At 62.4% G+C, this 55,999-nt stretch carries 54 protein-coding genes (1 of these 54 running past the window's edge); 21 read left to right on the top strand and 33 right to left on the bottom strand.

Annotated elements, in window-relative coordinates; all coding sequences use genetic code 11:
* Positions 1–44: 44 nt before the first annotated feature.
* The 7 genes from fliD to OX459_RS13350 all read right to left on the bottom strand — a co-directional run bounded on the left by fliD (position 45) and on the right by OX459_RS13350 (position 7,133).
* The gene (gene fliD, locus OX459_RS13380) at positions 45–1,457 is read right to left on the bottom strand and encodes a flagellar filament capping protein FliD (protein ID WP_289905394.1); all 1,413 of its coding nucleotides are present in this window, start codon (positions 1,455–1,457) and stop codon (positions 45–47) included.
* A gap of 89 nt (positions 1,458–1,546) precedes the next feature.
* Entirely contained in the window at positions 1,547–1,984 is a 438-nt protein-coding gene (locus OX459_RS13375) for a flagellar export protein FliJ (protein ID WP_289905393.1), read from the bottom strand.
* A gap of 8 nt (positions 1,985–1,992) precedes the next feature.
* Positions 1,993–3,303: a flagellar protein export ATPase FliI gene (gene fliI / locus OX459_RS13370; protein ID WP_251349169.1), complete on the bottom strand. Its 1,311-nt coding sequence runs from the start codon at positions 3,301–3,303 to the stop codon at positions 1,993–1,995.
* A complete protein-coding gene (gene fliH / locus OX459_RS13365; RefSeq protein WP_034787861.1) occupies positions 3,300–3,989 on the bottom strand; it encodes a flagellar assembly protein FliH in 690 nt (229 codons plus the stop codon). Before fliH ends, fliI begins: the two co-directional genes overlap by 4 nt.
* Positions 3,986–5,026, bottom strand: coding sequence for a flagellar motor switch protein FliG (locus OX459_RS13360; RefSeq protein ID WP_077403172.1), 1,041 nt, complete (start codon positions 5,024–5,026; stop codon positions 3,986–3,988). Before OX459_RS13360 ends, fliH begins: the two co-directional genes overlap by 4 nt.
* On the bottom strand, positions 5,004–6,734 hold the full coding sequence (gene fliF, locus OX459_RS13355) for a flagellar basal-body MS-ring/collar protein FliF (RefSeq protein ID WP_289905392.1): 1,731 nt from the start codon (positions 6,732–6,734) through the stop codon (positions 5,004–5,006). Before fliF ends, OX459_RS13360 begins: the two co-directional genes overlap by 23 nt.
* Positions 6,735–6,794: 60 nt before the next feature.
* Positions 6,795–7,133, bottom strand: coding sequence for a flagellar hook-basal body complex protein FliE (locus tag OX459_RS13350; protein WP_034787870.1), 339 nt, complete (start codon positions 7,131–7,133; stop codon positions 6,795–6,797).
* Between the two features lie 551 nt (positions 7,134–7,684).
* Between OX459_RS13350 and OX459_RS13345 the strand changes: the two genes are divergently transcribed.
* Genes OX459_RS13345 through OX459_RS13315 form a run of 7 tightly spaced genes read left to right on the top strand, consistent with a single transcriptional unit; the run spans position 7,685 to position 13,998 of the window.
* Positions 7,685–8,563 carry a FliM/FliN family flagellar motor switch protein gene (locus tag OX459_RS13345; RefSeq protein ID WP_257218649.1) on the top strand — a complete coding sequence of 293 codons (879 nt, stop codon included), beginning with the start codon at positions 7,685–7,687 and terminating at the stop codon, positions 8,561–8,563.
* A gap of 1 nt (position 8,564) precedes the next feature.
* Positions 8,565–8,930 (top strand): FliM/FliN family flagellar motor switch protein, encoded by a 366-nt coding sequence (locus OX459_RS13340; RefSeq protein ID WP_289905391.1) that lies wholly within the window; start codon positions 8,565–8,567, stop codon positions 8,928–8,930.
* Complete coding sequence (gene fliP / locus OX459_RS13335; RefSeq protein ID WP_251349167.1) at positions 8,927–9,697, top strand: flagellar type III secretion system pore protein FliP; 771 nt, start codon at positions 8,927–8,929, stop codon at positions 9,695–9,697. Before OX459_RS13340 ends, fliP begins: the two co-directional genes overlap by 4 nt.
* A gap of 3 nt (positions 9,698–9,700) precedes the next feature.
* Positions 9,701–9,973 carry a flagellar biosynthetic protein FliQ gene (locus OX459_RS13330; protein ID WP_289905390.1) on the top strand — a complete coding sequence of 91 codons (273 nt, stop codon included), beginning with the start codon at positions 9,701–9,703 and terminating at the stop codon, positions 9,971–9,973.
* 11 nt (positions 9,974–9,984) lie between these two features.
* Positions 9,985–10,785 (top strand): flagellar biosynthetic protein FliR, encoded by an 801-nt coding sequence (locus OX459_RS13325; protein ID WP_289905389.1) that lies wholly within the window; start codon positions 9,985–9,987, stop codon positions 10,783–10,785.
* Entirely contained in the window at positions 10,775–11,914 is a 1,140-nt protein-coding gene (locus OX459_RS13320; protein ID WP_289905388.1) for a flagellar type III secretion system protein FlhB, read from the top strand. The genes OX459_RS13325 and OX459_RS13320 overlap by 11 nt, the downstream gene beginning before the upstream one ends.
* A complete protein-coding gene (locus OX459_RS13315) occupies positions 11,911–13,998 on the top strand; it encodes a flagellar biosynthesis protein FlhA (protein ID WP_289905387.1) in 2,088 nt (695 codons plus the stop codon). Before OX459_RS13320 ends, OX459_RS13315 begins: the two co-directional genes overlap by 4 nt.
* Before the next feature lie 69 nt (positions 13,999–14,067).
* On the opposite strand, the gene OX459_RS13310 is transcribed toward OX459_RS13315, so the two are convergent.
* From OX459_RS13310 to OX459_RS13245, 14 genes are all read right to left on the bottom strand, one after another.
* Positions 14,068–15,168: a hypothetical protein gene (locus OX459_RS13310; RefSeq protein WP_289905386.1), complete on the bottom strand. Its 1,101-nt coding sequence runs from the start codon at positions 15,166–15,168 to the stop codon at positions 14,068–14,070.
* 57 nt (positions 15,169–15,225) lie between these two features.
* A complete protein-coding gene (locus OX459_RS13305) occupies positions 15,226–16,101 on the bottom strand; it encodes a flagellin (RefSeq protein ID WP_289905385.1) in 876 nt (291 codons plus the stop codon).
* A 181-nt stretch (positions 16,102–16,282) separates the two neighbouring features.
* Positions 16,283–17,158: a flagellin gene (locus tag OX459_RS13300; RefSeq protein WP_289905384.1), complete on the bottom strand. Its 876-nt coding sequence runs from the start codon at positions 17,156–17,158 to the stop codon at positions 16,283–16,285.
* A gap of 243 nt (positions 17,159–17,401) precedes the next feature.
* Positions 17,402–18,274: a flagellin gene (locus tag OX459_RS13295; protein WP_289905383.1), complete on the bottom strand. Its 873-nt coding sequence runs from the start codon at positions 18,272–18,274 to the stop codon at positions 17,402–17,404.
* A gap of 164 nt (positions 18,275–18,438) precedes the next feature.
* Entirely contained in the window at positions 18,439–19,455 is a 1,017-nt protein-coding gene (locus OX459_RS13290) for a Rieske 2Fe-2S domain-containing protein (protein WP_289905382.1), read from the bottom strand.
* Positions 19,452–20,084 (bottom strand): acetyltransferase, encoded by a 633-nt coding sequence (locus OX459_RS13285; protein WP_289905381.1) that lies wholly within the window; start codon positions 20,082–20,084, stop codon positions 19,452–19,454. Before OX459_RS13285 ends, OX459_RS13290 begins: the two co-directional genes overlap by 4 nt.
* 39 nt (positions 20,085–20,123) lie before the next feature.
* Positions 20,124–20,879 carry an SDR family oxidoreductase gene (locus OX459_RS13280; protein ID WP_289905593.1) on the bottom strand — a complete coding sequence of 252 codons (756 nt, stop codon included), beginning with the start codon at positions 20,877–20,879 and terminating at the stop codon, positions 20,124–20,126.
* Between the two features lie 7 nt (positions 20,880–20,886).
* Positions 20,887–21,942 carry a ketoacyl-ACP synthase III gene (locus tag OX459_RS13275; RefSeq protein ID WP_289905380.1) on the bottom strand — a complete coding sequence of 352 codons (1,056 nt, stop codon included), beginning with the start codon at positions 21,940–21,942 and terminating at the stop codon, positions 20,887–20,889.
* 2 nt (positions 21,943–21,944) lie between these two features.
* On the bottom strand, positions 21,945–22,163 hold the full coding sequence (locus OX459_RS13270; protein WP_215409569.1) for an acyl carrier protein: 219 nt from the start codon (positions 22,161–22,163) through the stop codon (positions 21,945–21,947).
* A gap of 69 nt (positions 22,164–22,232) precedes the next feature.
* On the bottom strand, positions 22,233–23,249 hold the full coding sequence (locus OX459_RS13265) for a ketoacyl-ACP synthase III (protein WP_289905379.1): 1,017 nt from the start codon (positions 23,247–23,249) through the stop codon (positions 22,233–22,235).
* Between the two features lie 59 nt (positions 23,250–23,308).
* Positions 23,309–24,037 carry an acetyltransferase gene (locus OX459_RS13260; protein WP_289905378.1) on the bottom strand — a complete coding sequence of 243 codons (729 nt, stop codon included), beginning with the start codon at positions 24,035–24,037 and terminating at the stop codon, positions 23,309–23,311.
* Complete coding sequence (locus tag OX459_RS13255; protein ID WP_289905377.1) at positions 24,037–25,188, bottom strand: DegT/DnrJ/EryC1/StrS family aminotransferase; 1,152 nt, start codon at positions 25,186–25,188, stop codon at positions 24,037–24,039. The genes OX459_RS13260 and OX459_RS13255 overlap by 1 nt, the downstream gene beginning before the upstream one ends.
* Positions 25,188–28,397 carry a tetratricopeptide repeat protein gene (locus tag OX459_RS13250; protein WP_289905376.1) on the bottom strand — a complete coding sequence of 1,070 codons (3,210 nt, stop codon included), beginning with the start codon at positions 28,395–28,397 and terminating at the stop codon, positions 25,188–25,190. Before OX459_RS13250 ends, OX459_RS13255 begins: the two co-directional genes overlap by 1 nt.
* 232 nt (positions 28,398–28,629) lie before the next feature.
* Complete coding sequence (locus OX459_RS13245) at positions 28,630–30,306, bottom strand: electron transfer flavoprotein-ubiquinone oxidoreductase (RefSeq protein ID WP_174718100.1); 1,677 nt, start codon at positions 30,304–30,306, stop codon at positions 28,630–28,632.
* Between the two features lie 264 nt (positions 30,307–30,570).
* Between OX459_RS13245 and OX459_RS13240 the strand changes: the two genes are divergently transcribed.
* The gene (locus tag OX459_RS13240) at positions 30,571–31,347 is read left to right on the top strand and encodes an SDR family oxidoreductase (protein ID WP_034752351.1); all 777 of its coding nucleotides are present in this window, start codon (positions 30,571–30,573) and stop codon (positions 31,345–31,347) included.
* Positions 31,348–31,415: 68 nt separating this feature from the next.
* Here the strand turns inward: OX459_RS13240 and OX459_RS13235 are convergent, their stop codons facing one another.
* The 3 genes from OX459_RS13235 to OX459_RS13225 all read right to left on the bottom strand — a co-directional run bounded on the left by OX459_RS13235 (position 31,416) and on the right by OX459_RS13225 (position 34,088).
* Positions 31,416–32,606: a class I SAM-dependent methyltransferase gene (locus tag OX459_RS13235; protein ID WP_289905374.1), complete on the bottom strand. Its 1,191-nt coding sequence runs from the start codon at positions 32,604–32,606 to the stop codon at positions 31,416–31,418.
* Positions 32,603–33,415, bottom strand: coding sequence for a phytanoyl-CoA dioxygenase family protein (locus tag OX459_RS13230; protein ID WP_289905373.1), 813 nt, complete (start codon positions 33,413–33,415; stop codon positions 32,603–32,605). Before OX459_RS13230 ends, OX459_RS13235 begins: the two co-directional genes overlap by 4 nt.
* A gap of 106 nt (positions 33,416–33,521) precedes the next feature.
* Complete coding sequence (locus OX459_RS13225; protein ID WP_166450196.1) at positions 33,522–34,088, bottom strand: LuxR C-terminal-related transcriptional regulator; 567 nt, start codon at positions 34,086–34,088, stop codon at positions 33,522–33,524.
* Between the two features lie 147 nt (positions 34,089–34,235).
* Here OX459_RS13225 and OX459_RS13220 point away from each other — a divergent pair, with 147 nt between their 5' ends.
* The gene (locus OX459_RS13220; protein ID WP_077403224.1) at positions 34,236–34,937 is read left to right on the top strand and encodes a CoA transferase subunit A; all 702 of its coding nucleotides are present in this window, start codon (positions 34,236–34,238) and stop codon (positions 34,935–34,937) included.
* Positions 34,938–34,958: 21 nt separating this feature from the next.
* On the top strand, positions 34,959–35,609 hold the full coding sequence (locus tag OX459_RS13215; RefSeq protein ID WP_251349161.1) for a CoA transferase subunit B: 651 nt from the start codon (positions 34,959–34,961) through the stop codon (positions 35,607–35,609).
* 53 nt (positions 35,610–35,662) lie between these two features.
* On the opposite strand, the gene OX459_RS13210 is transcribed toward OX459_RS13215, so the two are convergent.
* Complete coding sequence (locus tag OX459_RS13210) at positions 35,663–36,073, bottom strand: DoxX family protein (RefSeq protein WP_289905372.1); 411 nt, start codon at positions 36,071–36,073, stop codon at positions 35,663–35,665.
* Positions 36,074–36,310: 237 nt separating this feature from the next.
* Positions 36,311–37,648 carry a dicarboxylate/amino acid:cation symporter gene (locus tag OX459_RS13205; RefSeq protein ID WP_289905371.1) on the bottom strand — a complete coding sequence of 446 codons (1,338 nt, stop codon included), beginning with the start codon at positions 37,646–37,648 and terminating at the stop codon, positions 36,311–36,313.
* A 338-nt stretch (positions 37,649–37,986) separates the two neighbouring features.
* On the opposite strand from OX459_RS13205, the gene OX459_RS13200 reads away from it, so the two are divergent.
* From OX459_RS13200 to OX459_RS13190, 3 genes are read left to right on the top strand one after another with little or no spacing between them, the layout of a single operon-like run.
* Positions 37,987–38,868 carry an alpha/beta hydrolase gene (locus tag OX459_RS13200; protein ID WP_077403235.1) on the top strand — a complete coding sequence of 294 codons (882 nt, stop codon included), beginning with the start codon at positions 37,987–37,989 and terminating at the stop codon, positions 38,866–38,868.
* 39 nt (positions 38,869–38,907) lie between these two features.
* The gene (locus OX459_RS13195) at positions 38,908–39,258 is read left to right on the top strand and encodes a RidA family protein (RefSeq protein ID WP_034784210.1); all 351 of its coding nucleotides are present in this window, start codon (positions 38,908–38,910) and stop codon (positions 39,256–39,258) included.
* Between the two features lie 39 nt (positions 39,259–39,297).
* A complete protein-coding gene (locus tag OX459_RS13190) occupies positions 39,298–41,550 on the top strand; it encodes a bifunctional (p)ppGpp synthetase/guanosine-3',5'-bis(diphosphate) 3'-pyrophosphohydrolase (RefSeq protein WP_099664369.1) in 2,253 nt (750 codons plus the stop codon).
* Positions 41,551–41,591: 41 nt separating this feature from the next.
* On the opposite strand, the gene OX459_RS13185 is transcribed toward OX459_RS13190, so the two are convergent.
* The 3 genes from OX459_RS13185 to OX459_RS13175 all read right to left on the bottom strand — a co-directional run bounded on the left by OX459_RS13185 (position 41,592) and on the right by OX459_RS13175 (position 44,190).
* Entirely contained in the window at positions 41,592–42,542 is a 951-nt protein-coding gene (locus OX459_RS13185) for a cation diffusion facilitator family transporter (protein ID WP_289905370.1), read from the bottom strand.
* A gap of 116 nt (positions 42,543–42,658) precedes the next feature.
* A complete protein-coding gene (locus OX459_RS13180) occupies positions 42,659–43,534 on the bottom strand; it encodes a pirin family protein (protein ID WP_289905369.1) in 876 nt (291 codons plus the stop codon).
* Between the two features lie 56 nt (positions 43,535–43,590).
* A complete protein-coding gene (locus tag OX459_RS13175; protein ID WP_289905368.1) occupies positions 43,591–44,190 on the bottom strand; it encodes an NAD(P)H-dependent oxidoreductase in 600 nt (199 codons plus the stop codon).
* A 124-nt stretch (positions 44,191–44,314) separates the two neighbouring features.
* Between OX459_RS13175 and OX459_RS13170 the strand changes: the two genes are divergently transcribed.
* Positions 44,315–45,220 (top strand): LysR family transcriptional regulator, encoded by a 906-nt coding sequence (locus tag OX459_RS13170; RefSeq protein ID WP_077403254.1) that lies wholly within the window; start codon positions 44,315–44,317, stop codon positions 45,218–45,220.
* 17 nt (positions 45,221–45,237) lie between these two features.
* Here the strand turns inward: OX459_RS13170 and asd are convergent, their stop codons facing one another.
* The gene (gene asd / locus OX459_RS13165; RefSeq protein WP_289905367.1) at positions 45,238–46,086 is read right to left on the bottom strand and encodes an archaetidylserine decarboxylase; all 849 of its coding nucleotides are present in this window, start codon (positions 46,084–46,086) and stop codon (positions 45,238–45,240) included.
* Positions 46,087–46,370: 284 nt separating this feature from the next.
* Here asd and OX459_RS13160 point away from each other — a divergent pair, with 284 nt between their 5' ends.
* From OX459_RS13160 to OX459_RS13135, 6 genes are all read left to right on the top strand, one after another.
* On the top strand, positions 46,371–48,554 hold the full coding sequence (locus OX459_RS13160; protein WP_289905366.1) for a TonB-dependent receptor: 2,184 nt from the start codon (positions 46,371–46,373) through the stop codon (positions 48,552–48,554).
* A gap of 118 nt (positions 48,555–48,672) precedes the next feature.
* Positions 48,673–49,911, top strand: coding sequence for a DEAD/DEAH box helicase (locus OX459_RS13155; protein ID WP_099668119.1), 1,239 nt, complete (start codon positions 48,673–48,675; stop codon positions 49,909–49,911).
* 67 nt (positions 49,912–49,978) lie between these two features.
* Positions 49,979–50,596, top strand: a complete 618-nt coding sequence (locus tag OX459_RS13150; RefSeq protein ID WP_289905365.1) for an LON peptidase substrate-binding domain-containing protein — start codon at positions 49,979–49,981, stop codon at positions 50,594–50,596.
* Positions 50,597–50,738: 142 nt separating this feature from the next.
* Positions 50,739–51,482, top strand: a complete 744-nt coding sequence (locus OX459_RS13145; protein ID WP_289905364.1) for a DNA-binding protein — start codon at positions 50,739–50,741, stop codon at positions 51,480–51,482.
* Between the two features lie 126 nt (positions 51,483–51,608).
* Entirely contained in the window at positions 51,609–52,595 is a 987-nt protein-coding gene (locus tag OX459_RS13140; RefSeq protein ID WP_289905363.1) for a chemotaxis protein CheB, read from the top strand.
* Between the two features lie 52 nt (positions 52,596–52,647).
* A complete protein-coding gene (locus tag OX459_RS13135; RefSeq protein ID WP_289905362.1) occupies positions 52,648–53,595 on the top strand; it encodes a cupin-like domain-containing protein in 948 nt (315 codons plus the stop codon).
* Positions 53,596–53,597: 2 nt separating this feature from the next.
* Here the strand turns inward: OX459_RS13135 and OX459_RS13130 are convergent, their stop codons facing one another.
* On the bottom strand, positions 53,598–54,503 hold the full coding sequence (locus OX459_RS13130) for a DMT family transporter (RefSeq protein WP_289905361.1): 906 nt from the start codon (positions 54,501–54,503) through the stop codon (positions 53,598–53,600).
* Between the two features lie 51 nt (positions 54,504–54,554).
* Between OX459_RS13130 and OX459_RS13125 the strand changes: the two genes are divergently transcribed.
* Positions 54,555–55,112 carry an XRE family transcriptional regulator gene (locus OX459_RS13125; protein WP_289905360.1) on the top strand — a complete coding sequence of 186 codons (558 nt, stop codon included), beginning with the start codon at positions 54,555–54,557 and terminating at the stop codon, positions 55,110–55,112.
* Between the two features lie 7 nt (positions 55,113–55,119).
* On the opposite strand, the gene OX459_RS13120 is transcribed toward OX459_RS13125, so the two are convergent.
* Positions 55,120–55,851: a class I SAM-dependent methyltransferase gene (locus OX459_RS13120; protein WP_289905359.1), complete on the bottom strand. Its 732-nt coding sequence runs from the start codon at positions 55,849–55,851 to the stop codon at positions 55,120–55,122.
* On the bottom strand, positions 55,848–55,999 hold the 3' end of the coding sequence (locus OX459_RS13115) for a voltage-gated chloride channel family protein (RefSeq protein WP_289905358.1). The gene runs 1,102 nt beyond the window's last position; only the last 152 of its 1,254 coding nucleotides appear in the window; its start codon lies beyond the right edge, outside the window — the gene reads right to left on this strand; the stop codon is at positions 55,848–55,850. The genes OX459_RS13120 and OX459_RS13115 overlap by 4 nt, the downstream gene beginning before the upstream one ends.

Genomic DNA, 55,999 nt, shown 5'->3' with positions numbered 1-55,999 from the left:
CTTCTCGCTATGTTAACTGTGGCGGCGCGGCAGGCACGTCCGCCTTAGGATTTACTGTCATTAAACATGGCATCGAACATGTCCGAATTCCGGGTCATTTGCTCCTGCAATACCTGCAGGCGCGAATATTGGTCCAGGAAACGGGTGTAAGCAGTGTTGTACTGGTTGGTCAGGCGCTCGGCGCTCTTGGCCAGGCTTTTCTGCAACTTGTCCGTCGCTGCCATGCGCTGGGTGATCTGGCCTTTGGTGATATTGCTCCACTGTCCCAGCACCTTGTCCAGGCCGCCGAGCACGCCGGCTGGGGCCGACAGGCTGTTATTGCCGAACAGTTTGTCCAGGCCGCCAGGATTGTCCGCCAGCTTGGCCGTCAGCTTGGCGGTATTCAGGCTGATCGTGCCGTCGCGCTGGGCGGTAATGCCATACGCTACCAGCGATACGCCATCGACGTTCAGGCGCAAGGCATCGCCCATGCTGGTGCGCAGGGCGTTCAGGCCGGAGTCGTGGGCAAAGATGCCGGCAGCGATATTTTTTTCCGGATTGCCGGGGCTGGCCAGGCCATCCATTACGCTTTTCAGCTTGTTGTAGGCATCGACGAAGGCTTGCACATTGGCAATGGTGCCGGCGCTGTCGGTGCCGACGGTCACGGTCACCGGGCTCTCGCCTGCCGTCATGGCCTTGGTGAACGTCATTTTCACGTCAGGCACGTTGGTGAAGGTATTCGATGCCTGGGTGATCTTGGTGCCGGAACCCTGCGCGCCCAGCCAGACGATGGCGTCCTTGGGTGCTGCGATGGCTTTTATGTCGCGCTGCAGCGCTGACTTCAGGCCCGCATCCGTCACGCTGTTGGTATCGATCGAGACGGCATTGGCGACGCCGGTGAGATTCGACGTCAGCACCAGTTGCGCCTGGTTGCCGATATTGATGACGGAAGCGGTGACGCGCGCATTATTCTTGCTGTTGCCATTGATGGCGGCGGCGATTTCCTGCGGTGTCAGGACACCGTCGCCATCCTTGTTGGCGGCGGCCAGGTCGATATCGAAGGCGTTGTCGGCGGTGACGGCGGCCAGCGGATCGCCGAGGCGGATGGTCATGTTGCCGCCGTTGGCGGGCGTGGTGCTGCTCAAGCCGCCGTACGAAGTCTGGCTGGCCGTGGCCAGTTGTTCGACAAAGAACGCGTAGCTGCCAGGCGCCGCCTTGATGCCGGCCGTGCCCGTGCCATACGCGGTATTGCTGAAGGTGGCGGACTGGCTCAGCACCGATTTGCTGGACGTCATGCTCGTCATCGCCAGCTGGAATGCCGAGATGGCCGATTTCAGGTTGCCCAGCGCGCTGCTGGTGTTGTTGGCCAGCGTGGTCTGATTCGCCAGGGCTGCCTTTTGCGCCGCCACCGATTTGGTAGCCAATTGTTCTGCTGTGACGATCGGATCGTATCGTGGTGCGGTAATTACGTTTGCCATGCCAGACTCCTGAATAAAGGGATATACCGGTACAAGGCGACCCCCATTCCCGTTTTGTGAAGTTTTCCTGAAAGAAACTTACACAAACCTCATTTTACCTGCCCGCGGAACCAGAATTGCGTCGCCAGCTCGTCTTGCCGCTTGGCATCAACTCGGTGTTGCTCATTTGCAACATTCTTTTGCTTTTGCGTCAGCACCTGGTCCAGCACTTCGCGCTTGGCCCAGGCCGTATTGAGCGCGCGTTGCGAAACGGCCATGTTGGCTTCGTGCAAATGCAGGTCGGTACGGTGCTGGTCGGCCATCTGCATGACGGCTTGCTTGAAGTTGCCGCAGTTGACGGACAGGGCCAGGGGCAGGGCGCCGCTGGGGCCGCTATCCGTGTACAGGCCCGTCAAGCGTTCCAGGTTTTTCTGGTAGCGTTCGCGCACGGCCGTCTGCGCCGCCATTTCGCCTTGCAGGCGTTCCACTTCGGTGCTGCGCAGGCCGACCAGGGTGGTCAGGTTGCGGATGGTATGCGCGTCGCTCACGTATGCTCCTAGGCCATGATCTGTTCAAGTTGTTCGATGCACGGCCCCATCGGCGCCTCTTCCTTGGTGCCCTGGCACAGGAAGGCTTCGATGGGCGCGTGCAGCTGGACGGCGCGGTCGGTGATCGGGTCGGCGCCGGGCACGTAGGCGCCCAGCGGGATCAGGTCGCGCACGCGCGCATGGCGCGCCATCGACGCTTTCAGCGCGCGCGCCGCCTGCATGTGGCTGGGCGTGATCACCTGCGCCATGCAGCGGCTGATCGAGGCGGCGATGTCGATGGCGGGGTAGTGGCCCCGCTCGGCCAGTTCGCGCGTGAGCACGATGTGGCCGTCGAGAATCGCGCGCGCCGTGTCGACCACGGGGTCCTGCTGGTCGTCGCCCTCGGCCAGCACCGTGTAGATGGCGCTCATGCTGCCTTCCGGGTGGGCGCCATTGCCGGCGCTTTCCACCAGTTGCGGCAAGTTCGAAAACACGGACGGCGGGTAGCCGCGCGTGGCCGGCGGCTCGCCCAGGGCCAGCGCCACTTCGCGCAAGGCCATCGCATAGCGCGTCAGCGAGTCGACCAGCAGCAGCACGTGCTTGCCCTGGTCGCGGTAGTGGGCGGCGATCGAATGGCACAGTTCGGTGGCCATGATGCGCATCAACGGCGATTCATCGGCCGGGGCGATCACCAGCACGGCTTTTTTCAAGCCTTCGGCGCCGAGCGACTTTTCGACGAATTCGCGCACTTCGCGGCCCCGTTCGCCGATCAGGCCGACGACGACGACATCGGCCACCGTCTGGCGCGTGATCAGGCCCAGCAGCACGCTCTTGCCGACGCCGGAACCGGCCATCAGGCCCACGCGCTGGCCCTTGCCCAGGGTTAGCATGCTGTTGATGGCCCGCACGCCCACGTCCAGCGGCTCGACCACCGGTTGTTTCTTCAGGGGATTGATTTTTGGCGGCGTGACTTCCAGGATGTGTTCGCCGCCGAGGCGGCCCAGGTCGTCGATCGGCTCGCCCAGGCCATTGACCATGCGGCCCAGCCACGACGGGCCGATCTGCAGGCTGGCCTTGTCGGGCAAGGGCAGAACCCTGGCGCCGGTGGTCAGGCCCGTGGCCTTCTTGAACGGCATCAGGTAGGACAGCTTTTCGCGAAAACCCACGACTTGCGCATCGAGCCACTCGCCGCTCACAGTTTCAATTTGACAACGCTGGCCCGTGTGCAGGCGGCAGCCGGCGCTTTCCAGCAGCAGGCCGGACGCGCCGACCAGGCGGCCGGTGGGTGTCGCGACCGGGATATCGCCGATCTCGAAACTGCGCAGCGTGTCGGCGATCATGCAGGCGCGCCCTGGTCTGCGTGTTCGGCGGCCAGCGCCAGGTGGCTGCTGACTTGTTCCATGCAGGCCGACAGGCGCTGATGGCAGCCCGCGTCGACTTCATTGTCGCCCGCCTTGATGCGGCATTCGCCCGCGTCGAGGCGCGCGTCGGCGATCAGGTTCCAGCGCTTGGCGCGCTTCGGATCGAGTTCGCTGATGCGTTTGAGTTCTTCCGGATTGAGGAAGACGTCGATTTCCTCGCGCGTGGGCGGCATCGAGGCCAGGGTCTCGTCGACCAGGGCCAGCAATTGCACCGGCTGCAGCGCCAGTTCCGCGCGGATCACCTGGCGCGCCACCTTGGCCACCAGGTCGACCACTTCCTTGCGCTGCGCTTCGCGGTAGTCGGCGCGCACTTTTTTCAGGTCGCGCAGGATGGCGTCGACGGGGCGCGCCAGGCGGTCCAGCGCCACCAGGGTTTCGTTGCGGCCTTCTTCGCGGCCCTGCGCCATGCCGTCGTTGCGTCCGGTGTCGTAGCCGTCCTGCTGGCCTTGCACCAGGCCCACTTCGTAGCCGTCGCGCTGGCCCTGCTCGAAGCCTTCCGAGACGGACGCCTGCCACTGGCCGTCCGTGTCCTCGTTGGAGGCACGCTGGCCGGCGGCGATGAATTGCGACAGGGGCGGGAAACGATACGAGCGGAAGTGTTTCATTCGATCACCGCTTCGGCAAACAGTTGCACTTCGATCTCGCCCGCATCGGCGAGGCCCTTGACGGTGGCCATGATTTCCTGGCGCGTTTGTTCGATACGGCTCAAAGGCACGGGACCGGAACGGCGCATCATGTCTTCGAAGCTCTGTGCCTGGCGGCGCGGCATGGTTTTCAGCACGGCGTCGCGGATCGACGGTTCCGCGCCCTTGAGCGCGATGGCCCACTGTTCCATCGGCACGTCTTCCAGGATGCGCGTGAGCGTGACATCGCTCTGCGTGGCCAGGATCAGGAAGTCGTACATGCTCAGTTCGATTTCCGACACCACTTCCGGGTCGTGCGCGCGCAGCAGTTCGACCAGCGCGGCGCGGTTGCCGGGCATGCGGTTGAGAATCTCGGCCGCCTGGCGGATGCCTTCCACGCTGGTGCTTTGCGTGTCGAGCGTGCCCAGGCAGCGGCCCACCAGTTCGTCGAGCTCGACCAGCAGGTCGCGGTCGATCTCGTCCAGGCGCGCCAGGTTCAGCAAGACCAGGTCGCGGCCTTCGACGGGCAGGGCGTCGAGGATCTGGCCGGCCAGCGCGGGCGGCAGGAAGGCCAGGAACACGGCTTGCATCTGCACGTGTTCATTGACGATGTATTCGGCCAGCCATTTTGGCGAAGCCCACTGCAGGCGCGCCATCTTGGGGCGGATGGCGTCGCCGTAAATGTTGTTCAGCACGCTATTTGCGATATCGCTGCCCAGCGCCATGTCCAGCGAACGCTTCAGGTAGCTGCGCGAGGCGCCGTGCACGCCGCTTTGCTGGCGGTAGTCGTCGAAGAAGGTCTGCATCGCCGTTTTCACGGACTCGACCTTGATGCCGCTCATGCGCGACATCACTTGCGTGACTTCCAGCAATTCTTCGCGCGACAGGCAGCGCAGCACGTTGGCCGCCTGTTCTTCGCCGATGCTCAGCAGCACGATGGCAGCCTGTTCCACGGGGTTCAGGCTGGCGCTTTCGTATTCGGCGCCGTCGGAGGGATTATTGTTGTTGAGTTCGGCCATTTTTCTGCATCCATTGTTTGACGACTTCGGCGACACGCTCGGGTTCTTTTTCAGCCAGCACTTTCAGGTGGTCGACCATCACGTCGACCGCCGAGCCAGGTGGCGGCAAGTCATAGTTTTCCAGCAGCGGCACGACGGGCATGCTGCCGGCGGCGGCTTCGCCTTCGAGCGCCAGCGGTGTGCCATTCACGCCCAGGGCTGGCGCGCCGGCAACGGCCGCGCCAGTCGCGCCGGCGGCGGCGCTGCCGCCCAGTGCCAGGGCAGGGTCGAGCTGTTTCAGTGGCGGCGGCGCCAGGCGCGTGGTCAGCAGGCGCAGCAGCGGACGCAGGATCAGGAAGTAGCCGAGGATGGCGCCCAGCGCGTACAGCAGCCAGCTGCTGAAATCGACGACGGTATCGCGCTCTTCCCACCACTGCGCCACGGGCGGCTTGGCGGGGAAGGCCAGCGCCGTCAGGCTCAGGCTGTCGCCGCGCTGGGCGTTGATGCCCAGGCCGCTGTTGAGCATTTTTTCAATATTGCCCAGTTCGGCAGGAGTCCAGCCCGTTTTCGGGTTCGGTGCGGCGGCGCTGTTGAGGACCACGGCGACGCTGAGTTTTTCCAGGCGGCCACGGCTGCGCTTGATCTGCGTGATGCTGCGGTCGTAGGCGTACTGGCGCGTGGTGGCGTTCTTGCGGGCCGTGCCGTCGTCGGACGGTTTCGGTGCGCCGTCGGCGGGTGCGGCGCCTGCTGCGTCGGCCGGTGCCGGTACGGCGGCCGCCGGCGGACGGTTCGACAGGCTGCCGGGAATGCCGGCCACGGTGCGGTTGCGTTCCTGCTCTTCGCGCATCGCTTCGCTCGTCACTTTCGGGGCTTCGCCGTATTTTTCCAGCGTTTCGTCGACGCGGTCGTTGTTCACGGCGGCCGTCACGCTGAGCTTGAAGTTGTCTTCGCCGATGACGGGGCCGAGCAAGCCCGTGACGTTGCGGCGGATTTCATCCTGGAAACGTTTCGCGCCTTCATTGCCGGCGGCCGAGGCGTCGAAGCCGTCCGTCAGGTCGACGTGCGCGGACAGCAGGTTGCCGCCCTGGTCGACCAGGCTCACGCGCGTGGGCGCCAGGCTGGCGACGCTGCCGGCCACCATGTTGATGACGGCGGCGATCTGTTCCGGCGCCAGGGTGCGGCCCGGCTTCAGCGCCACGACGATCGAGGCGGACGATTTGTCGCCGTCGCTGGCGACGAACGACGTCGATTTCGCAATCGACAGATGGACGCGCGCCGAAGCGATCGCGTCCATCGTCATGATGCTTTGCGCCAGTTCGCCTTCCAGGCCGCGGCGGAAGCGCACGTCCTGCACGAATTGCGATACGCCCAGCGGGTCATTCTTGTCCATCAGTTCCAGGCCGGCCGGCAGTTGCGCCGTCACGCCTTTCGAGGCGAGCAGCATGCGCACCTTGCCCAGCATGGCGTCGGGCACCAGCACCTGGCCGCTGTCCGGATGCAGGCGGTAGGGGATGTGTTCGGCGTCCAGCGTGGCCATCATGTCCGTCACGGCCACTTTTTCGCGCGCGCCAAACACCGGCTTGTAGTTGGCCTGGTCGCGCCAGGCATACATGGTCACCATGGCGGTGATGCCGATGGCCAGCACGACGATGGGAACCAGGTTTTTCAGCAGGGCGGGCGGGATGGCGGGCTGGGCACCAAGGCGCCAGCGCGCAAATGCGGACTTCATGGGGGTAATCACTTGGGGTAACTTTCGCTGGGAGGCTGGGCGTGGATCAGGACGTGAAGATTACAGAGGCAGTTTGATGAGTTCGTCGACGGCGCCCATGACCTTGTTGCGCACTTGCATCAACATGGAGAAGGACAGGCTCGCTTCCTGGCTGGCCAGCATGGCGCCGACCATATCGTCGCTCTTGCCGCTGTCGACGTCGCTCATTTTCTGCGCCGCCATGCGGTCATCGCCGTTGACCTTGCCGATGGCGTCTTTCATGCTTTGCGCAAAGGAGAAGCCGGATTGTTCCGGCGCGCCGAACTGGGCGGCGGGCGCGATGCTGGCGCCCAGGGCGCGCGCGTCATTGCTCAGTGCTGCCAGATCGGCCTTGATCAGACCTGCGAGTTCGTTGCTCATCGTGCCCTCTACTTTCAATATGCGGTGACGTATCAATCAGAAATTACTGGTGTTGCCATTCCGGCAGGCATGACATCCCGCGCCATCTTGCCCGGCCCGCCTACAGGGCCCATCAGTTTTATCAGTTGCCACACCATCCGCTCAAGCAGATTCAAACAAACCCGGCAGACCTGCGCCGACGTGATTCACATGGCCATGACAACTAATAATTATCTGATAAAAGTTTCTTCTGGTGGCAATAAGCGGGACTGGAAACTGCCATAAAAACCGGAATCAGGTAAGCGGAATGGCGCACTGCAAATCTATATTTTGTCGCTATAAGCTTACCTCGCGGCAACTATAAAGTAAAGAGAGGATTGCCTCAAGGAATATTGATACATGGCAATATTTAGCTTTTTCATGTATTGTTCAGCACCGTAGTCATCCTGCATGCGATACGATGCGCAATCGTTTGCTTGCAGACCGGTACGCCAGGTCAAGATGATGCTGTATTTAATTTCGGGCGATCCGTATAATTTGTTCTGCCACCGCAATACCGACATGACCACTACATGACAATCCTTACCAAGACAGATCAAACTGTGCGCCATCAAGTCCTCGATTCCTGTCTGCTTGGACGTCCTGTCCATTTGCTGCATGTATTCGGCGCCCAGCTGCGCGACGACCTGGCCGTGGCCCTGCGCCAGCCGATGAGTCGCCGCTACTGGGGGAATTTCCAGATCGATGCCGTGACCTTGTCGCGCGTGGAAAACGAGGACAGCGTGAACCGCTGGCTGAGTTTCTCCACGCCGGCCAGCCAGACGGGCTTTGCCCTCGAACGGCAGATACTCTTGAGCGTGCTGAACTATCGCTATGGTAGTGCCGGCGCCAAGGGCGCGCTGCCCGATCCGGCGCAGGTGCGCGTGACGGCTACGGAAGAGCGCCTCGCTGTGGTGCTTGGACAACAGTTGGTGAACAGTTTGTTCTCCCGCGTGCACAAGAACCTGCAAACCCTGGGCAAAAGCAGCGACATCGACACCAGTGCCGAGGTCGCCGCGCAGTCGGGCGTGCATCCGGCACGTGGCAGCTGGATCGTCACGGTGGCGCTCAGCGATGTCGAGGCGGGGCAGAGCGGCCAGTTCTGGTTCTCGCTGGACAAGCGCCTGATGGCCGACGTGCTGCGCGGCTTGCTGCCCGAGCGCGCGCAGGCGAAGAAAGCCTTGCGCGGCAGCGTGCGTCCGCTCGCGTCGCGCCTGCAAGTGACCCTGGAAGGCCGGCTCGTCAGCAAACAGGTGCAGCTGGGCGCCTTGTTCGACTTGCGCGTGGGCGACGTGATTCCCGTTAGCCTCAGCCGCACCGACGTCATGCTCGACGACTCCCGTCTCTTTACAGCTGCTGTTTCCGAACACAAGGGCAAGCTCTGTTTAACCTCCTTTGAAGATGTCGAATAATATGAATATGACCGATACCAACCAGAGCGAAACCCTGCTGGAAGACCTGGGCGATGACATGATCATCGACCAGGGCGACGTGTCCGATGTGGCCAACGGCCGCGCGCGGCGCGACATTCCGCAGATGATGCGCAAGATTCCCGTCACCCTGACCCTGGAAGTGGGCTCGGCCCGCATTTCGCTGGAAGAATTGATGGCCATCGGCCCGGAAAGCGTGATCGAACTCGACATGCTGGCCGGCGAACCGCTGGTGATCAAGGTCAACGGCACGCCGATCGGCCGTGCCGAAGTGGTGGTGGCCGGCGAGAACTATGGCCTGAAAGTCATCGACCTCGACGGCCTCAATCTCGACCTGATGACAGCATGAAGCTGGCGGTACCCGGCTTGAGCCGGCGCCGCGGCGCGCTGGCTGCCGCGCTGGCTGTTCCCGTTCTGATGCTGTGCTGCAACGCCGCTGGCGCGCAGGACCTGCTGTCCGGCGTGGTGCCGGGCGCGAAGACCGACCTGTCGGTGAAGATGCAGATCCTCGTCGTCATGACCCTGCTCGGGCTGCTGCCCGTGATGGTCATGATGATGACCAGCTTTACCCGCTTCGTCATCGTGCTGTCCCTGCTGCGCCAGGCCCTGGGCCTGCAGCAGGGCTTGCCCAACCGCATCGTCACGGGCATCGCGCTGATCCTCACCCTGCTGGTCATGCGCCCCATCGGCGACCAGGTGTGGAAGGAAGCGTTCGTGCCGTACGACCGCGACCAGATCGGCATGCAGGAAGCGCTGAAGATCGCCGAAGTGCCGATTTCGCGCTTCATGCTGGCGCAGACGAGCAAGGCCGCGCTGGCGCAGATCGCGCACCTGGCCGGCGAACCGTCGACCATGCGCCCGCAAGACCACAGTTTCACGGTCAAGCTGGCCGCGTTTGTGTTGTCCGAACTCAAGACGGCGTTCCAGATCGGGTGCATGCTGTTCATACCGTTCCTCATCATCGATCTGGTGGTGGCGTCCGTGCTGATGGCCATGGGCATGATGATGCTCTCGCCGCTGGTGATTTCGCTGCCGTTCAAGCTGCTGCTGTTCGTGCTCGTCGACGGCTGGACCCTGACCGTCAACACGCTTGTTACCAGCATACAGGGCTATTGATCCATGTTGACCCCTGAAGTCGCCGTCGACCTGATCATCGAAGCGCTGCACGTCGTGATGCTGCTGGTGGTGATCCTGGTCGTGCCCGGTTTGCTCATGGGCTTGCTGGTCGCGCTGGTGCAGGCGGCCACCTCGATCAATGAACAGACCATGAGTTTCCTGCCGCGCCTGCTGGTCACCCTGCTGGCCCTGATCCTGGCCGGCCGCTGGATGGCCGGTTACCTGATGGATTATTGCGTGTCCATTTTTCAGCGCGCCGCCACCCTGGTCGGATAGCGCCGCGCGCCATGGATCAGATTTTCAATCAGGTGCTGCCGTTTCTGCTGGCCGTGTGGTGGCCGTTCTGCCGCATCCTGGCCATGCTCAGCGCCTCGCCCGTGATCGGCGACGCCATGGTGCCCGTCCCCGTGCGGGTGCTGCTGTCGCTGGTGCTGGCGATCCTGATGCTGCCCGTGATGCAGGCGTCGGGCATCTCGCAGGATTTGCTGAAGATCGATCCGTTTTCCCTGCACGCCGCCGTCGCCACCCTGGAGCAGGCCATCATCGGCTTCGTCCTCGGCCTGGCCTTCCACTTCGCCATGTCCGTCATGTCGGTGCTCGGTTACCTGGTGTCGAGCCAGGTCGGCTTTTCCATGGCCGTCATGAACGACCCGCTCAATGGCACCTCGTCGGACGTGATCACGGGGATGCTCACCATCATGTGCATGATCGTGTTTTTCGCCATCGACGGCCACCTCGTGCTGACGGGCGTGATCGGCGCCAGTTTCACGGCCTGGCCCGTGGGGCAGGGCTACGGGCCGCTGCTGCTGCAGACGGTGGCGTATAACGTGGCGTGGATTTTCGCCGCCGCCATGCTGCTGGCCTTGCCCATCGTCTTTTCCACCATGTTGGTGCAGCTGGGCTTTGGCTTCCTGAACCGGGTTGCGCCGTCGCTGAACCTGTTTTCGCTGGGTTTTTCCATGATCACCGTGTTCGGCCTGCTGATGCTGGGGCAGATCGTGCGCTTTATCCCCGAGCACTACATCGCCATGACGAATCGCGTGCTCGATATGATCGCCGAACAGATGCGGGTGGCCCATGGCGGATAGCAGCACGGGCGACAAGACCGAAAAGGCTTCAGCGCAAAAGCTGAAGAAATCGCGCCAGGAAGGGCAGGTGGTGCGTTCGCGCGACCTGTCGACGGCGCTGGGCATCCTGATCAGCATGAAGGTTTTCATTTACCTGCTGCCAAGCTATCTGCTGAGCTTTCGCGAGCTGTTCGCCATGGCTTTCATGCCGCTCGACAGCAAGGGCGCGCTGGAAAATGCCATGTCGATGGCGTTTACGACGTCGGTGGGCTTGCTGATCAAGATGATCGTGCCGCTGTTTTGCGTGCCTCTGTTCGTTGTGCTCGGCTCCTTGATCCCTGGCGGCTGGGTCATCAGCACGAAGAACTGGATGCCGAAGATGGAGCGCCTGAGCCCGGCCAAGAACCTGGGCCGTCTGTTTGCGCCCAAGCATGCTTTTGAATTCGGCCTGTCCATCGCCAAGGCCGCCGTGCTGGGCATGGTGCTCGTGCATGTGAGCCGCTCCAGCCTGACGCAGTACGTGGATTTGCAACACCGGCCCCTGCAGCAGGCCATGCTCGACGGCTCGGCGCTGATGCTCGACGGCTTGATGGCGCTCATTTCCGTCTTTGTCCTGTTTGCCATCATCGACGTGCCGGCGCAGGCGTTCTTCTTTGCCCGCAACCAGCGCATGAGCAAGCAGGATGTCAAGGAAGAGCACAAGAGCAGCGAAGGCCGCCCCGAAGTGCGCCAGCGCATCCGCCAGCTGCAGCAGCAGATCGGCCGGCGCAGCGTGCGCAAGACCGTGCCCGACGCCGACGTGGTGATCGTCAATCCCGAGCATTACGCCGTCGCATTGAAGTATGACCAGGACCGCGCCGAGGCGCCGTTTGTCGTTGCCAAGGGCGTCGACGAGATGGCGCTGTATATCCGGCAAGTGGCGAAGGAACACGATATTGAAACGCTGGAGTTGCCGCCGCTGGCGCGCGCCATCTACAACACCAGCCAGGTGCAGCAGCAGATTCCCGTGCAGCTGTACCAGGCCGTGTCGCAGGTGCTCAACTACATCCTGCAGCTGAAAGCATTCCGTTCTGGGCAGCGCGCTGCCCAGCCCCCATTTCCCACCGAGGTGGTCGTGCCATCTCATTTGAGCGAGGTAGTACCTTCATGAATTTCCTGAACCGGTTGGTTGCCGAAATGCGCCGCCACAAGTTCGCCACGCCGCTGTTCCTGCTGGTGATCCTGGCAATGATCATCCTGCCGCTGCCGCCGGTGCTGCTCGATATCTTGTTCACTTTCAATATCGTGCTGGCACTGATCGTCATCCTCGTCAGCGTATCGGCCAAGCGGCCGCTCGATTTCTCCGTCTTCCCGACGGTGATCCTGGCCACCACCATGCTCAGGCTGACACTGAACGTGGCGTCCACGCGCGTGGTGCTGCTGCACGGCCACACGGGCGCGGATGCGGCCGGTAAGGTGATCGAGGCGTTTGGTAACGTCGTGATCGGCGGCAACTTCGTCGTCGGTATCGTGGTCTTCGTGATCTTGATGATTATCAACTTCGCCGTCGTCACCAAGGGCGCCGAGCGTATCTCGGAAGTGTCCGCGCGCTTTACCCTCGATGCCTTGCCGGGCAAGCAGATGGCCATCGATGCCGACCTGAACGCCGGCCTGATCAACCAGGAAAAAGCCCAGATCCGCCGCAAGGACGTGGCCGCCGAAGCGGATTTCTACGGCGCCATGGACGGCGCGTCGAAGTTCGTGCGCGGCGATGCCGTCGCCAGTATCCTGATTTTGATCATCAACATGGTGGGCGGCGTGGCCATCGGCTCGCTGATGCACGACCTGTCGTTCGGCGACGCTTTCCGTCAATACGCACTGCTGACCATCGGCGATGGCCTGGTGGCGCAGATTCCGGCGCTGCTGCTGTCGGCCGCGGCCGCCATCCTGGTGACCCGCATCAGCGATTCGGGCGACTTCGAACAGCAAGTGGCGGGCCAGGTGCTGACGTCGCCGACGGTGATTTACAGCGCGGCCGGCATGATGGTGGCGCTGGCCCTGATTCCGGGCATGCCGTGGTTCATGTTCATGACGTTTGCGGCCGTGCTGGCCTTCGTGGCCTGGCGTTTGACCAAGCGCGTGAAGGGGCCCGACGCGGCCGGCATGGCGGCCATCGAGGCAGCCTTGCGCGAGGAGCGCCCGGCCGAACTGGAGTGGCAGCAACTGCCTGCCGTGCAGCCGATGATGGTGATGCTAGGCTATAAACTGGTCGGCATGGTTGATAAAACGCAAGGCGAACCGTTGAACAAGCGCGTCAAGGGCGTGCGCCAGAGCCTGTCCGAAGCGATGGGCTTGCTGTTGCCGAATATCGGCGTGCGCGACGACCTGGCCCTGAAGCCGTCGCAATACGCGATCGTGCTGTCTGGCACCGTGGTGGCGCAGGCGGAAGTGCAGGCCGACCGCCTGATGGCGATCCCGTCGCCGAACGTGTATGGCCAGCTGGACGGCATTCCCGGCATCGAGCCGGCCTACGGCATGCCCGTCACGTGGATCGAGCCAAGCGAGAAGGCGCATGCGCTGGGTCTCGGCTACCAGGTCATCGAGGCGCCCAGCGTGATCGCCACGCACTTGTCGAAGATGGTGCGCGAATACTTGCCGGAACTGTTCCGCCACGAAGACGTCTCGAACATGATGGAACGCCTGACGGCCCTGTCGCCCAAGCTCGCCGGCGCGCTGGACAAGGCGCTCACGCACACGCAGCTGTTGCGCGTGTTCCGCGTCTTGCTGGCGGAAAATGTGTCACTGAAGGATATCGTGCCCATCGCCACCACCTTGCTCGACAGTTCGGAAACGACCAAGGACCCGATTTTGCTGGCGGCCGAGGTGCGCTGCGCGCTGCGGCGCCAGATCGTCAGCGGCCTGTTCGGCCAGAAGATGGAAATGCAGGCGTTTAACCTGGGCGGCGAACTGGAAAACATGTTGCTCGGTTCGCTGAACCAGGCGCGCCAGGCGGGCAAGGTGACTTTGGATAATTATCCGATCGATCCGCACCTGCTGTCGCAGCTGCAGGTGAACATGCCGGTGGCGCGCGAGCAGATGAAGCAGCAGGCCACGCCGCCGCTGTTGCTGGTGCTGCCGCAGATCCGTCCGCTGCTGGCCCGCTATGCGCGCCTGTTCGCGCCGGGCCTGCATGTGCTGTCGTACAACGAAATCCCGGAAAACCGCGAAGTGAGCATCATCGGCACGGTGGGATAAAACGCTGGCATGAAAAGAAAAACGGCGCTGCGGGCGCCGTTTTTTTTATGCTGTATCAATTCTGTTGCGTCAATCCTGCTCGTCAATGGGCGGCAGCAGGTCGTGCTCCTGGCCGTCGGCCAGCAGCAGCACGGTGCGGCCTTGCGCCGTTTCTTCTTCGTCGCCATAGTCGTAACCGAGCGGCGCCGCCACTTCCTTCGAGACGATGATGGTTTCCTCTTCGGCCGCGTCCGCGGGGGCTGCGGGCGCATCGGGATCGGCCGCCGCTTCCGCTTCCGGCTGCGTCAGCAGCAGCGCCACTTCGGCCATGGCGCGGAACAGGGCCAGCGACAGCGAGGCGGCGCCCGCCTGCATCGGGTAATTGCCGTGCACGCGCTGCGCGTGCAGCTGGCGGTTCAGGCGGCAGCGCACCACGCGCAGGCCGGCGCGCCGCACGGCGTCGGCGATCTCGGGCAGGGCCAGGCGCAAATGGCGCAATGCGGCTTCCTCGTCGGCGGCCAGCTCCAGCAGCACGCCGTCGCCGGACGGTTCCATCTGGATCACCACCCGGCCCATGCCGATGATGATCAGTTCCACGCGCAGCGCCACCTTGCCGCGCCGCTTGGGCGTTGCATCGTCTTCCTCGTCGCTGGCCAGCACGCGCAGCAGCAGGCGCTGGCCGCCCCAGCCATACACGGCGAAGCGCCACGCTTCGCTGTCGACCGTCAGTGGGGGGCGGGCGCCTTCGCGCAGCAGGGCCGGTTGCTGCTCGGCCATGAACAGGTTGCCCGGCACGTGCTGGCCGCGCGCCTGTTCCTGCAAGGCCGCATATTGTTCGCCATACGTCTTGACCATCACGCGCCACGAGGCGGCCAGCTGCGCGGCGTCGGGCGGCTGCCAGACCAGCTGGCGCGTGAAGAACAGTTGATTGACTTGCATGGCGCTGCTGTCGCGCGGCATGGCGCCGCCCGTCCCGTCGGCATTCGGCTTGATGAGGGACGCCAGGCTGTCCTGTCCCTGCTGTTGCAGCTGGGCGGGCAGGGTGCCGGCGTCGGGCGCGGGCGCCATGTAGGGTCCGATGGGCACCAGCGGCTGGACCACGCCCGGCACCATCGGCGTGGCGGGGCTGACGTCGAAGCGCTGGGTAATCAGGGGAACCGGGTTGCCCGATGAAATACGGTCTATCGCCATGCCACTGCTTCCTGCTGGTCCATATTAATCAGATCCGCCATCGCGCCCTGCCGGTAACTATTGTAGTAAAGAAAGAATCAGCTTGCTCATGCTCTGGCTTTGCTTGAGCATGGCCGTGCTGGCCTGCAGCAGCATTTGCGCCGACGTCATGTTGGCGCTTTCCGCCGCATAGTCGACATCCATGATACGGCCGATGGCCGCCTTGGTATTGGTGACCATGTTGGACAGGTTATTGTAGATGTGCCCGAGCCGGTTCGCCGTGGCGCCCAGCGCCGAGCGCAGGCTGCCGACCTTGTCGACGGCCGCCGCCAGCAGGTCGATCATGCCGTTGGCGCTGCCGTTGCTGGCAAATTCGCTGCCGGCCGTGGCGCCTGGCGCGAAATTGGCCGAGATCGTCTGCAGCGCCGTATTGAGCGCGCCCATGTCGCCCGCCACGTTGAATTGCATGGTCTCGCTGCCGGTGGCGCCGATCTGGAACGTCATCGATTGCGACAAGGTGCCTTGGCCGGCGCTGCCGTTGCCCAGCAATAAAGTGCCGCCATAGCGGGTGTTCGTCATCACGTTGTACAGCTCGGCGCCCAGCGCATCGTATTCGCCCTGCATGGCGTCGCGGTCCTTCTGGTTGGACGAGGCGTCCGCTGCCTGGGTGGCCAGGTCCTTCATGCGCACCAGCATGGCGGTGACTTCGCCAAATGCGCCTTCGGCCGTTTGCAGCAGGGAAGTACTGTTTTGCGTATTGCGCATGGCCACTGCCATGCCGCTGGTCTGGGCGCTCAGCCTGGTGGCGATCTGCAAGCCGGCCGCGTCATCCATGGCCGAATTGATGCGAAAGCCGGTGGAGAGGCGCGTCATCGACGTCGACAGCATTTGCTGTGCCCAGCCCATGGCCCGCTGGGCTGACAGTGCGGCAGTATTGGTATGAATGCTCAGCACGCGGCGGCTCCAGTGGACGATTGTTCGGTGTTCTACCTTGTATAGGCGACTATGCCGGCAACATCGTTAAACGCGATGGCAATTTAGTTCAACATGCTGGAAACGCAGGGTATGGCAGGCGAAAAAAAAGCCAGACCGGAGTCTGGCTTCGATGGAGTGGCCGCGGGCGGCCAGGTCCATATTATTGCAGCAGGGACATGACCATCGAGGACATGCTGTTGCTTTGTTTCAGCATCGCGGTGCCAGCTTGCAGCAGCATTTGCGACGACGTCATGTTCGAGCTTTCGGTAGCGAAGTCGGTGTCCATGATGCGGCCGGTAGCGGCTTTGGTGTTGGTGGCGATGTTCGACAAGTTGGTGTTGACGTGGTCCAGACGGTTAGCCGTCGCGCCCAGTGCCGAACGCACGGTGCTGACGCTGTCGATGGCGGCGGCAAGCTTGCCGATGGTGGCGTTGGCGGTGCTGGTCAGTTCGCTAGCGCCGGTCGATGCGGCTGCGGCGAAGTTTGTGCTCAGGCCGGTCAAGGCTGCGTTCAGCGAGGTCAGGTTGCTGGAAACGTCGAAGCTCATTTTCTCTGTCGAGCTGGCGCCGATCTGGAACGTCATCGACGCCGACAGGGTGGCGCCCGAGCCGGCGGTGCCATCGCCCAGCAGCTTGGTGCCGCCGAACGTGGTGTTGGTCATGACGTTGTACAGTTCCTGGCCCAGTGCATTGTATTCAGCTTGCATGGCGGTCTTGTCGTTGGCGGTCGACGAGGCATCGGCTGCCTGGGTGGCCAGGTCTTTCATGCGCACCAGCATGTTGGTCACTTCGGCGAATGCACCTTCAGCCGTTTGCAGCAGCGAGGTGCTGTTTTGCGTGTTGTTCATCGCAACGGTCATGCCGCTGGTTTGCGCTTTCAGGCGGGTGGCGATTTGCAGGCCGGCAGCGTCGTCCATGGCCGAGTTGATGCGGAAGCCGGTGGACAGGCGCGTCATCGAAGTCGACAGTTTGGACTGGGTATTCGTGATCGAATTTTGTGCCGACAGGGAGGCAGCGTTGGTGTGAAGGCTCAGCATGGTGTCATTCCTAATTGGGTGGTTGCGGTGAGGAGCGACGATTTATCTGCTCCTATCAGTACAAGACGACCGTGCCGCCACCTTAATTAAATGCTTTAAGGAAATTTCTTAAAATAAATCGTATTTGTTGCTTCGTCGGCCTGTTCGGTTCGTGTTGCTGCATGTCAGCGTCAGCAGCGCGCGAAAAAAAAGCCAGACCGGAGTCTGGCTTCGAGAGGCTGGCCGCAAGCGGCCAGGTCCATATTATTGCAGCAGGGACATGACCATCGAGGACATGCTGTTGCTTTGTTTCAGCATCGCGGTGCCAGCTTGCAGCAGCATTTGCGACGACGTCATGTTCGAGCTTTCGGTGGCGAAGTCGGTGTCCATGATGCGGCCGGTAGCGGCTTTGGTGTTGGTGGCGATGTTCGACAAGTTGGTGTTGACGTGGTCCAGACGGTTAGCCGTCGCGCCCAGTGCCGAACGCACGGTGCTGACGCTGTCGATGGCATCAGCCAGCAGGCCGATGGTGGTGTTGGCGGAAGTCGTCAGTTCCGAGGAAGTCGTCGTTCCTGCCGACGAGAAGTTCGTGCTCAAGCCGACCAGTGCCGTATTCAGCGTGCTCAGATTGGCGGAGACGTCAAAGCTCATTTTTTCCGTCGAGCTGGCGCCGATCTGGAACGTCATCGAACCCGACAGCGTGCCATTGCCGGCTGCACCGTTGCCCAGCAGCTTGGTGCCGCCGAACGTGGTGTTGGTCATGACGTTGTACAGTTCCTGGCCCAGTGCATTGTATTCAGCTTGCATGGCGGTCTTGTCGTTGGCGGTCGACGAGGCATCGGCTGCCTGGGTGGCCAAGTCTTTCATGCGCACCAGCATGTTGGTCACTTCGGCGAATGCACCTTCAGCCGTTTGCAGCAACGAGGTGCTGTTTTGCGTGTTGTTCATCGCAACGGTCATGCCGCTGGTTTGCGCTTTCAGGCGGGTGGCGATTTGCAGGCCGGCAGCGTCGTCCATGGCCGAGTTGATGCGGAAGCCGGTGGACAGGCGCGTCATCGAAGTCGACAGTTTGGACTGGGTGTTGGTGATCGAATTTTGTGCCGACAGGGAGGCAGCGTTGGTGTGAAGGCTCAGCATGGTGTCATTCCTAATTGGGTGGTTGCGGTGAGGAGCGACTTTTAGCTGCTCCTACCAGTACAAGACGACCGCGCCGCCACCTTAATTAAATGCTTTGAGGAAAAATTTTGAATTGTTTTCCGGCCTTGCCACAGCAAGGGGGCATGCCCCCCCTGTACTGCGGCCTAGTGGCCGGCGGCAAGCAGACAAGCGCGGAAGTGGGCAATTTTCTCTTCGTCGCTGGACAGTATGCCAAAGCGGGGGGTGTCGGCTGCATCTTTGGCGATGCGTTTGCAGATGGCATGATCCTCCTCAAATACCTGGCGGTTCATGCGCGCGCTGGAATCGAAAAAGCCTTGCAGCGCGGCCGCACTGGATGCACTGGCGGCGCCATTGAGCAGGCGGCTGGAAAAGTGCGTGCGCCACGGCTGCGCGGACGGGAAGAAGTGTTGCAGCGAATAGGAATACGAATAGGTCGACGAGAGCATGGTAAATGGAAACAGGTACAGGCTCTGATAGCCTTCGTATTGCTGGTCCAGCTGGAACAGGCGCTTGATGGAGCGCAATTTTTTTGCCATGGACGCGTTGCCCAGTTCCGCCTGCCACACGGAAGTCCACGGCGTAAAGTGGTTGCTACCATCGCCGAGTTGCAATTCAGCCAATGATTCCGGGTGGACGAAAGGCACGTGCAGCGGTTCCAGCGCGTTTTCCAGCGCGATGCGCCAGTCGCACTCGTAGGCATAGGCGTTCACGTCGCTGCGGCCCGCGATGTTGAAGGAAATATCGGCCAGCAGCGCGTAGGTGTCGCCCAACTGCTCGTCCAGCGTCATGCGTGGGGCGGGCGCGGCGAACAGGAAGTCGGCGCACCAGTCCAGTTGCAGCGTGTGCAGCTTTGCGTTGTCCAGGTCGGCTTGCGCATAGCGTTCGCGGCACGGAATATGCATGGCGCCGGCCCGGTACGACCAGCCGTGGTAGGGGCAGGCCAGCGGCGCGTTGCCGTGCGTTTCCGTGAAAAAGCGCGTGCCGCGGTGCGGGCACAGATTGTCGAAGGCAAGCAGATTGCCCTGGTCGTTATACACGACCACTTCTTCGCCCAGCCATTCCATCTTCAGATAGTCGCCGCTGGACGGCAGTTCGCTGCGATGGCACAGCAGGTGCCAGAAGCCGTCGCGCAGTTGTTGTGCTTGTTGCAAGGAAGTCATAAGGTCTTGGCCGGTTGGGCATATACGGTGGCGCCATCGGCGACGCGGCGCATCACCACGGCTCCTGCGCCGACGGTGGCGCGCTCGCCGACGGCGACGCGCGGCAGGACGGAGGCGCCCGAACCCACCATCACGGCCGCACCCAGGCGCACGGCGCCCGTGATGTCGACGTGGGAGCTGAGCGTGCAGCCCTTGCCGAGCACGGCGTCATGGCCGATGCTGGAGTAGCTGTTGATGGTGACGAAGTCGCCGACGTCGCTGCCGGCCGATACGAGGGCGAATGGACAGACGACGGCGCCCTGGCCCAGGCGGGCCGTGCGCGCCACGATGGCGCTCGGGTGGACCAGCGTGTGGAAGCGTGCGCCGCGCGCCGCCAGTTCCTCGGCGATGCGCAGCTTGGCTTGCGGCGCGCCGATCGCCAGCAGCAGCGCGTCGCCGGGGGCCGGCTGATAGGCGCTGATGCTGCCGAGCACGGGGTAGGCATAGTCGGCGTCCAGCGCGGGCATGGCCGGCAAGGTGTCGTCCAGCAAGCCGGCGATGCGCTCGCTGGCGGGATCGAGACTGTCTTCCAGCCAGCACAGCAGTTCACGGGCAAAGCGGCCGGCGCCGACGACGATGATGTTTTTCATGCAATTTCCAGTAGGTGATCGGGCGGATGGGGTACCGCTTCAGCGTGCCAGGTAGCCGCCGTCGACGGCCCAGGTGGCGCCGCTGACCCAGCGTCCCGCCGGCGACAGCAGGAAGGCCGCCGTCTGCGCGATATCGTCGCTGCTGCCGAAGCCCAGGGGATGGCGCTGCTGGTAGGCTTGCATCGCTTCGTCGGGCAGGCCGCGCGTCAGGCGCGCATGCATTTCAGTGGCGACGGCGCCGGCGGCAATGCTGTTGACGCGCATCGCGCGCGGCGCCAGTTCCACGGCCAGGGCCCGCACCAGGCCGTCAATAGCGGCTTTGGCCGCCGAATAGACACTCATGCCGGATTGGCCGCTCTGACCTGCCACCGAGGACATGAACAGCAGTGCCGCGCCATCGCGCATCACGCCGCGCAGCGCGGCCGCGCGGCCCAATGCCAGTGCGGTTTTCACGCTGGACTCGAAGACGTCGTCAAACTGTTGTGATTTCGATAGCTTGACGGGACGCAGCAGTTCCACGCCTGCGGCGTGGAAGAGGCCGGAAAAGGGCCGGTCTGCACTGACCCGTTTCATGAAGTCGACGATGTGGTCGCCGCCATCGAGCGTCAGCGTTTCAGCCAGGTGGCCTTCGCCGGGCAGCGCCTGCAAGGTTTGCTCCAGGCGCTGCGCATCGCGGCCCGTGATCAGCAACTGGGCGCCACAGCGCGCCAGCAGCAGTGCCGTATCGCGGCCGATGCCGGACGAGGCGCCGGTGACAAGAATGCGCTGGCCAGCGAGCATGTCGGAAGTAAATATCATGGGATCAGATTTCTATCAGGCGGTTGACGCGCAGCGAGCCGAGATGCAGCATGGCGGCCGACCAGGAATAGCCGACGCCGAAGCCGAACATGGCCACGTTCTTGCCGTGCGCCTGCTCTCCAAGGCTGGTGCAGATCAGCAATGGAATCGAGGCGCTCGAGGTATTGCCGTAGCGGTCCATGTTGATGGGCGCCCGCTCGGGCGGCAGCTTGGTTTTCTTGATGATGTGCTTGAGCATGAAGGTATTGGCCTGGTGGAACAGGAAAGCATCGATCTGTTCCGCGTCGCGTCCGGAAAAATGCAGCAGGTCGGCCACCAGCGGCGGGATGTTCTTCAGCGTGAAATTGAAGATTTCGCCGCCATCCATGTACAGCTTGGCCGCATCGCGCTGCGCCAGGCGCGCATCGTCGCCCAGGTAGGGGCGGCAGGCGCTGGCGGCCATCATCAGGTGGCGCTCGCCGCTGCCGTCGCTGCCCAGGATGAAGTAGCTGGCCGCTGCCGCGGGGTCGAATTCCAGCGCGCTGGCCGTGCCCGCGTCGCCAAACAGCAGTGCCGTGGCGCGGTCGCTGTCGTCGACCGTCTTGCTGATGGTGTCGCCTACCAGCAACAGCACGCGCCCGATGGCCTGGCCATCGAGCATTTTCGACGCCAGCCACAGGCCGTAGGCGTAGGCGGAGCAACCCAGGTTGACGTCGAACGCCACGCAAGCCTTGTGCAGGCCCAAGCGGCCGTGTAGCGCGCATGCCGTGGCCGGCAGCACATAGTCGGGTGTCTGCGAGATGAAAATCAGCGCATCGACACTGTCGCGTTCCCAGCCCAAGTCTGCCAGCAGGGCTTCCGCCGCCGCCTGGCACAGGTCGGCCGTGGTTTGTCCTTCCGGCGCGCGTCGGCGCGACTGCACGCCGATCATCTTGCTCACGTCGGCCACGCCGGCGGCGCCAAAGCGCTCTTCGAACGCGGCATTATGAATTTCCGTGCGCGGCAAGGCGCAGACGACGCCGCGCAGGGCCAGGTGTGCGGAGGTAAACGGCAAGCCCGAAGCGAGGCGCAGGCTGGACATGTTCAGGCCTTGACGGTGATCAATGCCAGTACGTCGGCCAGGGTGACGCACTGCGCCAGAGCCTGGCCATCGAGCATCTGGTCGAACAGGTCATCGACCAGCGCGATGGTGGAAATGATGGCCAGCGAATCCCAGGCGTAGTCGCCCAGGTTCAGCTGCGGACCGATCTTGTCGGCGTCGATTTCCAGGATGTCGGCCATGCCGTTGAAAAATTCTTGCATAATCATTTCTTTCGGAATAAGTAACTGGTCAGTGAGCAGGGGGGGGCAGCCATGGATGGCCTGGCAGCGCTATAGCTGCGCCAAGGTGCCGGCCCACGAATAGCCGACGCCAAAGCCCAGCAGCAGGGCGGTGTCGCCAGGACGGATGCGGCCCGACTGGCGCGCCCGCGCGATGGCAATCGGTATGGTCGAGGAGACGGTGTTGCCGACGGTATCGATTTCAATCACGAATTTGGCTTCTGGGATACGGATCTTGCGGCGCAAGGCGTCGAGCATGAATTTATTTGCCTGATGGAAGATCACGTGGTCGATATCGTCCAGCGTCTTTCCTGCGGCATCGAGCAACTCCTGCATTGTACGCGGCACCGCGCCCAGTGTGAACTGGACGATCTCGGCGCCGTCCATGAACAGGTCATCCTGGCTGCGCCAGTTGCCCGAGGCATCTTCGCTTTCCACCGCCGTGGCCGCGCTGCGCGGCAGGCGCATGGCGCCGGCCGGGACGATCAGATTCTTCGCGCCGCTGCCGTCCGTGCCCAGCACGAAAGGCCCCAATCCCTGCTGCGCTGCGCCGCCGGACACCAGGCTGGCCGCCGCCGCATCGCCAAATAGCGTGCGCACGCTGCGGTCGCGCGGATTGATGAACTTGGAATACGTATCGGCCGTCAGGATCAGCACCTGCTTGCGGATGCCGGCTTCGATCAGGCCCTTGGCCATCGCCAGCGCATACACGTAGCCAGAGCAGCCGAGGTTGATGTCCAGCGCGCCGCACGAGGTGGGCAGGCGAAGGCGCTGCTGCAGGACGCAGGCGCTGCTGGGCAGCAAATGGTCGGGCGCCTGCGTGCACAGGATCAGGAAGTCGATGCCGTCGCGCTCGATGGCATGTTCGCTGAACAGCTTTTCTGCTGCATGGAAGGCCAGGTCGCTGGCCGTTTCATCGGCCGCGGCGATATGTCGCTCGGCGATGCCGGTCTTGTCGAAAATCTTTTGCGCCGACCATTCACCCAATTCCTGCGCCAGGGCGTCGTTGGTCAAGGTGGCCGGCGGCAGGTGATAGGCGATGGCAGTAAGTTGGGCGTGGTTCTGCATGCGGGGCCGTTGGGTCAGGTGTCGGTGGCGTCAGGATGGAAGGGCGAAGCTGGCTATCTTCAGGCGGATGCCTGGCCGTGCGCTTGTTCCCATTGCTGGCGGCTGTTTTTCAGGATGTCGATGATCAGCAGGGCCTTTGCCTCGTCCGTGCACATATCCTCCAGGAACATGGCATTGTTGTCGCGTATCCAGGTCAGTGGCATTTCCCACCAGGCAAGTTCCAGCAGCGCGGCGCGCACTTTTTCCGTGAAGCGGTAGCGTATCAGGCGCGCCGGGGAGCCGGCATAAATTCCATAGGGTTCCGAGCGGAAATTCGGTGGCAACAGCGAACGGGCGCCGATGACGCAGCCGTTTTCGATCACGCTGCCGCCCAGCACCATCACTTCGTCGCCGATCCAGACATCGTTCTTGATCACCGTGTCGGCATACTGTGGCTGTGGCGCATTTTTCAAGCCGCCGCCGAGGATCGACAGCATGTATGTCGAGATCGTGCGCATCTCGTGCTGGCCATTGAGCAGGAAGCGCAGGCGCGAACCACCGGCCACGTACCGTCCCACGCACAGGCTTTGCCGCCCGCTGTCGTATTTCACCAGCGAACCGACGCCAAAACCGGAGCCGCGTCCGATGTAGAAGTGCCCGCTTGTCGGTTCCTGGTCCAGCCAGTCGCGGAAAAATTGGTGGGGCAAGGTGCTGATCGCGCCATCGTCGTAGCCCAGTACCGTGAATTGGGCCGACCACGGATGGTTTTCCGTCACACCGGAAAAATTGGTTTCGGTGGAAATGTTCATCAGGCGATGTTCCGTATCAGTTCTGGTTTCCGTGCGGGGGCGGCGATCATGGCAATAATTGCATCCACGCTTGCCATCTCCAGGTCCGGATAGATCGGCAGGCAGATCACTTGCGATGCTGCCAGTCGCGCCACTGGCAGGTTGCCATGCGCTGCAGACGGCATCCCGCGGTACATCGGAAAGTCGCTGATCAGCGGGTAAAAGTAGCGGCGCGCGTAGATTTCCTGGTCGCGCAGCAGCTGGAACAGGGCATCGCGCGACAGCGGGTAATCGGGGCCGACCAGGATCGGGAAATAGGCGTGGTTGGCCGCCTCGCCTGCGCCTTGCTCCAGGCAGGTGATGCCATCGATGCCGGCCAGCTGCTGGCGATAATGCGCATCGATGGCCTTGCGCTTCTGGCGCGCGCCGTCGATGCCCTTGAGCTGCAGCAAGCCGAAGGCGGCATTGATCTCGCTCATCTTGCCATTGATGCCGGCGGCCACGACCGTGACTTCATCGACGAAGCCGAAGTTTTTCAGGTGGTCGATGCGCTGCTTGGTCTTGGCGTCAGGGCAGACGATGGCGCCGCCTTCGAAGGTGTTGAAGATCTTGGTGGCATGAAAGCTGATGACGGACAGGTCGCCGTGATTGAGCACGCTGCCGCCCCGGTGGCGCACGCCGAACGCATGCGCCGCATCGTAGATCACCTTCAGGTTGTAGTTGTCGGCGATTTTCTCGATGGCTTCGATATCGCATGGCCGGCCATAGCAATGCACGGGCATGATGGCGGTGGTCTGTGGCGTGATGGCCGCCTCGATTTTGCCCGGATCGAGGTTCAGGCTGTGCGGCTCGATGTCGGCAAACACGGGCTTGATGTTATTCCACAGCAGCGAATGAGCGGTGGCGACAAACGAATACGGCGTCGTGATGACTTCACCGTTGATGCGCAGCGCCTGTAAGGCCGTCATCAATGCCAGCGTGCCATTGGCGAACAGGCAGATATGCTTGACGCCCAGGTAGTCGCACAGCGCTTTTTCCAGCTGCTGATGGAAGGGGCCGCCATTGGTCAGGATCTTGTTGTCCCAGATCGTCTGCAGATACGGCAGGAAGTCTTCCAGCGGTGGCAGCAGGGGCTGGGTCACATAGATCGGCTTGTTTTGTTGATCGCTCATCATAATCCGATCGGCGGGTTGGGCACGGCCACGGGGGCTTCGAACGACACTGGTGGCAAACCATCGCACCAGCGTTGCCAGGCGATGCGCATGGCGTTCTCGAATCCTTCAGCGATCAGTTTCGGCTTGCCCATGGTCGAACGTTCCAGGCGGTGCCGCACGCTGAGGCGGTGCGCGCCCAGCAGCATGGGATTGGCCGCGATGGCCACGCCCTTGCGCACGAAATCGTCGTCATCGGTGGCGATGAACTCTTCCAGCTCGACCTGGCGCAGGATGGACGTGCCGGCGCAGCTGGGCAACGTCGGCCCTGCCACGGTGAGCGTCGGCACGCCCATCCACAGCGCGTGGAAGGTGGTCGTGCCGCCGCCATACGGGAAGGTGTCGAGGCACAGGTCGACGCGGTGGTGCATGGCCATGAATTGGGTCATGCCCGTGCGCCCTTCGAAGGTGAGCCGCTCCGGCGCAATGCCCTCTTCGTCGAACCAGTCCCTCAGCTGCGCCGGCGCCGCCGACGTGGGCATGGCGGCGAGCAGCATGCGGGAATCGGGCAGTGCGCGCAGCAGCCTGGACCAGCGCGCGATCACCTGCCGGTTGATTTTACTCAAACGATTGAAGCTGCCGAAGGTGATGTATCCATTGCTCAGTGCGGGCGCGGGCTCGATGCCGGGCGCATATTGCGATGGCAGGAACGGTGCGCAGGCAGGCAGCAGCAGCAGTTTTTCAGTGAACTGGCTGTCGAATTTGCCGGGCGGCGAAAAGAATGGATCGCTCAGATAGTAATCCATCGCTTCCAGGCCCGTGGTAAGCGGATAGCCGATCCAGCTCGCCTGGAGCGGCGCTGGCTTGGCGGCAAACATCAGCAGGCGGTTCTTGCCCGTGTGGCCGGACAGGTCGATCAGGATGTCGATGCGATCGTCGCGGATCAGTTGCGCCAGGTCCGGGTCGGACAGGTGCTCCACCTGGCGCCAGTGGGGAATGAGTTCGCGCAGGCGTTGCGTAACGTCGTCGTTTTGCGCATTGTTATGGTAGGCATGCAGCGACAGCTTGACGCCATCAACGAGGTTTTCCAGTATGGGAATGAGGAAGTGCGGTATCGGATGGTTATGCAGGTCGCCCGAGACAAAGCCGACTTTCAGCGTGCGTAGCGGATCGCGGGTATTCTCATGCCCGCGGCACGTCTGGGCGATGTGCTTTTCAAACGTGTCGCTGAAGCGCCGGTGTTCGGCAAACAGCGTCTCGGCACCGATGTCGGCGCTATGCGACAGCAGGAACAGGTAGTTGCTGAACAGGGTTTCCCATAGCGGGCAGAGCGCCAGACCCTTGCGGCAGACCGCAAGGGCTTCGTCTATGCGACCGATATTGCTCAAGGTGGCACTGATATTGACGTAGGCGTCGCGATAGTCGGGCTGGAGCTCCAGCGCCCGTTCATAGCATTCCAGCGCATTCAGCCTATCGTTCATGAGCACATAGCAATTGCCCAATGCAAAGTGACCGCGTGCGAATTGCGGGTCGATGTCGAGGGCTGCCAGGTATGACTGCCTGGCTTGCTCCAGTTGCTGCTGAGCCTGGTGCACCGAGCCCCGGTTGCACAGCGCCGACGTGTTTTCCGGGTCTAGCTCGAGCGCCCGCGCATAGGCCGCACTGGCTTCGTCGTAGCGCCTCAGCTCCTGCAGCGCGACGCCGACATGGTTATGCGCTTCGCTATTGTCGGGATCCAGTTCCAGCACGCGGCTGTAGGCGGCAACGGCTGCATCAAAACGCTTGATGGTGCTGTAGTAGTCCGCCAGTTGCCTGTGTGTCTCGGTGCTGTCGGGCGCCAACTCGATGGCTTGTTGGAAATACTTCAGCGCATTATCCTTGTCCTCGGCAGCGCCATGGACGATGGCAAGCTGGATGCAGGCTTGTGCATCGCCGGGCTGCAGTTGCAGTACGCAAGCACAGTGCTCGAGTGCCGCCGCATAATTTTTTTGTTTGCATTGAAGCAACCCCAGATTGCTCAGCGCCTGGGTGAAATCACCATCGAACGCGATCGCCTGTTCATACGCGGCGATGGCTTCCTCCGCCTGGTCCAGCGACTGCAGGGCGCGTCCCAGGTTGTTGTGTAGCTTGGCGTCGCCGGCATGCAATGCGATGGCGCGCCGGTAGCTGGCCACGGCGCCCGCATAGTCTTCGGCCCCGTGCAGCGCCGCGGCCAGGTTGGCATGCGCCGCCGTGGTGTGCGGTGCCAGTTGCAGCACGGCGCGGTAGCTGACGATCGCTGCTTGCCATTGCTGCAGCTCTTGCTGGGCGTTGCCCAGGTTCAGATAGATGTCCGCGTCGCCCGGCAGCAAGGCCAGCGCGCGCTGATAGCAGCCGACGGCTTCGGCGCCGCGCTGCATCGCTTGCAAAGTATTGCCGAGATTGAAATGACCCTTGGCGTAATCGGGACGCAGCGCCAGCGCTTGCCGGTATGCCTGTTCGGCCTGCTCCAGCTTGCCTTGCGCCTGCAGCGCCGCTGCCAGGTTGCCATGCGCCTCGACAAAGTCCGGATTCAGTTCCAGCGCCCGCGTATAGCTGTCAATCGCCTGGTCGTACATGCCCCGTTCCTGCCACGCGGTGCCCAGGTTGCCATGCGCTTCGGCATCGTTGGGCGCCAGTTGCGCGGTTTTGTGCAGGGCTTCGAAGGCATCCTTGCCCTGTAATTGCAGGGCGGTGCCCAGCACGCTCCAGGCAAAGTCCGATTCCGGGTAGCGCTGCGTCAGGGCGTGGCTGGCCACTTCCAGTTCGGCATGGCGGCCGGCTTGATACAGCTCAATGACGTGTTGCGTTTCCTGCGCCGTCGGCGTGCTTGCGATAGCCGTTTCGATGCGGCTGCGCAAGCCCTGCGATTGTTCGTTGTCGAGGCCGCGCGCGATGGCCGCCGTGACGATCTCCAGCGCCTGTTCGCGTTCGCCGGCCTTGAGCAAGCCATCCGCATACGACAGCCAGAATTGGCCTTCATCGGGGTTGACGGACAGCGCCTTGTGCAGATACGGCAAGCCGGCCTGGTATTGCCCGACCTGTCCCGCCAGCAAGCCCATATTGTGGTTGGCAATGGCGTGATACGGCTGCGCCTGCAAAATCGCCAGATAAAGTTCCTCCGCCTCGGCATAACGGCCAGCCTGGTGTTCGGTGATTGCCTGCTGTAATTCGGCGTCGAGGGGCACTGCGGGAATGGCGTTTGCGTTCATGGGCTGGCGGCAGTTGAAATATTTAGCAAAGGGAATTGTAACTGGTGGAAGTGCTTCTGAGAAACTTTCCAGGTGGAATTTATCCAGGAATGCTGTCGCAATGCAAACTTGCTGTTGCTGGCTGGTCAAAGCATGGGAGAATATGATGTTTTTAATAAAAAAACAGCGCGCTACCATGGGGTAGGGCGCTGTCTTCCTGCCAGCTGGCGACGTGGTCGCCATGCCCGGGGCATTACATATTCGGATAGTTCGGCCCGCCGCCGCCTTCCGGTGTCACCCACACGATGTTTTGCGTCGGATCCTTGATGTCGCAGGTTTTACAGTGCACGCAGTTCTGCGCATTGATCTGCAGGCGTTCGGCGCCGTCGTCGTTCTTCACGAACTCGTACACGCCGGCGGGACAGTAACGCGCTTCCGGACCCGCATACGTGGCCAGGTTGACGTCGACGGGCACGCTGGCGTTCTTCAGCGTCAGGTGGATCGGCTGGTCTTCCGCGTGGTTCGTGTTCGAAATGAACACGGACGACATCTTGTCGAAGGTCAACTTGCCATCGGGTTTCGGATACACGATCTTCTTCGACTGGGCGGCCGGTTTCAGGCATTCATGGTCGCCATGCGAGTGGTGCAGGGTCCACGGCGCCTTGCCGCGGAAGATCAGCTGGTCGATGCCCGTCATCAGGCTGCCCAGGTACAGGCCTTTCGACAGCCATGGCTTGACGTTGCGCGCCACGTGCAGCTCTTCATGCAGCCAGGATTGTTCGAAGGCGACAGGGTAGCTCGTCAGTTCGTCGTGCTGGCGCTGTTCGCCCAGCGCGCCGAAGGCTGCGTCCGCCGCCAGCATGCCGCTCTTGATGGCCGCGTGGCTGCCCTTGATGCGGCTCATGTTCAGGAAGCCCGCATCGCAGCCGATCAGCGCGCCGCCGGCGAACACCAGTTTCGGCAACGATTGCAGGCCGCCGGCCGCGATGGCGCGCGCGCCGTACGAGATGCGCTTGCCGCCTTCGAAGAACTTGCGGATTTCCGGATGCGTCTTATAGCGCTGGAATTCCTCGTACGGCGACAGGTACGGGTTTTCATAGTTCAAGCCGACCACATACCCCACCATGACCTGGTTGTTTTCCAGGTGGTACAGGAAGGAGCCGCCGTAGGTTTTCGTGTCCAGCGGCCAGCCGCTCGAGTGGATCACCAGGCCCGGCTTGTGCTGGGCAGGGTCGATTTCCCACAATTCCTTGATGCCGATGCCGTAGGACTGCGGGTCCTTGCCGGCATTCAAGTCATACTTGGCCATCAATTGCTTGCCCAGGTGGCCGCGCGCGCCTTCGGCGAACAGGGTGTACTTGGCGTGCAATTCCATGCCCAGCTGGAAGTCGGGGCCCGGTTCGCCGTCGCGCTTGACGCCCATGTTGCCGGTCGCCACGCCTTTGACGGAACCGTCGTCGTTGTAGAGGATTTCCGCGGCAGGGAAGCCGGGGAAGATTTCCACGCCCAGGTTTTCCGCCTGCTGGCCCATCCAGCGCACCACATTGCCCAGCGAGACGATGTAGTTGCCGTGGTTTTCAAAGCAGGCCGGCACGGCGAAGCCCGGCGTTTTATACGCTTTCGTTTCGGTCAGGAACAGGATGCGGTCTTCCGTCACTTCCGTGTTCAGGGGCGCGCCCAGTTCTTTCCAGTTCGGAATCAGTTCGGTCAGCGCCTTCGGGTCCATGATGGCGCCCGACAGGATATGCGCGCCCAGTTCGCCGCCTTTTTCCAGCACGCAGACGGACACTTCCTGGCTCTTTTCAGCGGCCAGCTGCTTCAGGCGGATCGCCGCGGCCAAGCCTGCGGGGCCACCGCCGACGATCACCACGTCATATTCCATGGTTTCGCGCGGTCCGTACTGTTCAACTAAGTTATTAGGCTGTGTCATGGTCTCGATTTATAGTCACTCAATTAGGTAGCAAGGATAGGGAATAAAGCATCATCGGGGAAATTTAAGCACGAGTGTGCTTGTTTTTGACGAGGATTGCAACTTTGGCGCCATTTTGCGTGACATTGCCCCTCGCCGCAATCTAAATCCGGCCATTTTGTGTAATGATGGCGTTTACCTTTGCTCAAGTGCGACGCAGGGTATTTTGCCCCTGCGCCATCGGCACGGCGTAAAGTGTTATCTAAAATAAAACAGGAGTAGCTCGTGGGCATAGAAGTCAATTTCGAGGGCAAGATTGCCCTGATTACCGGCGCATCGAGCGGCCTCGGCGCGCGCTTTGCGAAAGTGCTGGCCCAGGCGGGCGCGCAGGTCGTGCTGGCGTCGCGCCGCACCGAACGCCTGAAGGAATTGCGCGCCGAAATCGAAGCCGATGGCGGCGCCGCGCACGTGGTGTCGCTCGACGTGACCGACTTCGCCAGCATCAAGTCGGCCATCGCGCACGCGGAAACGGAAGCGGGCCCCATCGATATCCTCGTCAACAATTCCGGTGTGTCCACCACGCAACGCCTGGTCGACGTCACGCCCGAGGATTACTCGTTCGTGATGGATACCAACCTGCGCGGATCGTTCTTCGTGGCCCAGCAAACGGCCAAGCGCATGATCGCGCGCGCCAAGGGCGACCCGAAGAAGCAGCACCGCATCATCAATATCGCCTCGATGGCGGGCTTGCAGGTGCTGCCGCAGATCGGCGTGTACTGCATGAGCAAGGCGGGCATGGTGCACATGACGCGCGCCATGGCCGTGGAGTGGGGCAAGTACGGCATCAACACGAACGCCATCTGCCCCGGCTACATTTCCACGGAAATCAACGAAGATTACTTTGCCACCGAACAGGGCAAAAAATTGATCGAAATGCTGCCGAATAAACGTCCGGGCAAGCCGGAAGACCTCGACGGCCTGCTGCTGTTGCTGGCGGGCGAGGATTCGCATTTCATCAATGGCGCCATCATTTCCGCCGATGGCGGCATGAGCACGTTCTGATCGTGCGATGGGCGGCGTCGTTGCCGGAGCCGCCTATCGCAGCCGCAGTTGCTTGCGCAGTTGCTAATTTAATCAATTGATACGGTAAAGAACTCGGCTTCCGGATAGCTCGCGCTGGCTTTGGCCTGGATAATCGCCTGTACTGCCGAGTAGGTGGAGCCGCATACCAGCAAGATGCTGTGTGGCGGCGCTGCATCAGCCCGTGCGGCAGCTTCGCGCTGGACCGGGATGCCCAGGAAATCCTCGCCCGGATAGCGTGTATCCAGGATGCCTTTCACGCGATGGCGTTCGGCACCCAGCTTGTCCAGCGCTTCGGCCATGAAGGCGGACAGTCCCCAGCACCAGATTTCCTGGTCTTTTGGCGCGGACAATATTTTCTGCCGCAGCCGCTCCGCAATGACATCGAAATGATCGTTGTAGTTCAGTACGGCATTGCTCAGCTGTGGACGGGGAGTGCACAGCACGCGGATGGCTGGCATGCGCGGCGCGCCCTGGGTTTCGAAGGCGATGACGCGGAAACCCGCCTTGTGCACCATGTCCAGCAGGGAACGGTCGGTAAAGTAGTGGTAGTGTTCCAGGCAATTCAATGAGAATTTGAGGGTGCTGGCCGGATGTGCCGTGCCAAAATCGGGCACTTCGATATAGACCAGGCTGTTGCTGAAACGGTGCAGTTCCTGCAGCAGCGCGCCGGGATCGTTCAGGTGCTCGACGACGTGGGACAGCAGGAACAGGTTTTTGTCATGCAACTGCTCCTCCAGCCGTTGCGCAATCCTGGCGCCATCCACATTCAAATCCATTTTCACGAAATCGAGCGAGGGGAAGGCGACGCGGTCGACAAAGTCCATGACGGTCGCGCGCGGGCGATCCAGCGCCTGCCGGGCCTGCTCAGCCAGTTCGCCAGGGCCGCCGCCAAATTCCACAATCGTGCCATTGACCTGCGTCAAGTCGGCTGCATTTTGTATGAAGGCAAAGCGCACGTCTCCGGCCGAGTGATCGGTTGGAATGGCGACATTCGAGTTGTACAGTACCTCGGCGGGAATGCTGTGTGTCAGCCGGCCATGCCCGCAATCCTGGCACAGATATTGTGCCAGTTCGGTGGCCGGATGCAACAGGCTGGCGTGCATCGCGCAGGAGGCATTCGTGACCGCCTGCATCGGGCCATGGCAAATCGGGCATGCGTGAGCACTTGTGGATGGCATATTGTCAACTTTAAAGAGGGTATTGAGGGAGGGGGGCAATGCGGCCAGGTGGCGCGTCAATGCCCCGCGTGCAGGGCCTCGGCACGCTCTTTTTCATACTTGATAATCTTGAGGACGCGCGAATTGACGAAATAGCGGATGTAGTTCACGGGCGAATAGAAGATGTCCGTCTGCCATTCGCCGCACAGCAGTTCCTTGCCCGTGGGGTCATCGGCCGCCTGCACGATGGTATCGGCCAGGATGCGGTCGATGCCGGAGGTGTTCGGGCCGGATTCGTGCCACAGGGAACTGTGCATGATGACAAAATCGCCTGGCTGTAGTTCCGGCGTGACCGTGGGCCACTGCACGTCGAATTTCTCCGGGTTGATTTCACCGGCATCGCCGAGAAAACCGAGTTGATGCGAGCCGACATGGAATGTCATGCCGCCATTGTCGCGGTTTGCCTTGCTGAGCGGCACGAACAGGCTGCATTTGTTGAGGTTGCCCACATGGTAGCAACTGTCCTGATGCAAGAACACCTTGCCCGTGCTGAAGCGATCCTTGATGACAAAGCGATGGTTGTACAGTGCGATATGCTCGCCCAGTACTTGCCGCATGGTTTCCGCGAAAACAGGGTGCCGGTACATGGTCGCCAGTGGCGGCGGCAACTGTTCCGATAGTGCAACAGGATTGGCCTGGTTCACATCGCGGCTTTCCTGCAGCTGCGTTGCCTGGAATTCCAGCCAGCTTGCTTGCCATTGCTCAATCGCATCCGCAGGGATCGCATTGCGCATGATAAATACGCCTGCCTTGCGGAAGATGTCGGGGTTGAAAACGGGGCCAGACAGTTGATCGAGGATGGCGGTCGTGGGGACGGAAATTTTTTTCATTGGAACGACTTGAATAGGCAAGCCTGAGAGGCAGGGTTTGCTGACTCTTCATCATAACTTGTATTTTTCCTGTGGGCAACGTTTGCTGCTCGCTTTGAGCCCGTCCCTAGCGCTGCAGCTGCAAGCCCACCAGCTTGTGCACCAGTTCGGACGACGTGGAGGCGGCGAACTTGCGCATCAGCTTGGCGCGGTGCATTTCCACCGTGCGGGGGCTGAGGTCGATCTGGCGGGCGATGACCTTGCTCGTCTTGCCTTCCACCAGCAGGGCGGCGATTTCGCGCTCGCGCGGCGTCAGTTCAGCCGTCACGGGACGTTTCTCGCTGACATCCTCGAACGTCCAGATGCCCGGCCCCAGCGGTTCCCGCGGCAGCATGGCGTGGCCCGTGACGTGGCACCAGAACAATTCTCCATTACTGCGGCGCATGATGCGTTCGTCCGAATAGCGGCCCTTGGCGTTCATGATGGGGATGATGCGGTCACCGGTGCGCAGGAATTCGTCGTGCGTGGGGTAGAGTACTTCGAACGACTGGTCGTCCAGCTGGGCGCGCGCATAGCCGAACATGGCCGCCAGCGCTTCGTTGCAGCTGCGCATGATGCGGTTTTCCGACATGCACATGCCCACGGGCGCGTGCAGGAAGATACTTTCATAATCGATGGCTGACGCGGCGTTCATCTGATACGTATCACTCTCACAGGGGGATTGCCGGCACGGCGCCGGTAGTTCTACGGTATTGTACTTTCCACTCGCGTATTTTATGCTGAGTCGCTGCCTGAGTCATGGACTCAAGACCAAAGCTTAACAAAAGATAGAGGGACACCCATGAATAAAGTTTATCCTGACGCCGCCTCGGCGCTGGCCGGTATCGTCCAAGATGGCCAGACCATCGCCGTTGGCGGCTTCGGCCTGTGCGGCATACCCGAAGCCCTGATCGGCGCCTTGCGCGATTCGGGCGTGACGGGCCTGACGGCCATTTCGAATAACGCCGGCGTCGACGGCTTCGGCCTGGGCCAGTTGCTGACCACGCGCCAGATCAAGAAAATGATCGCCTCCTATGTGGGCGAAAACAAGGAATTCGCGCGCCAGTACCTGGCCGGCGAACTGGAACTGGAATTCACGCCGCAAGGCACCCTGGCCGAGAAGCTGCGCGCCGGCGGCGCCGGCATTCCCGCCTTCTTCACCAAGACGGGCGTGGGCACCATCGTCGCCGACGGCAAGGAGCTGCGCGAATTCGACGGCGAACAATACGTGATGGAGCGCAGCCTCGTGGCCGATGTGTCGCTGGTGAAAGCCTACATGGCCGACCGCGCGGGCAATTTGGTCTACCGCAAGACGGCGCGCAATTTCAACCCGAACGTGGCCATGGCGGGCAAGATCACCATCGTCGAAGTGGAAAAACTGGTCGAAGTGGGCGAGATCGACCCGGACCAGGTGCATACCCCCAGCATCTTCGTGCACCGCATCGTGGTCAACGCGAACCCGGAAAAACGCATCGAGCAGCGCACCGTGCGCGCCGAAGCATAAAAATAGAATACGGAGATTATTATGGCTTGGACACGTGACGAAATGGCCGCGCGCGCGGCGAAAGAATTGCAGGATGGCTTTTATGTGAACCTGGGCATCGGCTTGCCGACCCTGGTGGCGAACTATGTGCCGGAAAATATCGAAGTGTTCCTGCAGTCGGAAAACGGCTTGCTGGGCATCGGCCCGTTTCCCACGGACGAGGAAGTCGATGCCGACCTGATCAATGCCGGCAAGCAAACGGTGACGGCCTTGCCGGGCGCAGCCTACTTCAGCTCGGCCGATTCCTTCGGCATGATTCGTGGCGGCAAGATCAACCTGGCCATCCTGGGCGCCATGCAAGTGTCGGAAAAGGGCGACCTGGCGAACTGGATGATCCCAGGCAAGATGGTCAAGGGCATGGGCGGCGCGATGGACCTCGTCGCCGGCGTCAAGAGAGTCGTCGTGCTGATGGAACACGTGGCCACGGCCAAGGATGGCACGACGTCGCACAAGCTGCTGAAACAGTGCGACTTGCCGTTGACGGGCGTGGGCGTGGTCGACGTCATCATCAGCGACCTCGGCGTGATCGACGTGACGGAAAACGGCCTGAAGCTGGTGGAACTGGCGCCGGGCGTGACCAAGGAGCAGGTACAGGCGGCCACGGGCGCTGAACTGGACGTTTCCGCCGTATAAAACGGATCGTCGAAGGCAATGAAAGGGCGGACAGCGATGTCCGCCCTTTTTTTTTATGCGCCTGCCTTGCCGCGCAAGCCGTCCAGGCTGTAGGCGCCGGCGCCTGCCACTGCGAAATACAGGAAGGTGAAGCAATACATGACGGCCATTTCGCCGCCGTTCAGGATCGGCAGGAAACCGGCAGGCGCATGCGCCATGAAGTAGGCGGCCGCCATCTGGCCCGACAGGATGAAGGCGACGGGGCGCGTGAACAGGCCCACCAGCAGCAAGCTGCCGCCGACGAGCTCGATGACGCCGGCCGCGCCCATCACGGACAACAATTGCAAGCCGTCGAACATGGCCACGTGCGGCGCGCCGAACAGTTTGGCCGTGCCGTGTTGCAGGAAGAGGAAGCCGAGGATGATGCGCTGCAGGCCCAGCAGGCGTGGGTTCCAGGTGGCGTAGAAGGCGGGCGAGAGGGACATGACGTACTCCATTCAAAGGTGAGGATGGTTCGGTGTCAGGCTTGCATTAACGCAATGTCATTATGCGGGAACCAGGTGGCGAACAGGTGACAGTACTGTAATGGTTTTTTATTCATTGATCATCCAATGAAATATTGATGCATGATTTACTGTTTGTTGATCATGCCGGCAAAAGCCTGCGCGCATGAAAAAAGCCCCGCAGATCGCTCTGCGGGGCTTTTCAATGAAGCGTACGGCTTACTTGACGATATTCACGGTCGGGGCGACATAGGCGTCGTCGGTCGGGTGGGTTGGATGGGCCAGCTCGCTATGCAGCTTGTCCATGTCCAGTTCTTTTTCCCATTTCGACACGACGATGGTGGCCACGCCGTTGCCGACGAAATTGGTCAGCGCGCGGCATTCGCTCATGAAGCGGTCGATGCCCAGGATCAGCGCCATGCCGGCCACGGGGATGGTCGGCACCACGGCCAGGGTGGCGGCCAGGGTGATGAAGCCGGCGCCCGTGATGCCGGACGCGCCTTTCGAGGTCAGCATCGCCACGCCCAGGATGGTCAGTTCCTGCCAGATGGTCAGTTCCGTGTTGGTGGCTTGCGCCACGAACAGGGCAGCCATGGTCATGTAGATATTGGTGCCGTCCAGGTTGAACGAGTAGCCGGTAGGCACGACCAGGCCGACGACTGGCTTGGAGCAACCGAGGCGCTCGAGTTTTTTCATCAGGGCCGGCAGGGCCGATTCCGACGAGCTGGTACCGAGCACGATCAGCAGTTCTTCCTTGATGTACAACAAGAAGCGGCCGATGGAGAAGCCCGTGTACTTGGCGATCAGGCCCAGCACGACGAAGACGAACAGGAAGCAGGTCAGGTAGAAGGAACCCATCAGTTTCGCCAGCGGGATCAGCGAAGCCAGGCCGTATTTACCGATGGTAAAGGCCATCGCGCCGAACGCGCCGATGGGGGCGACTTTCATGATGATGTTGACCATGCCGAAGATGGCATGCGACAGCTCGTCGATCAGCTTGGTGACGGGACGGCCGCGCTCGCCCAGCAGGGACAGCGAAAAGCCGAACAGGATGGCGATCAGCAGCACTTGCAGGATGTCGCCCTTGGCGAAGGCGTCGACGAAGGTCTTCGGGATGATATTCATCAGGAAGTCGACGGTGCTCATGCCTTCGGCGTGCGTGTATTGCGCGATCGACTTGGCGTCCAGGTGGGCCGGATCGGCGTTGAAGCCGGCGCCCGGTTTGAGGATGTTAGCAACCAGCAAGCCGATGGCCAGCGCGAAGGTGGAGACCACTTCGAAGTACAGCAGCGCCTTGCCGCCCACGCGGCCGATTTTCTTCACATCCTGCATGCCGGCGATGCCGGAGACCACGGTACAGAAGATCACCGGGGCGATGATCATCTTGATCAGTTTGATAAAGCCGTCGCCCAGCGGTTTCATGTCGACGGCGTTCGTTGGGTAGAACACCCCCAGCAGCACGCCAGCCACGATGGCGAACAGCACCTGTACGTACAGGATTTTATAGAATGGTTTTTTCACGAGTGGTCTCCTCTTGCGGGTTGATGCTGCGATCATCCGCCCATTGCCAGGCAGGCTCAATTGTGGATAACCGCAGATATGCATTTTCGCTATATCGGGTATTGCGCCATGGCGGACGTGCTGCGCCGCAGCATTTCAGGCGCGCGCTTGGAGCATTGCCCGCGCTGCGCTACACTGCCGTAGCGTCGCGCGCGAGGCAACCGGCAAATCGCCGGTTTCTTTGTTTTTTACTACCAAATAACGACGCCGGACAAAACCGTAGCGAGCGGAAGGGAGTTGTGGCCGAGAAGCGCAACCGTACTTTGGTACGGTGAGCATCGCAGGCCGCAACCACCGACGCGCAGTAGGTTTTCTCCGGTGTTATAAGGAATCGCATGATCGAAGCGAGCATCAAGTCAGTGCAATGTATCTCCCCCGCAGGCTTGCACACCATGTCGTATAAAGAGTGGGGCGCGGCGGACAATCCGAACGTGCTCGTCTGCGCCCATGGCGTGACGCGCGTGGCGGACGACTTCGACAACCTGGCGCGCGCCATGGCCAGCGATTACCGCGTGATCTGCCCCGACGTGGTGGGGCGCGGGCGCTCGGGCTGGCTGGCCAACCCGCAGTTTTACCGCGTGCCGCAATATGTGAGCGACATGGTGACCCTGCTGGCGCGCGTGCTGGCCAATGGCGAGCGCCAGACGGTGGACTGGTTCGGCACCTCGATGGGCGGCTTGATCGGCCTGGGCCTGGCATCGTTGCCGGACAGCCCGATCAGCAAGCTGGTCTTGAACGATATCGGCCCGACACTGGCGCCGGAAGCCTTGCAGCGCATCGGCGACTACATCGGCCAGGACCTGCGTTTCGAGACATTCGAGCAAGGCGCCAGGTTCGTGCGCGACGTGTCCGCCAGCTTCGGCCCGCACACGGACGCGGAATGGCATAAACTGGCGGTGGATGTGTTGCGCCAGGATAAGGATGGCCACTGGCGCCGCCACTATGATATGGGACTGGCCATGCCGTTCCGCTCGGCCACGCCGGAATCGGCGGCCAGCGACGAAGCCATGCTGTGGGCCGCGTATGATGCCGTGCGCTGCCCCACCTTGCTGGTGCGGGGCTCGGAATCCGATCTGCTGTCGCACGAGACGGCCACGCTCATGCTGGGCCGCGGCCCGAAGGCGGAACTGGTGGAAATCGCCGGCGTCGGCCATGCGCCCACGTTCGTGCACGACGACCAGATCGCCATCGCCCGCAAGTTTTTGCTGGGCAAGTAATACCGCTGTACAGATTTTGAAACAACCGAAAGAAGAAGCATGGAAATTACACGACTGCACGTAGGCAAACGCCTCTCCGAAGTAGCCATACACAACAACACCATCTACCTGGCTGGCCAGATCGCGGAAGACACCACGCAAGGCATCGTCGGCCAGACGCGCGAAGTGCTCGGTCACGTCGACCGTCTGCTGATGGAAGCGGGCAGCGACAAGACTTGCATCCTGTCGTGCCAGATCTACATCGCCGACATGAAAGATTTTCCCGGCATGAATGAAGTGTGGGATGACTGGGTGGCTTCCGGCCACACGCCGCCGCGCGCCACGGTGGAAGCGAAGCTGGCCAATCCGGCTTGCCTGGTGGAAATCGTCATCATCGCTGCAGAGCGTTAAGTTATTAAGTTGTTGAGTTATTAAGTTTAAAGGTATTACATGGTTTCCATCTCGGCCCCGAATAGCGTCACCTCGGAACAACTGGTAGAGGGCTTGAGTGCGCCGGACAGCGCGCGCGTGCTGGACGCGCTCGCGTATGCCACCGAAGCGTATGGCGACAAGCTGACCTTTGCCGGCCGCTCCGCGCTGGAGTTCGCCCTCGGCGTGGCCACCACGCTCGCTTTCTTGCGCAGCGATGCGGAAACGCGCATCGCCGGCCTGATGTTCGAGCTGACCCTGCTGGAACCCGACACGGCGGCCGATATCGAGCCGCGCTTCGGCAAGCAGGTGTGCGACCTGGCGACAGGCGTGCGCCAGCTGATCCGTTTGCGCGCGCTGACCCAGGCGCAGCACGGCAGCGCTGGCGGGCGCGGCAAGAATGCGGCGCAGCAAGCCGTGGCCCAGGTGGAAACCCTGCGCAAGATGTTGCTGGCAATGGCGTCCGACATGCGCGTCGTGCTGGTGCGCCTGGCTTCGTGCGTGACGACCTTGCGTTACTTTGCCGAGTTGAAATTGTTCAATGAAATGACGCGCGAGTATGGCAAGGAAACCCTGGACTTGTACGCGCCGCTGGCCAACCGCCTCGGTATCTGGCAGCTGAAGTGGGAACTGGAAGATTTGTCGTTCCGCTTCATCGAGCCGGAAGCGTATAAACGCATCGCCAAGATGCTGGAAGAAAAGCGCATGATGCGCGAGGGTTTTGTTTCCTCGGCGATCTTGCGCCTGCAGACGGAGCTGGCCTCGGCCGGTATCCAGGCGGAAGTGTTTGGCCGCCCGAAACACATTTACAGCATCTGGAACAAGATGCGCGGCAAGGAGCTGGACTTTACGGCCCTGTACGACGTGCGCGCCTTCCGCGTCATCGTTGCCGACGTGAAAACTTGCTACACGGTGCTGGGCGTGGTCCACAATATCTGGACCCCCATCCCGAAAGAATTCGACGATTACATTTCGCGGCCGAAACCCAACGGTTACCAGTCGCTGCACACGGTGGTGACGGCCGAGGATGGCCGTCCGCTGGAAGTGCAAATCCGCACCAATGAAATGCACAGCTTTGCCGAGTACGGCGTGGCCGCGCACTGGCGCTACAAGGAAGAGGGCGGCTCGAACTTTGCCGGCCAGAAATACGACGAAAAGATCGCCTGGCTGCGCCAGTTGCTGGCGTGGAAAACCGAGGTGGCCGACGCCGTCGTGGGCCAAGAAGAAATCCAGCGCGAATGGGTGGAAAAGCTGAAATCGGCCACCCTGGACGACCGCATCTTCGTTATGACGCCGCAGGCGCGGGTGCTGGAATTGCCCGTGGGCGCCACGCCCGTCGATTTTGCGTATCACTTGCATACGGACGTGGGCCACCGCTGCCGTGGCGCCAAGGTCGACGGCATCATGGTGCCGTTGAATACGCAATTGAAGAATGGCCAGACCTGCGAAATCATCACGGCCAAGGGCGCGCCGGGCACGGCGGGGCCGTCGCGCGACTGGCTCAGCGCCGGCTACGCCGTCAGCACGCGCACGCGTTCGAAGATCCGCGCCTGGTTCCACGCCATCGACATGCAGGAAACCCTGGCCCATGGCCGCGCGCTGGTGGAAAAGTCCCTGCAGCGCGAAGGCAAGACGGCCGTCAACCTCGAAGCGCTGGCGCAAAAGCTGGGCTTTGCGAAAGTCGACGAACTGTTCCTGTCGGTGGGCAAGGATGAATTCAGCCTGCGCCACGTGGAGCAGGCGCTGCACGACAATGGTGAAGTGGTGGTGCCGGAAGACGCCGTGCTGGTGGGCAAGAGCCGCGCGTCCAGCGTGGAGCAGGGTGCCAAGTCCGGCGTGCTGGTGGTGGGCACGGAAGGCCTCATGACGGTGCTGGCCAAGTGCTGCAAGCCGGCGCCGCCGGACAGCATCGTCGGTTTCGTGACGCGCGGCAAGGGCGTCTCCATCCACCGCGCCACGTGCAAGAACTTCGAGGAAATGCGCGCCAAATCGCCCGAGCGCGTGATCTTCACGGAATGGGGCAGCACGGGCGGGCACGATACCGTGTATCCGGTCGACATTTTCATCCTGGCCGGCGACCGCCAGGGCTTGCTGCGCGACATCTCCGAAATCTTTTCGCGCGAAAAGATCAACGTGATCGGCGTCAACACCCAAAGCGCCAAGGGCCAGGCCCGCATGACGTTTACGGCCGAAATCAGCTCGACGGCGCAGTTATTAAAAGCGCTGAATGTGATCAAGGACGTCAGCGGCGTGCTGGAAGCAAGAAGAAGTTAATTTATCCGTGGGAATCCGGCCTGGATTCCCACGTTTCCCTGTCAATGCGTCTTGTCGCTCGCATGCAGCCCCGCCATCGTGGCCGTCTCCGGCTGCAAAGTAATGTGGTCGATGCCATGCTTACTCAATAACATTTTCTTGATCGCGCGCAATACCTTCGGCCAATGGTCGAGGTGCTCGATTTCCACGTGGCCGATCAGGGCCGGCTGGCCCGGCGACATGTCCCACACGTGTAAATCGTGCACGGCAATCACGCCATCCACTTGTTCCACGTCCGCGCCCACCTGGATGTAGTCGATATGCATGGGCACGCCTTCCATCAGGAAATGGTAGGACTCGCGCAGCACGCCGAATGTCGACTTTAAAATCAGCAGCGACACCAGTACGGACAGCAGCGGGTCGATCTGCATCCAGCCCGTGAAGTAAATCACGGCGCCGGCGACGATGGCGGCGACCGAGCCCAGCAAATCGCCCATCACGTGCACGAGGGCGGCGCGCGTGTTCACGCTTTGCTTGTCTTTCGATAATACCCACGCCACCACCACGTTGATCGCCAGGCCGATGAAGGCGACGATGAAGACCATGCCGCCCTTCACGGGTTGCGGGGAGGAAAAGCGCAGCGCCGCTTCGTAGCAGATCCAGCCCACCACGCACAGCATGGCCAGGCCGTTGACGAAGGCGGCCAGCGCCTCGGCGCGGCCAAAGCCGAACGAGTGGCGTGGCGAAGGAGGGCGGCGCGCGATCAGTTGCGCCAGCAGTGCCAGGCCCAGCGCGGCCGCGTCCGTGACCATGTGGCCCGCGTCGGAAATCAGGGCCAGCGAATTGGACAGGAAGCCGGCCGCCACTTCGATGCCGGCAAATGACAGGGTCAGCCCCAGTGCCCACGCGAGGATACTCTGGCTGCGCCCCTCGAACGAGTGGGTGTGCTTGGCATCGCCCTTCAGGTGGGCGTGCAAATGGGTGGCGTCGTGTTCGGTGTGCGTCGGCTGCATGGAATGCTTTGTGGAATGATGTTGCCGCCAGTGTAATTGAAAAGCAACAATATAGTCGGCACGAAAAAAAACCTGCAAGCCCGGAGGACTGCAGGTTTTTGATGGAACAGGCAACTTTATTGCGCCGCCGTCTCGCCAAACTTGCCTTCACGGAAATCCTGTACGGCCTGGAACACTTCTGCCTGGGTATTCATGACAAACGGGCCATATTGCGCGATCGGTTCGTTCAAGGGCTGGCCGGCGACGAGGATCACGCGGCCGCCTTCGGGCGCCTCGATGCGCACGCCGTCGGACCCTGGCGTGTTGGCGAAAATCGCCATGCGCAGGGCGGGCACGGCCTTGCCATCGACCTGCACTTCGCCACGGAAGGTGTACAGGAAGGCATTATGGCCTGGCGGCAAGGGCTGCTCGAAGCTGGCGCCGGCCGGCAAGTCGATGTCGAGGTACAGCGGTTCCGTCAGCTCGCGCTGCACGGCGCCCGTCACGCCATGGCTGGCGCCGGCGATCACTTGCACGGTCACGCCCGCGTCCGTCGTGTAGCGGGGGATTTCGCTGCTGTCGAAGTCGCGGTACCACGGCGTGCGCATCTTGTCGCGCGCGGGCAGGTTCAGCCACAGCTGAAAACCTTCCATCACGCCTTCTTCCTGTTCCGGCATTTCCGAGTGGATCACGCCGCTGCCGGCCGTCATCCATTGCACGCCGCCCGAGGTCAGCAAGCCTTCGTGGCCCGCGCTGTCCTTGTGGCGCATGCGTCCCGTGATCATGTACGACACGGTTTCGAAGCCGCGGTGCGGATGCTCGGGGAAGCCGGCGATATAGTCGTTCGGCTTGTCGCTGGCAAAGTTGTCGAGCATCAAGAACGGGTCGAGGCGGCGCTGCAGCTGCTGCGTCAGCACGCGGTTGATCTTCACGCCGGCGCCATCCATGACGGCCTGGCCGGCGATCACGCGCTCGACGGCGCGTGGCTTGTTGACGGTGGTGGTATCGCTCATTGTCTCTCCTCTAGGCCAGGACGGCGCCAGTGCGCCGCCCCTTTCACTGCTGGGAATTACACCAGGATCGCGTTGATCTCGGCGTCCGCCTGGGCTTGCGCCTTGGCCACGGCTTCCGGGCCCATGCCCATGCCTTCCGAATACACGTATTGCACGTCGGTCAGGCCCAGGAAGCCGAACATGGTGTTCAGGTAAGGCACCTGGCTATCGTTGGCGCTGTTGCGGTGCAAGCCGCCGCGGGACAGGCCCACGTAGACTTTCTTGCCGGTCAGCAAGCCCACAGGGCCGTTTTCCGTGTACTTGAAGGTGACGTTGGCGCGGGCAATCGCGTCGAACCAGCTTTTCAGTTGCACGGTGATGCCGAAGTTGTACATGGGGGCGCCGATGACGATCACGTCAGCTGCTTGCACTTGCGCAATTAGCGCATCATCGAGGGCGATGCGGGCCGCTTGCTCCGGCGTACGCTTGTCCGCTGGCGTGAACAGCGCTTGCAGGGTCGGCTCGTCGAGCACGGGGTGCGGGGCGGCGGCCAGGTCGCGGCGCACCAGGGCGGCGCCCGGGTTGGCGGCTTGTACGCGGGTAACGATGGCGTCAGCCAGGCGGGTCGAGGCGGAACCGGTGCTGCGGGCGCTGGAATTGATTTGCAGGATGTTCATCTTGTTTCTCCGTTGTGAGGTGTCTTGCGATGGATGAACTATAGCAATTCCAAAATTGATGCGGAAGCCGTTAAAATGGATAACATTAATCCACTAGTGGAACAATTGAACGTAAAGGTCAGTGATGGATATCGATCCCGGAGATTTGCTGCTGTTCGCCCGCGTCGTCGAATGCGGCAGTTTCTCGCGCGCCGCCGTGCGCGTGGACTTGCCCAAGTCGACCCTGTCGCGCCGCATCTCGCTGCTGGAAGCGAAATTGGGCGAACGGCTGCTGCTGCGCACCACGCGCAAGCTGGCGCTGACGGAATTCGGCGCCAGCCTGCTCGAGCATGCGCGCAAGGTGGTGGAAGAAACGGAGGCGGCCGGCGCGCTGGCCCAGCACCGCCAGGCAGGCCCCAGCGGCTTGCTGCGCATTTCCATGCCGGCCGATTTTGGCGACACGCTGATGCGCCAGGTGCTGGCCGAGTTCGTGCGCCGCTATCCGGCCATTTCGCTGGAACTGGACTTGTCGGCGCGCCGCGTGGATTTGCTGGAAGAGAACTTCGACCTGGCCATCCGCATGGGCAACTTGCCCGACGACGCCAGCCTGGCCGCGCGCCGCGTGGCCTTCAGCACCCTGGCGTTGTATGCCTCGCCGCAATATACGAGCGTGCACGGCTTGCCCGAGCATCCCGACGATCTGTATGGCCACGATTTATTGAGCTTGCCACGCGCCGTGCATGGCCTCGTGCACTGGACTTTGATCCGAGGCAAGACGACGTGGGAGCGGGACTTGCCCGTGCGCCTGCTGGCGAACTCGCCGGAATTGCTGGTGCGCATGGCGTGTACGGGCGTGGGCATCGCGGCCAGCACGGACCGCTTTGCCAAGGCGTATGTGGCGACGGGGGAACTGGTGCGGGTCTTGCCGGAATGGAGCTTTCCGCTCGTCACGGGCTGGGCCGTGTTTCCCGGCCGGCGCTTGATGCCGGCCAAGACGCGCGCATTTCTGGACTTGATGGAGGAAATGTACCGGACCGACGCGCCCGTCTAGGCGCGCGTCTTGCTGCCTTACTTGGGCAGGTTGCCCATGACTTCGCCCAACTGCACGGGGCCGGCCGGTTGCCAGCTGACATTGAAATCGACCGTGTTTTTCGGGAACAGCATGACGACGGTGGAACCGAGCAGGAAGCGGCCCAGCTCGTCGCCTTGTTTCAGCACGACATTGTCGTTGGCATAGCTCCAGTCGCGAATTTCACCCGTGCGGGGCGGGTTGACGACGCCGTGCCAGACGGTAGCCATGCTGCCGACGATGGTGGCGCCCACCAGGGTCATGACGAAGGGGCCGTTGGCCGTGTCGAATACGCAAACGACGCGCTCGTTGCGGGCGAACAGGCCGGGAATGCCGCGCGCCGTCGTCGGGTTGACGGAAAACAGTTCACCGGGAACATAAATCATGCGCGTCAAGCGGCCATCGCAGGGCATGTGGATGCGGTGGTAGTCGCGCGGGCTCAGGTACAGATTGGCAAAGCTGCCGTGTTCGAACTGGGCCGCCAGGGCCGCATCGCCGCCGACCAGGGCCGTCGTGCTGAAATGGTGGCCCTTGGCCTGGAAGATCTGGTCCTTGTCGATCGTGCCGAACTGGCTGATGCGGCCATCGACGGGGCAGACGTAGTCCGCTTGCGCCAGCGGACGCGCGTCCGGGCGCAGCGCGCGCGTGAAAAAGTCGTTGAAGCTCGCGTAGTGCGTGATGTCCGGGTCCAGCGCCTCATCCATGTTGACGTTGTAGCGGCCGACGAACCAGCGGATCAGGCGCGTCGTCATGGCGCCGCCCTTGGCGCCGGCGATCCGGCCGGCAAAATTGGTCAACGCTCCCTTGGGCAGCAGATATTGAGGCAAAACGGCAAGACGGTCAGACACGATGGGAAGCCTTTGACGGGGTGATGGGAACAATGATGAAAACGCATTATAGCGGCGATGTGGCGCGCAATGATATGTACCGTATGCAAGGGGGCGTAGCGCAGCCGGCTACCGAATTTAATTTACCATAGGAAATATTTTCAGGAAACTGTGCCACGCGGGAAAAATTACAGCACAATACAGCGGCCTGTTTTTTAGCTTTTAGCCATTTTTATTCAGCCAACTTTTTTAGCCAGGTCATGATGCCACGCCGTTGCCTTCGCCTTACCGTCCTTTGTTCCTCCGTGTTACTTGCCTGGAATGTCCAGGCCCAGCAATCCGAAACGCCAGCCGCGGATGCCGCCGCTGCGCCGCTGAAGGCCGAGAAGGCCGAGAAATCCGCCGCTCCCGCCATGCAGACCGTGGAAGTGAAGGGCAGCGGCTACGATCCGCGCCGCGACGATACGGCCAGCAAGATGATCGTGGGCAGCGAGGAAATCCTCAAGTATGGCGACACGAATGTCACCGACGTGCTCAAGCGCTTGCCCGGCATTACCGTGTCCGGCGCGGCGGGGCGCTCGGGCGGCGAAATCCGCATGCGCGGGCTGGGCAGCGGCTACACGCAGATATTGCTCAACGGCGAGCGGGCGCCGGCCGGTTTTTCGCTCGACACCCTGTCGCCCGACGTGATCGAGCGCATCGAGATCTTGCATGCGGCCAGCGCCGAATACAGCACGCAGTCGATCGCCGGCACCATCAACGTGGTGCTGAAAAAGGCCGTCAAGACGGCGCAGCGCGACGTCAAGCTGGGCGTGGGGGGCGGGCGCGATGCGTTTTCCAGCAATGGCAACCTGCAATTGTCGGACAAGGATGGCATTTTTTCCTATTCGCTGGCGGCCTCCTTTTATCGCTACGACTATCACTATGCAAACCCGGCACGGGACCTGGGCTATGCGCCGGAAGGCCAGCAAAATCTGCTGCGCAGCAGCAAAGGCACGGGTGATGGCCGTTCGGAAGGCATCAATATGTCGCCGCGCCTGAACTGGGCTTTTGCCGGCGGCGACAATCTGACGGCGCAATTCTTCCTGAATGTGGGACGCAACGAAAGCCGTACGCACAGCCGTACCGACACGCTCATGGGCTTGCGGCCGGACTACGATACGAATGATAGCGACGGCGGCAACCATTATGTCTTTGGCCGTACGGACCTGACCTGGGTGCGCAAGCTCGATGGCGGCGCCAGGCTGGAGCTGGGACTGCGCGTAGGCCTGAGCAATAATTCCTCCGATAACCATCCGCTCGGCTATATCGATGGCGTGGGACTGGCGCTGGACCGTAGCGCGCGCGTGGATGCGTCGGAAAAGAGCGTGTCGTCCACCGGCAAGTATTCTTCGCCGCTCATCCCGGGCCATGCCTTGTCGATGGGCTGGGATGGCAGTTACGGCAAGCGGGATGAAGAGCGCTGGCAGCGTGAGCTGGCCTTGCCGGGCGGGCGCCCTCCGTTCAACGTCGATGAAGACTTCAATGCCGACATCAAGCGCCTGGCGCTGTATGCGCAGGATGAGTGGGAGATCACGCCGCGCTGGTCCATGTATGCGGGCGTGCGCTGGGAAGGCATCGATACGCGCAGTATCGGCAATACCTATGACGAGGTGCAGCAGCGCAGCAGCGTCTGGAGCCCGCTGCTGCAAACCTTGTGGAAATTGCCTGATACCAAGGGCGACCAGGTGCGCCTGGCCTTGACGCGCACCTACAAGGCGCCGGCCACTTCCAGCCTGATTCCACGCCGTATGATGTCGACGAACAATAGCCAGACCGAGCCTGACCGCGAAGGCAATCCGAACCTGAAGCCGGAGCTGGCGCTGGGCATCGACGCTTCCTACGAACATTACTGGGCCGAAGGTGCCTTGCTCAGCGCGCGGGCCTCGGCCCGCCGCATCGATGGCTACACGCGCCAGGGTTTGTTATATATCAATGAGCGCTGGGTATCGACGCCCGTCAACGACGGCCGCGCGAATACGCAGACACTGGAACTGGAAGCGAAGTTCCCGCTGCGCGCCGTGCTGGCCGCGCCCGTGCCGGCCATCGACTTGCGCGCCAGCGTCAGCCGCAACTGGTCGCAGGTGGAGCACGTGCCGGGACCGGACAACCGGCTCGACCAGCAAACCCCCGTCAGCGGCAACGTTGGCCTCGACTACAAGACGCCCGATGGCATGCTGACCACGGGCGGCAGTTTCAATTTCCGCAATGGCGGCCCCGTGCGCATCACGGAGCGTCAGAGCGCCTACACGTCGCCGCGGCGCGATCTCGACATTTATGCGCTGTGGAAATTCGATGCGAAGAACCAGTTGCGCCTGGCCGTGTCGAATTTGCTGGCGCAGGATTTTGAAAGCACCACCACGTATGCGGATGCCAGCGGCACGATCGTGCGCAACAACATTTCGCCGAGTTCGCCGCAGGCGCGCGCGACCATGGAAATGAAGTTCTGATGGCGATGTTTTAGTCGTGAAACCCCGGCCGGCATCCCCGCTGGCCTATAATCTCGGCAATCGCGCGCACGGCCCGTCCGTGCGCGCCACCTTTTCCTTTGCCAAGATTGCTTTTCCCATGACGTTTTCCTCCCTCGGCCTGATCGATCCCCTGGTCCGCAAACTTGACGAGCTCGGCTATGCCAAGCCCACGCCCGTGCAGGCGCAAGCGATTCCTGCCGTGCTGGCCGGGCGCGACCTGATGGCCGCCGCCCAGACGGGCACGGGCAAGACGGCCGGCTTTGCCGTGCCGCTGCTGCAGCGCCTGACCCTGGAAGGCGTGGTGGCGCCCCAGTGCGTGCGCGTGCTGGTGCTGGTGCCCACGCGCGAACTGGCCGAGCAAGTGTATGCGAGCTTCCGCAGCTATGGCGGCAACTTGCCGCTGCGCAGCTTTGTCGCGTATGGCGGCGTGCCCATCGAGCCGCAGATCAGCAAGTTGCGCAAGGGTCTCGACGTGCTGGTGGCGACACCGGGCCGTTTGCTCGACCTGCAGACGCAGGGCGCCGTCAAGTTCGAGCAGGTGCAAACCCTGGTGCTGGACGAGGCGGACCGCATGCTGGACCTGGGCTTCGAGCGCGAACTCGACATATTGTTGATGACCATGCCCAAGCAGCGCCAGACGCTGCTGTTCTCGGCCACCTTCTCGGACGCCATCCGCGCCATGGCGAAAACCATGTTGAAGGATCCCGTCTCGGTGGAGGTCAGCGCGCGCAACAGCACGGTCAAGGCCGTGAAACAGTCGGTGATCGTGTGCGACAAGAAACGCAAGCCGGAACTGTTTTTGCACTTGCTGAAGAAAAAGCGCTGGGGCCAGGTATTGGTCTTCGTCAAGACGCGCAAGGGTGTCGAGTTGCTGGTGAACACCTTGCTGGAGCAGGGCGTGCGCGCCGATTCGATTCACGGCGACAAGACGCAGCCGAACCGCCTGCGCGCGCTGGCCCGCTTCAAATCTGCCGAAGTGCAAGTACTGGTAGCCACCGACGTGGCTGCCCGTGGCCTCGATATCGATCAATTGCCCGTCGTCGTCAATTTCGACTTGCCCACCGTGGCGGAAGATTATATTCACCGCATCGGCCGCACGGGCCGCGCGGGCGCCTCGGGCGAAGCGGTCTCGCTCGTCTGTGCCGACGAGGTGGAATTGCTGTCGGCCGTGGAAGCGCTGACCCGGCAAACCCTGAAACGCAACGAGGAAGCCGGTTTCGAGGCGGAACACCGCGTGCCGGGCACGTCCGCCGGCGGCACGATACAGAAGAAAGCCGTCAAGGTGCTGGCGCCGAAGGCGGCGGAGCGGGCGAAAAAACGCCGCTTCTACAAGTAAGCGGCGAAGTTGGCCGGGCAGGGCAAGGCGCGCAGCACGGATATGCCATTCGTGCCATCATGCGCCTATGACCTCGATACCTTTGTTCCCGCTCAATACGGTGCTGTATCCCGATGGCTATCTGCCCCTGCAGATCTTCGAGGTACGCTACCTGGACATGATACGTCAGTGCATCATGGGCGAGCAGCCGTTCGGCGTGGTGCAGCTGCTGGACGGCGCGGAAGTGCGCAAGCCGGGCCAGCAGGAAACCCTGGCGCCCGTTGGCACCCTGGCGCGCATCGTCGACTGGGCCGCGCCCCTGTCGGGTTTGCTGCAAATCAAATGCATGGGCATGCAGCGCTTTCACATCGTGTCCAGCGAGCAGCTGAAGCACGGCTTGTGGGTGGCGCGGATCGAAACTCTGGCACCCGACAAAACCATCCCCATCCCGCAAGAGCAGCAGAACGTGGCCGACGCGCTCGGCGCCCTGATCCGCACCTTGCAGGAGCAAAAGATCCCGCCGGAGCAAATGCCCCTGCAGCCGCCATACCGGCTTGACGAGTGCGGCTGGGTGGCGAACCGCTGGTGCGAGCTGCTGTCGCTGAGCGCCATGCAGAAGCAGCTTTTGCTCAGCCAGGACAATCCCGTGCTGCGCCTGGAGCTGGTGCAGGATATGCTGACGGAAAATGGCTTGCTGGAAGAATAAATCAGCCGAAGCCGCATGTTTGCACACGCTTCCGTTGTGCAATTGCAATTTCTATTGAGAAATACTTTACGCTTTGCCGCCGCTGGCATAAGATAATGCCCCTGGGCAAGATTGCCCTGAGCAATATTCAAGAGTAAACGACATGGCAAAAGTAAGCGCGGAACAGATCAATGCGGCAATGGAAGCGATGGCGGGCGAAGGCCAGGCCATCACGGTGCGCGCCTTGCGCGAACGGCTGGGCAACGGCGTCTGCCTGGGCACCATCAGCAAGCTCTTGCAGCGCCGCAAGGCGGGTGCGCAGCGCCAGATAGCTGCCGCCGCCGAACTGTCGCCCGTGCTGCAGCAAGCCATCCTCGATTATGTAGGACAGGAATTAAGCGCCAGCCACAGCGCGCATGAAGCCGAGATGAACGACAATCAACAGGAATTGATGGACCTGGCCAGTGAGAACGAGCGCCAGCAAGAGTTGCTCGACTTGCAGGCTGGCGAGCTGGAAACCTTGCGCGAGGAGCTGGAACGGGAGCGGCAAGTGGCGAACCAGGCCCGCACGGACCTGGCCAAGGCGCAGCTGCGCCTGGAAGGCTTGCCGCGCCTGGAAGAGGCGGCCGAGCAGGCGCGCATGGACTTGGCCAAGGCGCAATTCAAGCTCGAAGGCATCCCGCGCCTGGAAGAGGCTGCCGAAGCGGCACGCGCCGAACTGATCCAGGCCCAGCTGAAGCTGGAAAGCCTGACGCGCGTGGAAACGGAACTGGCGGCCGCGCGCCTGGAACTGGAAGCGGAACGCGAAGAGCTGGGCGAAACGCGCGCCGAGCTCGATGAAGAGCGCACCTTGCGCATCAAGGCCCAGCAATTCATCGTCGATCCGATTTTCAAGACGCCCGTCTGAGGGCGCCTGGCCCCGATGCGTCCCAGGGTGACATGGCGTCATGTGGCCCTGTGTTAGGCGGCGCACGGAATCGCGATGCAAGGCGCCGCAGAATAACCGCTGGACCTGCGCGCGAAAGGGGCCGGCATGGAAACGCTGATCGTCATGGGCGCCTCGGTGGGCGGCGTGGAAGCGCTGTCCGCCATCTTTGCCGCCTTGCCTGCCAATATGCCGGCGCCCGTGCTGGTGGTCGCGCATGTGGGGCGGCGCAGCAGCGTCTTGCCCGAAATTCTCGCTAAAACCTCCGCCTTGCCCGTGCGCTTTGCCGAAGAGCGCGAACCCGTGCGCGCGGGGCGCATCCTGCTGGCGCCGCCGGACCGGCACATGCTCGTTGCCAACCTGGCCGGCCAGGCGACGGTCGGGCTGAGCCGGGGCCCCAAGGAAAACCATACGCGTCCCGCCATTGACCCGCTGTTCCGCAGTGCCGCCGCCGCTTTCGGGCCGAAGGTGGTGGGCGTGATTCTCAGCGGCTACCTCGACGATGGCACGGCAGGCTTGCAAGCCATCAAGGCCTGCGGCGGCAAGGCGCTGGTGCAGGAGCCGCAGGACGCGGTGGCGCCGTCGATGCCGCAAAGCGCGATCGAGCATGCGGGGGTGGACTGGCGCCTGCCGGCCGCCGAGATCGGCCCGGCCCTGCTGGCGCTGGCCAGCGGCACGCCGGCCCGCGCCGCGCAGCCCTTGCCGCCTGCGCCCCCATGGATTGCCGTGGAAAACCGTTTTGCCCGGGGAGTGGGAAATATGGACCAACTAGAAAAAATTGCCACGCCATCGACTTTCACCTGTCCCGAATGTCAGGGCACGCTGTGGGAGCTGCACGGTCAGCAGCCGCAGCGTTTTCGCTGCCATACGGGCCACAGTTTCACGGCGCAAATGCTGGGCGAGTTGCAGCATGACAAGGCGGAAGACGCCATCTGGGCCGCCGTCAGGGCGTTGCAGGAAAAAGAAAGGCTCTACCTGAACCTGGCCGCCAAGGCCCAGGCCTGGCTGCATCCGGGCACGGCCAGCGAATATGCCGCCAAGGCGCGCCAGGCGGGCGAGCAGGCCGATGTACTGAAACGGACCTTGCTGGCTTAAAATAGCGCACTGTCGCGCCATGCCGCGCGGCCCCTGATCGCAAAGAAGATTTATGTCTGCAGAAAAAAAAGAGCCGCTCCCGCTTGCGGCAGCCCCCATATCGACGCGCGCACTGCCGCCCAGGCCGCCAGCAGAATTCAGTTCTGCCGCAACAGCCCTTGCGCATAAGCAAGCGCGCGAAGCCAAGGATGCGCAGGTGCGCGGCGTCACCTCGATCGACGCCATGCGCGAGGCCATCAAGCAGGCGGCGCGCGACTTGCCCGCCATCGCCGAGGTGCCGCGCCTGGCCATGCTGGACGCCGCCGCCTTCCGCGCGCGGGCCGCGCTGGGCCTGCCTTTCCTGATGCGGGGGCTGGTGCAGCGCTGGCCCCTGTCGGCCCTGGGTCCCGACGTCTTGCGCGAACAGTTCAGCCACGTGCCCGTGCGGGCGCGCGTGGGCGATTACATCAACACGGCTTTTGCGGCCGACCGCGCCATGCAGGATATGTCGATGGGGCAATACCTGGACCTGGTGGCAGAGGGCAGGCACGCGTTGCCGCCTTACCTGGGCAACCTGGAATTGCGCGAACTGAACCGTTTGTGCCACTGGCCCACGTATTTCGACAAGATGGGTCCGCCGCGCTTCTGGGTGGGGCCGGCCGGCACGGTCACGCCCCTGCATTGCGATTACGACGACAATATCTTCGCGCAAGTGTGGGGCCGCAAGCGCATCATGTTATCGCCGCCGCACCACGACGCTTTCCTGTATCCGAGCGAGGCGAACGCCATCCTGTTCGGCTCGCCCTTCGACCCGGAAGCGCCCGATTTCGAGCGTTTTCCCCTCGCGCGCCAGGCTGCCATGATCGAATGCCTCGTCGAGCCGGGCGACATGCTGTACGTGCCCGCCGGCTGGTACCACCAGGTGCGGGCGCTGACGTTTTCCCTGTCCTCGAACCGCTGGGCCAGGGCCGTGCCGCTGGCCTTGCATGGCGCTGCGGCGCTGCGGCGGGGCGGGGACTGAACTTATGGCTGCACGGCCTTGGCCGCACTGCGGCCCCGCTTCGGCCGCCATTCGCTGAGGATGCCCGCACAAATGATTAATACCGCGCCCACGATGGCCAGGGCCGGCAGGCGCTCGCCGGCGATGCGTCCGATCACGCCGGCCCACACGGGTTCGCCCGCATAGATCAATGTGGCCTTGGTAGCGGAAATGCGCTTTTGCGCCCAGTTCATCACGTACTGGATCAGCGCGCTGGCGCAGCCCAGCGCCAGCACGCTGAAGATGAAGGTCTTGCTGAGGACGGGCGGCGCTTCGCCCATGACGGGCATCAGCAGCAGGGCGATCAGGGATGCGGTGGCCAGTTGCACGATGGTCACGCGCAGGATGTTCAATTGCGGCGACACGCGGCTGATGAGGATGATTTCCAGAGCAATCGCGATGGCGCCCACGGCCGTGATCAGCTCACCCGTGCCAAAACCCATGCTCAAGCCGTCCGTGCCCGTGAGCAGCAGCAAGCCGATGAAGGCCAGCACGACGGCCGCCCACACGGCAGGGTGGGGCCGCTGCTTGAAGACCAGCCATTGCACCAGCGGCACGATGGGCACATAAAAAGCCGTGATGAAAGCGGACTTGCTGCTCGTGATATACATCAAGCCATAGGTTTGCAGCGCATAGCCGCCAAAGATGCTCACGCCGATGGCCATGCCCGTCAGCAACTCCGCTTTCGTCAGCTGGCGCAGCTGGCCCCGGCAAATCAGGGCGCCGATGCTGGCGGCCACGGCAAAGCGGGCGGCGACAAAGGCCAGCGGCCCGCTGACCGTCATGGCATGTTGCACCACGAGAAAAGTGCCGCCCCAGATGAAGGTGATGGCGATCAGGGCCAGTTCGGGCATGCCGAGGGCGGGCGGGGGACTTGCGTGTGTTTTCATGGGGAGCTATGCTATGAGCAAAATATTTCCCATCATGATAGGAGCAATATATTGCGCAGTCAAGTCGAGGCCGGTGGCGTGCTGGAACACCTGGCCAAAAATCTGCGGCGCTTGCGCCTGGCCGCCGGCCTCAGCCAGGACGAGCTGGCCCGCAAGTCGGGCCTGAGCCGGCGCATGGTCAACGGCGTCGAGGCGGGCGGCACCAACATCAGCCTGGCCAACCTCGACCACGTGGCCGCCGCCTTGAACGTGGCCTTCGTCGACCTGGTCCAGCCGCCGCGGCAGCCGCATGACAGCTTGCGCGTGCTGATGTGGCAAAGCGCATCGCAAGCCAGCCAGGCCGTGTTGCTGGGGGCGGCGCCCGCCAGCCGTCAGGTGGAACTATGGTCGTGGATACTGGCGCCGGGCGAGCGCTACGATGCCGAGCCTGATCCGGCCGGCTTCAGCGAAATGCTGTATGTGCTGGAAGGCGAGCTGCAGCTGGAGCTGGCGGCCGGGACGAGAACGCTGGCCACGGGCGATTTCTTCGTGTTCAGCAGCGCGCAAGCGTATAGCTATGTTAACGCTGGCTCATCCACCTTGCGGTTTACGCGCAACGTGGCCAGCTGAGGAGGGACTATGCCAGGCCGCAGCCGATGAGGAGCAGCATCGGCCGTTCGCGCTCTTCCGCCAGGGCCGGCTGCAGGGCGACCTGCTCATCGCTGGGACCCCATTCTTCCACGTGTTCCAGATGGAAACCCGCTTGCAGCAACGCATTGATGGTCGTGCCCAGCGTGCGGTGCTGTTTGATCACGCCCGGCGCCAGCCAGTCCGACACGCGCGGGCCTTGCTGCTGGTAACTGTCGACGGGCCAGCGCTTGCGGCCTTGCGCATCCGTCAGCCAGCCGGGCTGGCGCGGCGCCATGAAGATCGGATGCTCGATGGAAAACACCAGCTTGCCGCCGGGCTTTAATGCACTGCGGATGGCGGCCAGCAGCGTAGCGAACCGTTCGATGTAGTGGAAGGCCAGCGAACTGTAGACCAGGTCGTAGCTGGCCTGCGGCAAGGCCAGTTGTTCCAGGTCAAGCCGGGCATAGCTGACGGCCGCATGCTCTCCCATGCCGGCTGCCTGCGCCAGCATCTTTTCCGACACGTCCACGCCCAGCACCCGCGCCGCGCCGGCCTCGGCAGCCCAGCGGCAGAACCAGCCATAGCCGCAACCCAGGTCCAGCACGCTTTTTCCTTGCAGCGCAGGCAGCATGGCGCGCAGGGCTGGCCATTCGGGGGCGCTGTCGAGTCCGCCGACGGAGCGCGGCAACTGGCTATAGGCCGTGAAGAAGGCGTCGTTGTCGTAGATGTTCTGCGTCATGGGTCGACTTCCTCGCGGGTCGTGCGCTTGGCGTGGCCGCTCCGCTGCGCCCGGTAAATGCCCGCGTGGCCGGAAAACAGGTAGGCCACGACGCAGGCGATGGCCGCGTATACGCCGATCTCTGCGCCGAACAGTTCCATGGCCATCA

Origin of the sequence: Janthinobacterium sp. SUN026 (assembly GCF_030397625.1) — a bacterium.
In the GTDB taxonomy this organism is placed as follows: Bacteria; Pseudomonadota; Gammaproteobacteria; order Burkholderiales; family Burkholderiaceae_D; genus Janthinobacterium; species Janthinobacterium kumbetense.
The sequence above is the reverse complement of the archived record's forward strand: the minus strand, read 5'-3'. Positions and strand labels throughout refer to the sequence as shown.

What these genes read in the sequence shown, in the direction of transcription:
- fliD (WP_289905394.1), bottom strand. Translation starts at nt 1,457, where the DNA reads ATGGCAAACGTAATTACCGCACCACGATACGATCCGATCGTCACAGCA.
- fliI (WP_251349169.1), bottom strand. Translation starts at nt 3,303, where the DNA reads ATGATCGCCGACACGCTGCGCAGTTTCGAGATCGGCGATATCCCGGTC.
- fliH (WP_034787861.1), bottom strand. Translation starts at nt 3,989, where the DNA reads ATGAAACACTTCCGCTCGTATCGTTTCCCGCCCCTGTCGCAATTCATC.
- OX459_RS13360 (WP_077403172.1), bottom strand. Translation starts at nt 5,026, where the DNA reads ATGGCCGAACTCAACAACAATAATCCCTCCGACGGCGCCGAATACGAA.
- fliF (WP_289905392.1), bottom strand. Translation starts at nt 6,734, where the DNA reads ATGAAGTCCGCATTTGCGCGCTGGCGCCTTGGTGCCCAGCCCGCCATC.
- OX459_RS13350 (WP_034787870.1), bottom strand. Translation starts at nt 7,133, where the DNA reads ATGAGCAACGAACTCGCAGGTCTGATCAAGGCCGATCTGGCAGCACTG.
- OX459_RS13345 (WP_257218649.1), top strand. Translation starts at nt 7,685, where the DNA reads ATGACAATCCTTACCAAGACAGATCAAACTGTGCGCCATCAAGTCCTC.
- OX459_RS13340 (WP_289905391.1), top strand. Translation starts at nt 8,565, where the DNA reads ATGAATATGACCGATACCAACCAGAGCGAAACCCTGCTGGAAGACCTG.
- fliP (WP_251349167.1), top strand. Translation starts at nt 8,927, where the DNA reads ATGAAGCTGGCGGTACCCGGCTTGAGCCGGCGCCGCGGCGCGCTGGCT.
- OX459_RS13330 (WP_289905390.1), top strand. Translation starts at nt 9,701, where the DNA reads ATGTTGACCCCTGAAGTCGCCGTCGACCTGATCATCGAAGCGCTGCAC.
- OX459_RS13325 (WP_289905389.1), top strand. Translation starts at nt 9,985, where the DNA reads ATGGATCAGATTTTCAATCAGGTGCTGCCGTTTCTGCTGGCCGTGTGG.
- OX459_RS13320 (WP_289905388.1), top strand. Translation starts at nt 10,775, where the DNA reads ATGGCGGATAGCAGCACGGGCGACAAGACCGAAAAGGCTTCAGCGCAA.
- OX459_RS13315 (WP_289905387.1), top strand. Translation starts at nt 11,911, where the DNA reads ATGAATTTCCTGAACCGGTTGGTTGCCGAAATGCGCCGCCACAAGTTC.
- OX459_RS13310 (WP_289905386.1), bottom strand. Translation starts at nt 15,168, where the DNA reads ATGGCGATAGACCGTATTTCATCGGGCAACCCGGTTCCCCTGATTACC.
- OX459_RS13300 (WP_289905384.1), bottom strand. Translation starts at nt 17,158, where the DNA reads ATGCTGAGCCTTCACACCAACGCTGCCTCCCTGTCGGCACAAAATTCG.
- OX459_RS13295 (WP_289905383.1), bottom strand. Translation starts at nt 18,274, where the DNA reads ATGCTGAGCCTTCACACCAACGCTGCCTCCCTGTCGGCACAAAATTCG.
- OX459_RS13290 (WP_289905382.1), bottom strand. Translation starts at nt 19,455, where the DNA reads ATGACTTCCTTGCAACAAGCACAACAACTGCGCGACGGCTTCTGGCAC.
- OX459_RS13285 (WP_289905381.1), bottom strand. Translation starts at nt 20,084, where the DNA reads ATGAAAAACATCATCGTCGTCGGCGCCGGCCGCTTTGCCCGTGAACTG.
- OX459_RS13275 (WP_289905380.1), bottom strand. Translation starts at nt 21,942, where the DNA reads ATGTCCAGCCTGCGCCTCGCTTCGGGCTTGCCGTTTACCTCCGCACAC.
- OX459_RS13270 (WP_215409569.1), bottom strand. Translation starts at nt 22,163, where the DNA reads ATGCAAGAATTTTTCAACGGCATGGCCGACATCCTGGAAATCGACGCC.
- OX459_RS13265 (WP_289905379.1), bottom strand. Translation starts at nt 23,249, where the DNA reads ATGCAGAACCACGCCCAACTTACTGCCATCGCCTATCACCTGCCGCCG.
- OX459_RS13260 (WP_289905378.1), bottom strand. Translation starts at nt 24,037, where the DNA reads ATGAACATTTCCACCGAAACCAATTTTTCCGGTGTGACGGAAAACCAT.
- OX459_RS13255 (WP_289905377.1), bottom strand. Translation starts at nt 25,188, where the DNA reads ATGAGCGATCAACAAAACAAGCCGATCTATGTGACCCAGCCCCTGCTG.
- OX459_RS13250 (WP_289905376.1), bottom strand. Translation starts at nt 28,397, where the DNA reads ATGAACGCAAACGCCATTCCCGCAGTGCCCCTCGACGCCGAATTACAG.
- OX459_RS13245 (WP_174718100.1), bottom strand. Translation starts at nt 30,306, where the DNA reads ATGACACAGCCTAATAACTTAGTTGAACAGTACGGACCGCGCGAAACC.
- OX459_RS13230 (WP_289905373.1), bottom strand. Translation starts at nt 33,415, where the DNA reads ATGAAAAAAATTTCCGTCCCCACGACCGCCATCCTCGATCAACTGTCT.
- OX459_RS13225 (WP_166450196.1), bottom strand. Translation starts at nt 34,088, where the DNA reads ATGAACGCCGCGTCAGCCATCGATTATGAAAGTATCTTCCTGCACGCG.
- OX459_RS13220 (WP_077403224.1), top strand. Translation starts at nt 34,236, where the DNA reads ATGAATAAAGTTTATCCTGACGCCGCCTCGGCGCTGGCCGGTATCGTC.
- OX459_RS13215 (WP_251349161.1), top strand. Translation starts at nt 34,959, where the DNA reads ATGGCTTGGACACGTGACGAAATGGCCGCGCGCGCGGCGAAAGAATTG.
- OX459_RS13210 (WP_289905372.1), bottom strand. Translation starts at nt 36,073, where the DNA reads ATGTCCCTCTCGCCCGCCTTCTACGCCACCTGGAACCCACGCCTGCTG.
- OX459_RS13205 (WP_289905371.1), bottom strand. Translation starts at nt 37,648, where the DNA reads ATGATCGCAGCATCAACCCGCAAGAGGAGACCACTCGTGAAAAAACCA.
- OX459_RS13200 (WP_077403235.1), top strand. Translation starts at nt 37,987, where the DNA reads ATGATCGAAGCGAGCATCAAGTCAGTGCAATGTATCTCCCCCGCAGGC.
- OX459_RS13195 (WP_034784210.1), top strand. Translation starts at nt 38,908, where the DNA reads ATGGAAATTACACGACTGCACGTAGGCAAACGCCTCTCCGAAGTAGCC.
- OX459_RS13190 (WP_099664369.1), top strand. Translation starts at nt 39,298, where the DNA reads ATGGTTTCCATCTCGGCCCCGAATAGCGTCACCTCGGAACAACTGGTA.
- OX459_RS13185 (WP_289905370.1), bottom strand. Translation starts at nt 42,542, where the DNA reads ATGCAGCCGACGCACACCGAACACGACGCCACCCATTTGCACGCCCAC.
- OX459_RS13180 (WP_289905369.1), bottom strand. Translation starts at nt 43,534, where the DNA reads ATGAGCGATACCACCACCGTCAACAAGCCACGCGCCGTCGAGCGCGTG.
- OX459_RS13175 (WP_289905368.1), bottom strand. Translation starts at nt 44,190, where the DNA reads ATGAACATCCTGCAAATCAATTCCAGCGCCCGCAGCACCGGTTCCGCC.
- OX459_RS13170 (WP_077403254.1), top strand. Translation starts at nt 44,315, where the DNA reads ATGGATATCGATCCCGGAGATTTGCTGCTGTTCGCCCGCGTCGTCGAA.
- OX459_RS13155 (WP_099668119.1), top strand. Translation starts at nt 48,673, where the DNA reads ATGACGTTTTCCTCCCTCGGCCTGATCGATCCCCTGGTCCGCAAACTT.
- OX459_RS13150 (WP_289905365.1), top strand. Translation starts at nt 49,979, where the DNA reads ATGACCTCGATACCTTTGTTCCCGCTCAATACGGTGCTGTATCCCGAT.
- OX459_RS13145 (WP_289905364.1), top strand. Translation starts at nt 50,739, where the DNA reads ATGGCAAAAGTAAGCGCGGAACAGATCAATGCGGCAATGGAAGCGATG.
- OX459_RS13140 (WP_289905363.1), top strand. Translation starts at nt 51,609, where the DNA reads ATGGAAACGCTGATCGTCATGGGCGCCTCGGTGGGCGGCGTGGAAGCG.
- OX459_RS13135 (WP_289905362.1), top strand. Translation starts at nt 52,648, where the DNA reads ATGTCTGCAGAAAAAAAAGAGCCGCTCCCGCTTGCGGCAGCCCCCATA.
- OX459_RS13130 (WP_289905361.1), bottom strand. Translation starts at nt 54,503, where the DNA reads ATGAAAACACACGCAAGTCCCCCGCCCGCCCTCGGCATGCCCGAACTG.
- OX459_RS13120 (WP_289905359.1), bottom strand. Translation starts at nt 55,851, where the DNA reads ATGACGCAGAACATCTACGACAACGACGCCTTCTTCACGGCCTATAGC.